Genomic DNA, 57,671 nt, shown 5'->3' on the forward strand with positions numbered 1-57,671 from the left:
TGGCCTCGGCGCCCGGCACCGGTTCCCCGGCGTCGTCGCGCTGGAAGAACCCGTGGTCGGCCTCGTCGAGCCCGGGATCGATCAGCGCCGACTCCGCGCGCAGGCTGAACGATCCGAGCAGGGCGCCGCCCACGAGCAGCACCAGGCCGAGCGCCGTGAAGGTGATCGGCAGGATGCGGCCCCACAGCGCGACCCGGTCGCGTTCACTGCGGGCGCTGGCCACCTGGGACTCGACCGACTCCTCGTTCGTCGTGATCCGGTAGTCCGCGAACGTCACCTCGGGCCGCAGCGCGTCCCGCGCGTAGTAGTGGTAGCCGTGCTCCTCGGATTTGACGATGGTGCCCGACACCGGATCCACCCACAGCGTGCGCTCCGCCGCGTAGAACCGGCTCATCGTGATCGGCGCTTCCGGATCGCCCTCGACACCCCACAGCCCTGCGCGGGCGGTGACCTGGGCGTCGGCGTCGTCCTCGTACAGCGAGGCGTACTTCACCGGTTCGACCAGCTTGCCCTCGGCGTCGTACCCGACGTTCTGGGTGAACTTGAGAGTGGTGAGGCCGTTGACGTCCTCTTCGCCGTCGTAGTTGGCGTCGTAGGCCTTCTGCGCGATCGGGTCGAACAGCGGGTACGTCTTCTTCTCCGTGTCGAACGGGAACCGGTAGGTCAGCCCGTCGTGCGGCAGCGCGATGTTGGTCGGCGGCTGGTCGTCCTCGATGGCCCGCGGTTTCTGCACCGCGCCACCCGGATTGCTCTCGCTCGACACGGCCATCGCCGACGACCGGTCCATGGTCACGGTGTCGACCATCGCCAGCAGCAGACCGTTGTCCTGCTGTTTGTCGGTGCGCCGCATCGAGCTGCCGACCTGCAGGGTGACCACGTCCGCGTTGGACGGCGACTCCACGGTGATCTGCTGCTGGTACGACATCGGCACGTCGCGGTCCACGACGAAGCGTTCGCCCAGCAGCGACGCCGGATCGAAGGCGGTCCCGGTTCCGTCGCTGATCAACGTGGTGTCGATGTCGAGCGGAACCTTCGCGATCTTGCCCTTGGTATAGGTGGACAGCAACAGTGCGGCGATCAGCAGGGCAGCACCGAGCCCCATGAGTCCGCACGCCGCGATCCGCAGCGCCACTGCGCGGTTCAAACCGTGCCTCCTTCGGCTCGGGCCGGCAAAACCCGTTTGACCCTAACAGCAGACATTAAGGCGGGAACTTACTGGAGACGGCGAGACCTTCCCCGCCCAGACCCACCCGACGCGCTGGCACACTGGTCGCCGTGACGAGCAGCCAGGAGATCGGCGGGACGCGGTCGTTCCTGCCCGCCGTCGAGGGCATGCGCGCCTGCGCGGCCATCGGCGTCGTCGTCACCCACGTCGCATTCCAGACCGGGCACACCAGCGGGGCCGACGGCCGGTTCTTCGGACGGTTCGACCTGGCGGTGGCCGTGTTCTTCGCGCTGTCGGGCTTTCTGTTGTGGCGCGGCCACGCCGCGGCGGCCAGAGGTCTGCGCGCCGCCCCGCCGACCGCTCACTATCTGCGCTCGCGCATCGTCCGCATCATGCCGGGCTACCTGGTCGCGGTCGTGATCATCCTGGCCCTGTTCCCGGACACCGAACCGGACCTGACCGTGTGGCTGGCCAACCTGAGCCTCACCCAGATCTACGTTCCGCTCACCCTGACGGCGGGGCTGACACAGATGTGGAGCCTGTCGGTCGAGGTCAGCTTCTACCTGGCGCTGCCCCTGCTGGCGCTGCTGGTGCGCCGCGTACCCGTCCGGGCGCGCATCCCCGTCCTCGCCGCGGCCGCGGTGGCCAGCCTGTTCTGGGTGTACATCCCGTCGGACCCCGACTCCGGCCACAACCTGTGGAACTGGCCGCCGGCCTTCTTCTCCTGGTTCGCCGCGGGCATGGTGTTGGCGGAACTGACCGTCACACCGGTCGGGTGGGCCCATCGGTTGGCGCGACGACGGGTCCTCATGGCGCTGATCGCGGTGCTCGCCTTCACGGTCGCCGCGTCGCCGCTGGCCGGCCGGGAGGGTCTGCAACCCGGCACCATCGGCCAGGTCATCCTCAAGACGGCGATGGGGGCGGTGGTGGCCGGGGCGCTGCTGGCGCCGCTGGTTCTCGACCGGCCGGACACCCCGCACCGGATCCTGGGCAGCCGGGTCATGGTGACGCTCGGCCGCTGGTCCTACGGGCTGTTCGTCTGGCATCTCGCCGCGCTGGCGATGGTCTTCCCCATGGTCGGGGAGTTCGCGTTCAACGGGCACATGCCGTTGGTCCTGACGCTGACCCTGGTGTTCGGCTTCGCGCTCGCCGCGGTGAGCTACGCGCTGGTGGAGAGCCCGGCCCGGGAGGCGTTGCGGCGCTGGGAGTTCCGGCGCGCCACCCCTCTGCGCCAGGCGCCGCCGCTGGACAGTGCGGTCAACGACGTGCCCGAGCCGATCTCGCGATGACCTCGGCGCGCACGGCGGACCGGCGGGCCTTGCCCGCGTCGTCGCGCAGCGGGTGGTCGGTGAACTCGACGGTGCGCGGCACCTTGTAGCCCGCCAGGCGTTCGGCCACGAACGCCGTCACCGCCGCCTCGTCGAGCGACGATCCCGCGAGCGGCTGCACCAGCGCGTAGGGCACCTGTCCGAGGTCGTCGTCCGGGACGCCGACGACGAGGCACGACAGCACCTCGGGATGCGCCGAGAGGGCCGACTCGATCTCGGCCGGGTAGACGTTGCGGCCGCCGACGGTGAACATGTCGACGCGCCGGTCGTTCAGGTAGAGGAAGCCGTCCTCGTCGAAGTGGCCGAGATCGCCGAGCGAATCCCACCCGTCGCGGCTCTTGGCGGTGCTCCCGATGTAGCGGTAGGTGGGGGCGGCGCCCGGCGAGCGGCGCATGTAGATCTCGCCGACGACGCCGGGTGGGCAGCGGTTGCCGTCGTCGTCGAGCACGGTCATCTCCCCGGCCACCACGGTGCCGACCGACCCGCGGTGGGTCAGCCACTGCTCGCCGGAGATGAACGTCAGCGCCTGTAACTCGGTGCCGCCGTACAGTTCCCACAGCACCTGCGGGCCCAGGATGCCGATCCAGGCCTCCTTGACCGCGGGCGGGCACGGCGCCCCGACATGCCAGAACCGCCGGATCGACGACAGGTCGTAGGCGCCGGGATCGGCTCGATACACCGGCAGCAACCGTTGCATGATCGTGGGCACCGTGGTCAGGAACGTCACCCGGTGCTCGGTGGCCAACCGGAGGAACTCGTGCGGATCGAACCGGGGCATCAGCACCACGTGGTGACCCATCAGCAACCCGATCGCGAACGTGGTGAACCCGGTGTTGTGGCTCAAGGGCACCGACACCAGGTTGACGTCCCCCTCCTCGGCGCCCAGCGGCAGACCGATCGCCGACGGCACCCGGCTGTCGTTGCCGGCCTCGATGAGCTTCGGCCTGCCGGTGCTCCCGCCCGACGCCATCGACTTCCACACCGGTGAGACGGCCTCCGGCAGCGGCTCGGCCGACAGCGCCGGATCCGGCGCGAAATCGGCGGGCACGCTGGGGGATACGCCGTGGGGGTCGGTGCGCCCTACGAGCAGGGCGGGCGCCCGCAGCGCCAGCAGACCGGCCAGCTCGGCGTCCGGCAGCCGGGCGGACAGCGGCTGCGGCACCGCACCCAGCTTCCACGCCGCGAGCACCGTCTGCACCCACTCGATCGAGTTGGGCAGCAGCACGGTCACGTAATCACCCTGTCGCACACCGAGTTCGGCGTAGGCGCGGGCCAGGCGGTTGGTCGTCGCGTCGAGTTCCCCGCGAGTGACGGTGCGGCCGGCGCAGGTGACCGCCGGCGCGTCGGGATCGCGCGAGGCCAGGTGCGAGAACTGGGTCCCGATCGTGGGTACGCCGTCGACCACGTCAGTACCCGCCGGAGTGCTCGAAGATGCGGCGCGGATTGTCCACGAGCATGGTGGTGAGCTGCTCCTCGGTGACCCCGCGGGCGCGCAGCGCCGGCAGCACGTCGTTGTGGATGTGCAGATAGTGCCAGTTCGGCATCACCGTGGACACGGTCTCCTCCGGCAGCGCGTCGAAATAACAGGAGGCGTCGTGGGACAGCACCATCTGACCGGCGTGGCCGCGTTCGCACAACGCCGCCACGGTCGCGACCCGATCCTCGAACCCGAGGAACGCGTCGATGCCGAACCGGTCCATGCCGATGTAGGACCCGGCCGCCATGAGCTCTTCGAGGTAATCCAGGTCGGTGGTGTCGCCCGAGTGCCCGATCACCACCCGCGACAGGTCCACGCCCTCCTCGGTGAAGACCCGCTGCTGGTCCAGCCCGCGGCGTGAGGCGGCGTGCGTGTGGGTGGAGATCGGCACCCCGGTCTGGCGGTGGGCCTGCGCGACCGCGCGCAGCACCCGTTCCACCCCGGGGGTGAGCCCGGGTTCGTCGGTGGCGCACTTGAGGATCGCGGCCTTCACGCCGGTGTCGGCGATACCGCGTTCGATGTCGCGGACGAACATGTCGGCCATGTACTCGTCGCCGCCCAGCGGGGTGCCCGGGCCCGTGAAGTGGAAGAAGAACGGCACGTCGTTGTAGGTGTACGGCCCGGTCGCCACGACGATGTTGAGGTCGGTGGCCGCGGCGATGCGGGCGATGCGCGGGATGTAGCGGCCCAACCCGATCACGGTGAGGTCCACGATGGTGTCGACGCCGCGAGATTTCAGCTCGTCGAGCCGGGCGATCGCGTCGGCCTCTCGCGTGGCCTCGTCACCCCACGCGTCCGGATAGTTGAGCAGGATCTCCGTGGTCATGATGAACACATGCTCATGCATGAGCGTGACGCCGAGGTCGGCGGTGTCGATCGCTCCTGCAGCGGTATTCAGCTGTGGCACAGGCCCGATGCTAGAGCTGCGGCCGCTTGCGGTGTCGGCGTTTGATGGGATCGGCCGCCGCAGTGGGTACCCGGTACCGACCTTTGGGAGGAACACCGCATGGCCACACCGCAAACACGACCCGTGGTGTCCTCGTGGGCGCCGCTGGCGTCACCGGTCTACCGGGCGCTGTGGATCGCGCAGTTCGTCTCGAACCTCGGCACCTGGATGCAGACGGTGGGCGCGCAGTGGATGCTCGTCGGAGACCCCGGCGCCGCGGTGCTGGTTCCGCTCGTTCAGACGGCGACGACGCTGCCGGTCATGCTGCTGGCGTTGCCGTCCGGGGTGCTCGCCGACCTGATCGACCGGCGCAGGCTACTGATCGCCACCCAGGGCGCGATGGCCTCAGGGGTCGCCGCACTCGCCACGTTGAGCGGATTCGGGCTCGCGACGCCGACGGTGCTGCTGCTCCTGCTCTTCCTGATCGGGTGCGGGCAGGCGCTGACCGCCCCGGCGTGGCAGGCCATCCAGCCGGAACTCGTTCCGCGCGAACAGATCCCGGCCGCGGCGGCGCTGACCAGCATGAGCATGAACGGTGCCAGGGCGATCGGCCCCGCGATCGCGGGCGTCCTGGTGTCCGTGTCCGGACCGACGACGGTGTTCGCGCTCAACGCGCTGTCGTTCATCGGCATCGTCATGGTGCTGCTCGCGTGGCGGCGGCCCGCGAGCGAGTCGATGATGCCCGTCGAGCGCCCGTTGTCGGCGTTGAGCGCGGGCGGACGGTTCATCCGCAGCTCACCGGTGATCCGCCGGATCCTGCTGCGGGCCGTGCTGTTCATCGCACCGGGCAGCGCGCTGTGGGGTCTGCTGGCGGTGATCGCGGCGAACCAGCTCGGCCTCTCGTCCTCGGGGTACGGGCTGCTGCTCGGTGCGCTCGGCGTCGGGGCGGTGCTGGGCGCGGTGGTGCTGTCACGCCTGCAGGCGCTCTTCGGGTACAACCAGCTGCTCACCGTGGCCGCGCTGGGCTTCGCCGCCGCCACCGCGGTGCTGGCCACGGTTCACGTGCTCGCCGTCGTGCTGGCGCTGCTGGTGCTCGGCGGCCTGTCGTGGCTGCTGACGCTGTCGACGCTGAACGCCTCGATGCAGTTGAGCCTGCCCGCCTGGGTGCGGGCGCGCGGGCTCTCGGTCTACCAGTTGGTCTTCATGGGCGGTCAGGCGATCGGCTCGCTGGTGTGGGGGCTGGTGGCCGGCGCGACGAGCGGGGTGACGGCGTTGCTGATCAGCGCGGCGCTATTGGTCGGCTGCGCGCTGTCGGTGCTGTGGTGGCCGCTGCACGCAGGCACCGGAACCCTGGACGTCACACCGTCGGCGCACTGGGGCGAACCGGCGTTGGTGTTCGAGCCGGACCCGCAGGACGGGCCGGTCGTGGTGCTGCAGTCCTATCAGGTCTCGCCCGAGGACGAGGCGGGCTTCCTCGCGTTGATGCAGCGGGTGCGCCGCTCGCGGCAGCGGACCGGCGCGATGCAGTGGGGCATCTTCCGGAGCGGGGAGTCCGCCGACACGTTCGTCGAGCTGTTCGTCGTGCGCAGCTGGGACGAGCACCTGCGTCAGCACCTGGTCCGGCAGACCGGGCTGGACTACGCGCTCGAACAGGAGCTCGAGCAGTACGTCCACGGCGAGTCGACGCTGCGGCATTTCATCGCGGTGAGGACCGAACGGTGAACGGCACCGCCGAGGCGGCCAGCGCCGCCACCGACAGCAGCGCCAGCAGTTGCACCCCCGCCGAATGCCCGACATAGCCGTCCACCGAGCGCCACGGATGCTGCGACAGCACAGCGCCTGCCAGGGTCAGGCCGCCCGCTGCGACGCCCAGCGTGATCCGGTCGCGTAACCGTTCCCGGCCGCGCAGCAGATAACCCGCGGCGAACGCACCGCCGACGACCACCACCCCGGCCCACCCGGAGATCACCGCCCCCACCGCCAGGCCGCCCACCACCGCGGCGGCCGCGGGCACCCGCCACGGACGCGCGGGCTCGTCGTCTCGGGGGCGCCGCACCGGCAGCCCGATCAGCAGCGCGAGCACCGGCAACAACGCCAGGCCGCCGATCAGGCCGACCCGGTAGACCGTGTTCGAGCCGAACGACAGCGTGACGGCGCCCGCGGTGTCCGCGGGCACCACCCAGCCCTGCTGCCAGCCGTTGACGACCACGGGCGTCAGCACGCCACCGTCCGGACCGCGCGCCTGCCAACCCGGGTTGACACTCTCCGGGACCACGAGCACGCGGTCGCGCTGCGCGGCGGTCACCGTCACCTCGCGGCGGTCGGCACTCCACGCGCCGGTGTCGGCGGGCGTCGTCGGCGCGGGGGTGATGTCGCGGGCCGTCGGCGCGGCCAGCTGCACCCCGTCGACGACGAAGGTGGCGCCGGGACTGACCAGGAGCTCCTGCTCACCCGCGGGCAGGTCGATCGGTCCCTCGCGGCACGGCCGGGCCATCACCGGTTCCCCGTCGAGCAGCGCGCCGACGGTGGTGGTGACCGCGGTCGGCACGAACTGACCGGCGACGCCGATGATCGGCCCCTCCCCGCACGGCACGTCGACGGTGCGGGCGCGGTTCTCACCCGCGTCGGCGGCGCCGATCGGGGTGCCCCGCCGGTCCAGGGCGGTCACCTCGGCCAGACCGGGCGGTTTGAGTTGGTCGAAGCCCAGCGAGGTGCGGTCGATGATGTCGTTCCAGTCCAGCAGTGAGACCGCGACGGTGTCCGTGCGGTGGGGTGCCAGCTCGACCGTCTCCGCGCCGCCCTCACCGGAGAGCCGGCGCGTCTGCGGGCCGTTGCCGAGGTCGACGGCCACCATCCGCGGGCGGGCGGGTGGCTCCGTGGTGCTGGGTGTGATCCGCAGGGCGGCGACCTCGGCCGGGGCCGGCAGCGTCAGGGTCAACGTCGGCGGGGTGCGGTGCTGGACGACGCGCTGCGGTGCCGTCCACGCGGTGCGTGGATCCCCGTCACCCGCGGCGTAGGACGATCCGAGCACGTCGAGGGCGTCGGCGTCCCCGGCGACCACCGTGGTGCCGGGCTCACGGATGAGTTCGGCCAGCCGCGGACCCTGCCGGGCGCGCACCCACACCGTCGGCCGCACCGTCGTCGGCTCCGGCACAGCGAGCGTCCGGCTCAGGTTCACCGGCTCCTCGGGCGACAGCGCCATGGCGGCCGCGCACTTGACGCCGTCCGGACTGTCCACGCAACCCGGCCGGCCCAGCAGTTCGGAGCCGAGATCCCACAGGCCGACGGTGGAACCGGCCGGCGGGCCGGGCACCGCCACCGTGTGCCGCAATGGGATCGGGGTGGCGAAGCCGTTGGCGTCGTACTGGGTGACCGACAGGTCGGTGATGCCGAACTGCACCCCCGCCGAACCGTCGTCGGTGCCGGTCGCGGTGATCCGCACCCAGGGCGTCTCGCCGTAGGGCAGCGCGACCGTCAGCGGTGTGCCCGCCTCCTCGAAACGCAGGGTGCTGGTGCCGTTGACCGTCGCGACCTCCATCCGCCGCACCTGCGCGCCGACGGCGGTGGCGCTGGGCGTGACGGTGATGGTGGCGTTGGTGACCGGTTTGTCGAAGTCGACCTGCAGCCACTGACCGAGCGCGGCCTGCAGCGCGTTGGACACCCAGCTCGTCGACGTGTCGGCGTCGATCGCCGCCGTCGGACCGGTGGCGGGGGCGACGTTGGGCAGTGCGGTCGAGTCGGCCGCCGAACTCGACACCGACAACCGGCCGCCGGTCCACCGGCCGTAGACGAGGTCGGCGCCCTCGGATGGATAGTCGGGCACCCGGTTGAAGGTGTTGCGCGGATCGTCGGGTGCGCGGATCGCCGACGAGTGGTCGTCGACGCGGCCGTAGTCGGTCTCGCGCGCCGCCGGGGTGTCGGTGACGGTCACCAGCGGCGCGGGCAGGCCGGCGCGTTCGGCGTCCGCGGTGAGCATCATCGGGCCCAGCGGCGGCCGGTCGAGCAGGCGACGGCGTTCGTCGAGGCGCAGCAACGCCTCGGGTGCGCCGTCGACACGGGCCATCGCGTCGGCGTCGACCAGGTACGGGGACGACGGGTTCCCTGCCGCCTCGACGCGGTAGATCTCGACGGCGGGATACCGCGGCCGCAGCCCGCTGTCGGAGACGAAGCCCTCCAGGGTGCCCGGGCCGACGGGGTCGCCGAACTGTGCGACCCGGGTCAGGCCGGGGGAGCCGTCGATCGCGCGGTGCACCAGCACCGGCCGCGCCGAGCGAGACGATTCGGGATCCAGGTCGTTGCGCACCACGACATACGAGATACCTTGGCGCGCAAGGGTGTCGGCGAGGCCGGCGGAGGGCCGGCCGGCGGCGAAGAGGCGTTGCACCGAGTCGAGGGCGCGGATCGTCTCCGGCGGGGTCAGGGGGATGGAGTCGCGCACGCCCCACGGGCTTCCGCCGAGCACCTGCAGGGGTTCGTCATGGGTGCTGCCCCACACCTGGGTGGCGAACGGTGCTCCGGGCGCCACCAGCACCCGTCCCGCGGTGGGCTCACCGGTGTTGTTGGCGTCCAGCCACTGCGCGGTCTCGTGCCAGTGGTCGGGGATGGCGGTGAACGCCCCGGGCGCGGTCAGCCGGCCCGTCCACGCCAGCGAGGTGCCCGCGGTGAGGGCGGCGAGGACGACGATGCCCACCGCCACCCGCCGGTCCCGCTCGGGGTGGGCGAACGCGTGCACCCACGCCGGCCGCGGTGCGCTGCCGGGCAGCGGGATCCGGGCCAGCAGGTGGATCACCCCCAGCGCCAGCGGCAACCGCAGCACCGGGTCGAGCTTCTGCAGGTTGCGCAGCGGGGTGCCGTCCCCGTCGAGGAACGCCTGCACCGCCGACGCGATCGGCGAGCCCAGCCCGCCGGAGTAGCCGGCCGCGAGCAGGGCCACCCCCACGAGCAGCATCGTGATCAGCCGGCCGCGCGCCGGCATCGAGCGCAACGCCAGACCGGCCAGCCCGGCGGCCGCCACCAGCGTCGTCGCGAGCACGGCGAGGCTGCCGGTGACCAGCGTCGACCCGGCGGTCGCGCTGGGCGCCACGAACGGAGTCCAACTGCCGGTGCCGCGCAGCATCTCGGTCAGCGACATCCACTGTGTGGTGACGCCGGAGGATTCGATGAAGTCGAGGAACGGCGGGCTGATCCGTCCGAGCAGCAGCAGCGGGATCACCCACCACAGCACCGCGAGCGCCGCGCAGCCGAACCACCACCCGGTGAATCTCAACCACCGGCGGTTGGGCCGGTGACACGCCCACCACAGCACCGCGGCCAGACATCCGGTGAGTGTCGCCACCGCGTTGACCGCCCCCATCAGCGCGATCGCCCCGGCAGACCGGGCGGCGAGCACGCGTACCGAACCCCGGCCGCGCCCGGCCTCTCCCGCCCCTCTCGTCCCGCCCAACGCCAGGATCAACGGCAGCAACACCCACGGCGCCAGCATCATCGGCAGCGTCTCCGACGACAGGGCCCCCAGGGTGGTCAGGACCCGGGGTGACAGCGCATAGGCGACCGCACCGATCACCCGCGATGTGGGGCTGCCGATGCCGAGCGCCTCGGCGACCCGCACCACACCCCAGAACCCGACGGTCAGCAGCAGCGCCCACCACAACCGCTGCGTCACCCAGCCGGGCAGGCCGAGGAGGTCACCGGCGAGGAAGAAGGTGCCGTGCGGGAACAGGTAGCCGTAGGCCTGGTTCTGCGCCTGGCCGAACGGCAGGTCGCTGTTCCACAGATTCGCGGCGCGCGCGAGGAACCGCAGCGGATTCGCGGTGAGGTCGAGTTTGGTGTCGGGGGAGATCTGTCCGGGCGACTGGGCGAAAGTCAGGACGAGCGCCGCGACCGCGGCCACCCACATCCACCGCCGCGACAGCGGTTGCGCGGTGTACGCGGCTGCGGACGTGTCAGCCGCGACCCGGGAACTAACTTCTGTCGCCGTACTCGACCCTGTTGAGCACCGATGACGCCGGATCGCCCGCCTGCAGCGGAGGCTTGCTGTCCTCCTGCACCATCAGCGTCACCCCGAACACGGCCGCCGCCCCGAGCAGCAGGCCGACGACGATGCTGGCCGCGGCGGGGACGATGAACCGATCCATGGCGCCAAAACTAGCACGCGGGCGCTCAGCGGCCGGGGGGCACGATGAGCACCGGACGGTGCCCGTGCCGCAGTACGCGGTCGGCGACGCTTGACTGCAGCAGCGAGCGCAGACCGGTGGTGCCGCGGGTCCCGGTGACGATCAGGTCGGCGTCCAACGTGTCCGCGGTCTCGATGATCGTGTTCCACACGGTGCTGGTCGCGGCCACGCAGAGGGGTTCGGCGGTCAGGCCGGCGGCCTGCGCCAGCGCGATGCCCTCGTCGTTGGTGCGCTGGGCGTCGGCGTAGGCGATGTCCTCGTCGTCCGGCGCCGGATCCGGCGGCCCGTCGAGGTCCAGTTGCGGCGGTTCGGGGCCGCGGTGCGCCGGGGACCACACCGTCAGGACCACCGCGCGGTTCGCGGACAGGAACCGCCCGGCGTAGTGCACGGCCCGGCGGGCGTTGTCGGTGCCGTCGTAGGCGATCACCATGACTTCTGGGGCGAATTCCGCGGCCGAGGTGTCGGCTTCGGCGGTCATCGCACCCTCCTCGATGGTCTCCTGTTCGACCCTATGGCATCGACCCGCGCCGCCGGAGCCGTTAGTGTCAAAGCCCATGGCTTGGACCCGAGGACTGTGCGCACTGGTCGCGACGTCGGGAATGCTGCTCGCGTGCTCGTCGCCGAAGCAGGAACCCGCGGCCGCACCGCCCGATCCGGCAATCACCGCCGCACCCGTTTCCGCGGCACCCGCCGTACCGCTGAAGGCGCCCGTGCCATTGGCGCCCGGTGCTCAGGCGTGCGGTCAGGGCGCCGGGCTGCTCTCGGAGATGTCGACCCGCGACAAGCTGGCCCAGCTGCTGATGGTCGGGGTGTCGAACGCCGCCGACGCCCGCGCGGTGGTCGACAACCACCGCATCGGCGGCATCATGATCGGCAGCTGGACCGACCTGTCGATGATGGGCGCCCCGCTGGCGGAGATCGCCGCCTCCGCGGCTCCGCTGCCGCTGGCCGTCAGCGTCGACGAGGAGGGCGGCCGGGTCTCGCGGTTGGCCTCGCTGATCGGCACCCAGCCCTCGGCGCGCGCGCTGGCGCAGAGTTCGACCCCCGAGCAGGTCTACGGCATCGCGCTCGAGCGTGGCCGGGCGATGCGCGGGCTCGGCGTGACCATCGACTTCGCACCGGTCGTCGACGTCACCGGGGCCAGTGCCGCCATCGGTGACCGGTCCTTCGGCGACGACCCGGCGACGGTCACCGAGTACGCCGGGGCGTACGCCCGTGGCCTGCGCGACGCCGGTGTGCTGCCGGTGCTCAAACACTTCCCGGGACACGGCAGCGCCTCCGGCGATTCGCACACCCAGGGCGTCTCCACCCCGCCGCTGTCGGAGCTCCAGAACTCCGACCTCGTGCCGTATCGCACGCTGACCGCGCAGGGGCCGGTCGGGGTGATGGTCGGGCACATGGAGGTTCCGGAGCTGACCGGCAGCGATCCCGCGAGCCTGAGCCCGGCCGCCTACCAACTCCTGCGCTCCGGCGGTTACGGCGGCCCGGGCTTCGACGGCCCGGTGTTCACCGACGACATCTCCAGCATGCGGGCGATCACCGACCGCTACGGGGTGGCCGACGCGGCGCTGCGCGCCCTGCAGGCCGGTGCCGACACAGCGCTGTGGGTGACCACGGCCGAGGTGCCCGCGGTCCTCGACCGGCTGGAGCAGGCGCTGGCGGCCGGTGAGCTGACGATGCCGCGCGTCGACCAGTCGGTGCTCCGGGTGGCGGCGATGAAGGGCCCGAACCCGCGCTGCGGCGGCTGAGCGGCCGCTACAGCCCGTAGACGCGTTCGGCGTTGCGGACGCCGATCATGTCGACGATGCGGATCGCATCGTCCTCGGTGCAGTCGCCGCAGCGGATCCAGTCGCCCAGGACCAGGCCCGCCGCGCGCCGCCACAGCAGCGAGCCGAGCAGGTGCAGTTCCGGCGCGCCGAACGCGTCCGACGAGTACAGCTGCTTGGCGAACGGTGCGGTGTCGAGCGCCTCGGCGACCAGCGACACCGAACGCGGACCCAGGAAGTTGACGGCCAGCCCGACGTCGAAGTGCACGTGGTCGAACGCCTGCGCGAGGTAGCCGGCCTGCCGGTGGTACGGATAGCAGTGCAGCAGGAGCACCGGCACGGGCGTCATCGCACGGAGCAGCGGTAGCAGCAGCAGCGGGTCGGTGCGGTGCAGATCCAGATCGCGGTCGCCGAAGCCGACGTGGAACTGGATGGGCAGCCCGCGCGCGGCGGCCTCGTGCACCCCGAACGCGATCAGCACCGGATCGTCGACGCGGGAGGGCCGCTGATGCGCCCGGTCCACGGCCTCGATCACGTCGGCGTCGGCGGGGCGTGACCAGTCGACGTCGAAGCCGGTGCGGTAGGCCGCGATGGTCTTCGTCCCGACGGTGTCCGGGTCCGCGACGGCGTGGTCGAGCACTCCCCGGAACGCCTCCGGGTAGTCCCCGGGCGGCGTGCCCGCCTCGAGCAGGTCCTCGGCCAGGCGTTCGAGCCGCAGCACCGTCGACGACGCGGCACCGCTGCGCGCCGTCATCTCCCGGGGTGTGGTGATCCGGTCGCCCCGGAACCCGGTGTCCACCACCCAGCGCGCTACACCGGCCGCGCGCAGGAAGCGTTCCGCGAGCTCGTCGGGGCCGAACTGGGCGCGCCGCGACCAGTATTCGTCGCCGCCCGCGAGTGGCTCCAGGCCGAGCACCGGCGCGCACCAGCGGCGGACGGCCAGCCCCAGCGGCGAGTCGAACTGCGACATGAATGCCGGGACCGGATCGGTGGACGCCTCGTTGAGCGCGGCCTCGAACCCGGCCCGGTCGAGGTGGACCGTGAACGCGCCGTGCACGTGGTGGTCGATCAGATCGATGTCGTGCAGGTGTCGGGCCAGGGCGTCCGGCGGCCTGGAGCGGACCCCGGCGAACACGTCGGTGGGTTCCGCTACCGGCATGGTGTACGCCCCTTCGACCTCGACTTCTGAGGCGATTGTGCAGCAGCGGCGTCGTCCTGGCTCGGCCTCGGCGTGCGCGATTGCTTATCCTCGAACGATGGCCGGTGGAACGAAGCGTTTGCCCCGCGCGGTGCGCGAGCAGCAGATGCTCGACGCGGCCGTGCAGATGTTCTCGGTGAACGGCTATCACGAGACCTCGATGGATGCGATCGCCGCCGAGGCGCAGATCTCGAAGCCGATGCTGTATCTCTACTACGGCTCGAAGGAGGAGCTCTTCGGCGCGTGTCTGGATCGGGAGCTCAGCCGGTTCGTCGACGAGGTGCGCAGCAAGATCGACTTCAGCCAGGGTGCGCGTGACCTGCTGCGCAACGCGGTGCTGTCGTTTCTGACCTACATCGACACCAACCGCGCGTCGTGGATGGTGCTCTACACCCAGGCGACCAGTTCGCAGGCCTTCGCCCACACCGTGCGCGAGGGTCGTGAACGGATCATCGACCTGGTCAGCCGGCTGCTGCGGGAAGGCACCCGCAACCCGGAGCCGGACACCGATTTCGAGATGATGGCCGTTGCGCTCGTCGGCGCGGGCGAGGCGATCGCCACCCGGGTCAGCACCGGCGACGCGGACGTCGACGAGGCCGCCGAGCTGATGATCAACCTGTTCTGGCGCGGTCTGAAGGGCACCCCGTCCGACAAGGACGCCGCGGTCGCCTCGAACTAGACCGCCGCGCCCTCGATCAGGCTGATGGGGCTGACCGTGGGCACCACCCGGGTCAGCTCGAAACCCGCGTTCCGGTACAGCTTTCGATACTCCGCCTCGGTGCGTTCCCGGGCGGCGGTCGCCATCAGCATCTCCATGTCCGTCCAGTTGCCGACGAACGGACGGCGATGCCCGGGGATGACGAACTCCGCCAGCAGCAGTGTGGTGCCCTCGTCGGCGGCGGCGCGGATGTTGCGCAGGATGGTGAGCGCGTCCGCGTCCGGCCAGTCGTGGATCACGTTCTTGGCGACGTAAGCGTCGGCGCCGGCGGGCACGCTGTCGAAGAAGGATCCGCCGACGATCTCGACCCGGTCGGCCACCCCGTGGGTGCGGAGCAGTTCGGGGGCGCCCTCGACGACCTGGGGCAGGTCGTAGAGCACACCGCGAGACGACGGGGTGGCCGCCAGGATCGCCGAGAGGAACCTGCCGTGGCCGCCGCCGACGTCGACGATCGTGGCGAACCGGCCGAAGTCGTAGGCGGCGGTCACCGGCGCCACCGCGGCCTCGGAGAGGTTGGTCATCGCCGCGTCGAAGATGGCGCCCAGGTCCCGGTTCTCGGCCAGGTATTCGAAGCCCGGCATGCCGCGCAGCTTCGGTATGGTCGCCTCGCCGGTGCGGACCGCCTCGAGCAACTGGCTCCAGTGTTCCCGGTGGGCGGGGTGTCCGACCATGCGCGCCACACCGGCGACCGACATCGCCGAGTCGGTGCGCAGGGTCGCGCCGAGCGCGTTGAGCGTGTAGCGGCCGTCCCTGCGCTGGGCGAAGATGCCCTCCCCGATCAATCCCCGCATCAGCCGGGCCAGTGCGTCGGGGTCGGCGCCGACGCGCCGCGCGAGTTCGTCGGCGGTCAGTGGCCCGTCGGCCAGCGCGTCGGCCACCTTCAGGTCGGCCGCCACCGTGATGCCCTGGGAGACCCACGCGCCGAGGATCTTGTCCAACATCACCGCCGACGGCGGCGCGCTGCGTTGGTGCAGGCGGTCGAGGACGTGGCGCACCCGTTCGACGGCGCGGACCAGGCGGACCGGTGGCATCTTGGGCGTGGCCACGGCGTCAGAGGGTCGCGGAGACCGGACCGAGTTGCTGGCACAGGTGTGCGGGCGGCTGCCCGACCCACCTGCCACAGCCCCTGCCCGTCGCGGTGTAACTGGCGCCGGGGACGTACGGCGCCAGGAGGACCTGCGCGCTGTCGCGGCCATGCGACTGCATGCAGGTGGTCGGCGATGCCGTGCCGCTGAGCTGCAGACACGCCACGCTGAACCCTGGTGCGGCGGGCCAGGCGCACTCGGCCGGCGCCACGGTGGCGGCGACCGAGTTGTCCACCACCACCGGGGCGGACAGGCTGTAGGTGCACGGTGGCACGGGCTGGGCGTGCGCGACGGCGGTACCCGCGACGGTCAGCGTCGCGGCGGCCGAGAGAGCCAGGCAGGCCCGAATCATGCCTGACATGGTAGGGCGGCCCCCGCCGAGACTGCTGGGAGATCGCGAAATCTCGCCGATCCGCGATCTCCCGGCAGTCTCGCGGACTACAGAGCGCGCACGGTACCCGTCAGGTGAGGTTCACCCTTCTTGTTCCGCAGCGTGAGGTCCCAGCCACCGTCGGCGGCGCGCTCGACGTAGAGCCCTGCTTTGGCGGGCAACACGACGGGTTTTGCGAAGCGCACCGAATACCGCGCCGCGCCGGGGATCTGTCCCTCGATGTTGGCCAATACCGCTGCCGCCGAGAACATTCCGTGGGCGATCACCGTCGGGAAGCCGAACAGCTTGGCCGCGACGGGGTTGGTGTGGATCGGGTTGTGGTCGCCACCGACCGAGGCGTACCGGCGGATCTGGCCGGCGGTGATGTTCAGCAGCGCGTTCGGCGGGCCGAGCCGGGGCTGCTTCTCCGGCGGCGGTTTGGGTTCGTCCGACAGGCTGGTCCGCTGCTGGTGCAGGAACGTCGTCACCTGATGCCACGCCAGCTCGTCGCCGACCTTGACGTCGGTCACCACGTCGACCAGCAGACCGCGACGGTGCTCACGCAGATTCTCGGCGTGCACGGCCGCGGAGACCGTATCGCTGACCGAGATGGGCCGGTGCTGGGTGACGTGGTTCTCGATGTGCACCGAACCCATTGCGGCGAACGGGAAGTCGAATCCGGTCACCAACGACATCACGGTCGGGAAGGTCAACGCGAACGGATAGGTCAGCGGTACGGTGTCGCCGAACTGAAGGCCGGTCACGTCGGCGTACGCGGCGACGTTCGCCGGGTCGATCGACAACTCGTCGACGGTGAGGGTGCGTTCGGGCAGCGATTCCCCGCGCGGGACGAACGGCAGGGCACCGGCCGCCGCCCGCAACAGGTTTCGCGCTCCACTGGGTTGTCCGCTCACGTCAGGCTCCCAACATGGCTTGGCCGCACACGCGAATGGTGTTGCCGGTCACCGCATTCGACGCCGGGCTGGCGAAGTAGGCGATGGTCTCGGCGACGTCGACCGGTTGGCCGCCCTGATACAGCGAGTTCAGCCGGCGGCCCACCTCGCGGGTGGCGAACGGGATCGCCTCGGTCATCTTCGTCTCGATGAACCCGGGTGCGACGGCGTTGATCGTGATGCCCTTGTCGTGCAGCTTCTCGGCCAGCGCGTCGGTGAGGCCGATCATCCCGGCCTTGGTGGTGGCGTAGTTGGTCTGCCCGCGGTTGCCGGCGATGCCCGCCATCGACGACAGGCCGATGACCCGGCCGCCCTCGCCGAGCACCCCGCTGTCCACCAGGCCCTCGGTGAGCCGCAGCGGCGCCAGCAGGTTGACGGCGATCACCGAGTCCCAGCGGCCCTCGTCCATGTTGGCCAGCAGCTTGTCGCGGGTGATGCCCGCGTTGTTGACGAGGATGTCGAGCTTGCCGCCATTGACGTCGGAGAAGTGGGCGCGGACGTGTTCGGCGATCTTGTCGACGGCGTCAGGGGCGGTGACGTCGAGGGTCAGCGCGGTGCCGCCGACCTTCTCGGCGACCTTGGCCAGTTCATCCGTGGCGCCCTCCGGAGCCTTCATGTCGACGGCGACCACCGCCGCGCCGTCGCGGGCGAACACCTCGGCGATGGTGGCGCCGATGCCGCGGGCCGCACCGGTCACCACGGCGACCTTGCCCGCCAGCGGCTTGTCCCAGTCCGCAGGCGGTGCGGCGTCGTCGGCCCCGACCCGGTACACCTGACCGTCGACGTAGGCCGACTTGCCGGACAGGATGAACCGCATCGTCGACTCCAGGCCGGTCGCGGCGGTCTTGGCCTGCGGCGACACGTACACCAGCGACACCGTGGCCCCGCGCCGCATCTCTTTGGCCAGTGACCGGGTGAAGCCCTCGAGTGCGCGCTGCACGATCTGCTCGTGCGGGCTCGTCGCCTCGTCGGGGTCGGTGCCGATGACGACCAGCCGCGCGTTCGGCGTCAGGTTGCGCAGCAGCGGCGTGAAGAACTCGTAGAGCCCCTTGAGCCCCTCGGGTTCGGTGATGCCGGTGGCGTCGTACACCAGGCCGCCGAACGAGTCGGCCCACTTCCCGCCGATGTTGTTGGCGACGATGTCGTAGTCCTCGGCCAGCGCCGCGCGCAGGGGTTCGACCACACGGCCCTCGCCCGCGATCAGCAGCGCACCCGGCAGTGGCGGTTCGCCCGGCTGGTACCGGCGCAGCGTCTCGGGCTGGGGAATTCCCAGTTGTTTGGCCAGAAACGAACCCGGGCCCGAGTGGACAATTTGGGTATAGATGTCGGAGGCCACTTCAGCTGCCTTTCGTCTGCGGAGTGGAGGTCCCACCCAGAACTTACTCCAGAGTAAGAACGGTGGGTAATATCGGGAATTAGATAACCGGAACGACAGTGGAGGCAAACGTGGCTGACAGCAGAAGCATGCGGCGGGTCGCCGTCCTCGGCGGCAACCGGATACCGTTCGCCCGTTCCGACGGCGCGTACGCGAACGCGTCCAACCAGGACATGTTCACCGCGGCCCTGGGTGGGCTGATCGAGCGGTACAACCTGCAGGGCGAGAAACTCGGCGCGGTGATCGGCGGCGCGGTGCTCAAGCACAGCCGCGACTTCAACCTCATGCGGGAATGCGTACTCGGCAGCGCGCTGTCGTCGTACACTCCGGCCTTCGACATCCAGCAGGCCTGCGGTACCGGCCTGCAGGCCACCATCGCCGCGGCCGACGGCATCGCCGCCGGACGCTACGAATCCGCGGCGGCCGGCGGGGTGGACACCACCTCGGACGCGCCGATCGCCTTCGGCGACGACCTGCGCAGGACGCTGCTCGGCCTGCGCCGCGCCAAGTCCAACGTCGACCGCCTCAAGCTCGTCGGGAAGCTGCCCGCGGCCGTGGGCATCGAGATCCCGGTCAACAGTGAACCGCGGACCGGCATGTCCATGGGCGAGCATGCCGCCATCACCGCCAAGGAGATGGGCATCAAGCGCGTCGACCAGGACGAGCTGGCCGCGGCCAGCCACCGCAACATGGCCGCCGCCTACGACCGGGGCTTCTTCGACGACCTGGTCACCCCGTTCCTCGGCGTGTACCGCGACAACAACCTGCGCGCGGACTCGTCGGCCGAGAAGCTGGCCAAGCTCAAGCCGGTGTTCGGCGTCCGCCACGGCGACGCCACGATGACCGCAGGCAACTCCACCCCTCTGACCGACGGCGCGTCGGTCGCGCTGCTGGCGAGCGAGGAGTGGGCGCAGCAGCACTCCGTCGAACCGTTGGCCTACTACGTCGACGGTGAGACCGCGGCGGTGGACTATGTCAACGGCCGCGACGGCCTGCTGATGGCGCCCACCTACGCGGTCCCGCGGCTGCTCGCCCGCAACGGGCTGACGCTGCAGGACTTCGACTTCTACGAGATCCACGAGGCGTTCGCGTCGGTGGTGCTGGCGCACCTGCAGGCGTGGGAGTCCGAGGAGTACTGCAAGGAACGCCTCGGCCTGGACAGCGCGCTGGGGTCGATCGACCGGTCGAAGCTCAACGTCAACGGCTCCTCGATCGCCGCCGGGCACCCGTTCGCCGCGACCGGCGGTCGCATCGTCGCGCAACTGGCCAAGCAGCTCGCCGAGAAGAAGAAGCAGACCGGTCAGCCGGTGCGCGGGCTCATCTCCATCTGCGCCGCGGGCGGGCAGGGCGTGGCGGCCATTCTCGAGGCCTGACGAACGGCCGGAAAAAGTTCCGCGGAACGGTGTAACGCCCTTCGGCGCCGTGCCGATATCCCTGGTAGCTCCGTGTTGCCGTCTGACCCCCCGACCCGACGGCAACACGGGGCCACTTTCTTGCGATCGACCGCTCTACACCTCTGGTCAGAGGGGAATCTGAGGCGTACGATCGATCGCACGACGGGTTCGGGAGTGACTGATCCAAATAGCCGGTGCAGGGGTGAAGAACCGGCGGCGCGAGACACAGTGAAGACGCCCCCATTGTCCTCCCGGACCCGCCCTTCTTTTTCCGCCCCCACCGCGAGCAGACACCAGCCGTTCAACGCAAGAGGCCCCCGCCGTAGCGGGGGCCTCGCGCGTTGATGCGGATCAGAACGCGGCTTCGTCGAGCTCCATGATCTCGCCGTCGAGGTTCTCGACGACCTGGCGGGTGCTGGTGAGCAGCGGCAGGAAGTTCTTCGCGAAGAACGACGCCACCGCGACCTTGCCCTCGTAGAACGACTTCTCGGCACCGGCGGCACCGTCGTCGAGCGCGCCGATCGCGACCGCGGCCTGCTGCTGCAGCAGCCAGCCGATGACCAGATCGCCGACGCTCATCAGGAAGCGCACCGAGCCGAGGCCGACCTTGTACAGCTCGGCCGGGTTCTCCTGCGCCGCCATCAGGTAGCCGGTCAGCGAGGCCGCCATGGCCTGGACGTCCTCCAGCGCCGTGGCCAGCAGCGCGCGCTCGGCCTTGAGCCGGCCGTTGCCCGACTCGCTCTTGACGAACTGCTCGATCTGACCCGCGACGTGCGCCAGCGCCTGGCCCTTGTCCCGCACGATCTTGCGGAAGAAGAAGTCCTGCGCCTGGATCGCGGTGGTGCCCTCATACAGCGAGTCGATCTTGGCGTCGCGGATGTACTGCTCGATCGGGTAATCCTGCAGGAAGCCCGAACCGCCGAAGGTCTGCAGGCTCTCGGTGAGCTTGGCGTACGCCTGCTCGGAGCCGACACCCTTGACGATCGGCAGCATCAGGTCGTTGACCTTCGCCGCCAGCTCCGGCTCGATGCCGTGCAGCGCCTTGGCCACCTCCGCGTCCTGGTGCGTCGCGGTGAACAGGTACAGCGCGCGCAGACCCTCGGCGTAGGCCTTCTGGGTCATCAGCGAGCGGCGCACGTCCGGGTGGTGCGTGATCGTGACGCGCGGTGCGGTCTTGTCGGTCATCTGGGTCATGTCGGCGCCCTGGACGCGCTCCTTGGCGTACTCGAGCGCGTTGAGGTAGCCCGTCGACAGGGTGGCGATCGCCTTGGTGCCGACCATCATGCGGGCCTGCTCGATGACGTCGAACATCTGCGCGATGCCGTCGTGCACCTCGCCGACCAGCCAGCCCTTGGCGGGAACGCCGTGCTGGCCGAAGGTCAGCTCACAGGTGGCCGAGACCTTCAGGCCCATCTTGTGCTCGACGTTCGTGACGAAGGCGCCGTTGCGCTCGCCCAGTTCCCCGGTCTCGGGGTCGAAGTGGAACTTCGGGACGAAGAACAGCGACAGACCCTTGGTCCCCGGACCGGCGCCCTCGGGGCGGGCCAGCACCAGGTGCATGATGTTCTCGAACATGTCGTCGGAGTCGGCGGAGGTGATGAACCGCTTGACCCCGTCGATGTGCCACGTGCCGTCAGGCTGTTGCACGGCCTTGGTGCGGCCGGCGCCGACGTCGGAACCCGCATCCGGTTCGGTGAGCACCATCGTGGCGCCCCAGTTGCGCTCGGCGGCCAGCTTGGCCCACTTCTTCTGCTCTTCGGTGCCGTTGTTGTAGAAGATCTGCGCCATGCCGCCGCCCATCGCGTACATGTACGCGGCGGGGTTGGCGCCGAGGACGTGCTCGATCAGCGCCCACTGCAGTGCGCGGGGCATCGGGATACCGCCGAGCTCCTCGTCCATGCCGGCCTTGTCCCAGCCGGCTTCGAAGAGCGCGCGCATCGACTTCTTGAACGCCTCGGGCAGCTTCACCGTGTGGGTCTCGGGGTCGAACACCGGCGGGTTGCGGTCGCCCTCGACGAACGATGCGGCGATCGGCCCCTCGGCCAACCGCGCCATCTCGTCGAGCATCTCGCGGGCGGTATCGGCGTCCAGGTCGCTGTAGTCGCCCTGGCCGAGGGCCTTGTCGACGCCGAATACCTCGAACAGGTTGAACACCTGGTCGCGGACGTTGCTCTTGTAGTGGCTCACATTGCCTCCTCGATGAGAAATGCCACCTGCGGTTGGGTACTTCGGGCTAAGTTACCCACCAGTAACTGCGCCCGACTATACCGCTCGGTAACTTCAACGCAAAGCGGCGGCGAGCAATTTCCACCGCCTAATCAACCGGGCGGTTGGCCGAGGTCGGCCACCGCTGCCGATTTCCCGGTTGAGCTGGGATTTCTCTGGAATGTGATGCTCATCACGTCGGCGTGATCAGGATGGACGCGCGGGCCGGGTCGCCGTGTGGGGAACGGGTTCGAGGTCAGCTCAGGAGCGCTCGGGCACGGACGATCTCGGGCAGGACGCCGTCCGAGGGCAGGCGCCGCGCGGCGTCCGCCAGGACGTCCCGCGCCGCCGCGCCGCGCAGGTCGAAGTCGTCGAGCGCCGCGCGCAACTCGAGCAGCGGGGCGTCCTGTGTGCGGGCCCGCGTCCTCGCCGATGCCAGGTCCGCGGTGCGGGCCTCCAGCTCGCGGTGTGTGCGGGCCCGCGCTCGGAGCAGTTCGGCGTCGTGGAAGTGCATCCCGGTGTCCGCGGCGATCTGCAGCGCCGTTCCGATCCGCTGCCGTGCTTCGTCGCGGCGGTCTGCCGCCGTCAACAGTTTCGCCAGCACACAGTCGTAGTGGGTCTGATAGATGTACAGCCCCACTGCCCGCCAGAAATCGATGAACTCCGTCATGGCGGTGATCAGCGCCTCGAGCGTCGTGTGATCCGGGTCGGGGGTGGACAGGGCCATCTCGGCGTCGACCATGCACTGTTCGGTCGCCCCGAACAGCTGCCAGAAGTCGAACCCGTGATGTTCGGCCCTCTCGATCATCTCGGCGACGAGTGCGCGCGCCCGGTCGAACTGACCGGCGTCCACGCGCATCCAGATCTCCATGTCGATCGCGTTGACGATGTTGTACGGCCCGAGCGGGACCCCCAGTTCGAGCGCGCGGTCCCGCGCGGCGGCGGTTGCGGCCTCCGCGCCGGCCAGGTCGCCGTGCCAGAGCCGGTCCATCGCCAGATGTTCGTGTGCCATCGACACCGGATCGTGGGGGACGAACCAGAGCTCGCTCATCCGGCTGCGGTCCTCGACCGCGACGCTCACCAGGGCCTTGCCGAAGTACTCGCGGGCATCGGCCATCTCACCGCGCACGAACGCGATGGTGCCGAGGGCGCCGTTGATGGCGGGCTGGAGCCAGGCCCGACCCGTGTCGGGAGTGGACTCGGCGAGCGCCAGGATCTGCGCCGCGCGGTCGAGGTCGGCGCGTGACATGTAGTAACTGCTCACCGACACCAACGTGGACCACACGTCGTCGTTGCGCAGATCGGTTCCGGCCAGCGCGAGGCAACGCTCGAAATCGTCGGCCACCGAGACGCTCTGGTAACCCTCCATGGCGGCCGCCAGGAATCCGCGTTCGAGCCGTGGTCTGATCTCGAGTCGGTCGCGGGCCGCGCCGGGGGGACTCTTCTCGAGCTCCGACAGCGCGTGGGTGAGGTAGGTGCGCGCCTCGGTCAGCGCGCCGCGAAGGCGTGCGGCGGCGGACGCCTCGCGATACGCCGCGGCCGCGTCGACGTACCGGCCGGCGTTCTCGTAGTGCGTGGCGACCAGCCGCCAGTCGGGGTCGCCCGTCGCGCCGCCCATCAACGCGTCGGCGGCTCTGCCGTGCAGATCCCGTCGCACGCTGGGCGGTGCGAGCTCGGCGGCGACCTCGCGGAGCAACTCGTGCCGGAAACGCCACCCGCCTGCGCCCTGGGGTTCGAGGACCTGGGCGTCCTCGAGTTCGTCGATCACGTCGTCGACGTCGTCCTCCGCGAGGCCGGACACCGCGATCAACAGCCCGCGGTCGACCTGGCGCCCGATGACGGCGGCGGCCTCGACGACGGGCACGACGTTGGGCCGGGTCAGCAGGCGAGCGAACAACGGCTCGTAGAGCGGGTCCGGCACGGTCGGTCGGTTCTCCTCGGGACCGGTCTGGCCCAGCCCGCTGACCACCTGCTCGATGTAGAACGGGATTCCATCGCAGCGCTCGCGAACGGCTGTGCGCTCCTCGGCGGTGACGGTCGGGTCCAGCGCGAGGATCAGCGCGTCCACCTGATCGTCGGTGAGCGGCACCAGGTCGAAGACCTTGGCGGGCCAGTCGTCGGGGAGCCACCCGCCGTGCCGGCCGGTGATCACGACGAGCCGGCGGCCGCCTGCGGTACGCAGCACCTCGCCGATCAGCTCGAGTGTCGACGGGTCGAGCCAGTGGCCGTCCTCGACGACCACCAGAGCCGGCGCGTCGCCGATGCCGGCCGACAGATACCGCAGGACCCCGGCGGCGATCTCCTCCTGCAGCTTGCGGCCGTCGAACGGCGACGCCTCGTAACCGTGCTCGGGCGAGACGCCCAGGACAGGCGCCAGCAGCGCGACGAACATGTCCGGGTCCAGGCCCCGCCGCGCGAGCTCGGCGCGGAGGAGCTCGAGCCGCCGCCTCGGTTCGGTCAATCTCGTGATGCCGCAACGGCGTTCGAGGAGCGTCCGCACCGGCTGCAGTCCCACGTCCGCGTGGAACGGCGACCCGGCCAGTTCGAGGACCGTGCCACCGTCGGCTTCCACCAGTTCCACGATCCCGGTCACCAGGCGGCTCTTGCCGATCCCGGCCTCCCCGCGGATCACCACGCCGGGTGTGGTCAGCGTCCCGGCCTGGGCCCGCACCCAACCCCTGCGCAGGCGCGACATCTCACGCTCGCGGCCCACGAGCGGTCCGGTCGGCCCGCGCGACGACTCAGCGCGTTCGCTGACCACCCGCGAATGGCTGATGAGGCCTTTGACGCCCTTCACCGGCGCGGGGGGCAGCGGTTCCAGTTCGAAGGATTCCTTCACGAGCGGTTCCACCGAATCGGACACCACGACGCTGCCGGGCGGCGCCAGGCCCGAAACCCTCGCGGCCATGTTGGCCGCCAGCCCGAACACGTCGTCCTGGGCGGTGTCGAGGTACACCAGCCCGCGGTGCACGCCCACCCGCACGTTGATGCGTAGGCCGAACCTGCGCTGCGCCTGATCACTCAGGCGCGCGACGTCGCGGGTGACCTCCAGGCCGGCCTGCACCGCGCGCCGGACGTCGTTCTCGTGCGCGACGGGATAGCCGAAGACGATCAGCAGGCCGTCGCCCTTGGTGGAACCGATGTGCCCCTCGTACTTGGCGATGATGCGCAGCACCTGGTCCCGGTACCGGCCGACGAGCAGTCGGTAGGTCTCGGGCTCGACCTCGGTCGACAGCACCGTGGAGTCGACGAGGTCGGCGAACATGATGGTCAACCGACGGATCTCCCCGGGTTCGCCGGGGGCGGCGAGCAGGTCTTCGGCGTCCGCGTCCGCCCGCCCGGCCTCGGGGGCGGGCGGCGGCGCGTCGGCGGGGTCCCCGCCGCGGTGGATGGCCGAGACCGTGTGGTCGAGCAACGCGTCGATCGACGATCCCGTGCGCGGCCTCTCACCGGTGTCCGGGAGCGTGGGAAACCCAAGGGGCGCCGGACGTTCCGCTCCGCAGTCCACGGAGGGAGCCTGGTCTGTGCGCATCTGGTCGGCACGGTGGCGGCCTTCACGCGTGGACGAGGCGAGCGTGGTGGTGACGGCCGCCCGGGCGGCGTGTGCCAGCTCCCTGGCCGTCTGGAAGCGCTCGTCGGCGTCCTTGGCCATGCCTCTGGAGATGACGGCGTCGAATTTCTCGGGCACGCCGGCCACGACCGTCGACGGCCTGGGCGGTGGTGTCATGAGGTGACCGGCGATCTGCTGTTCGAGGCTGTCGCCGTGGAACGGGCGCGATCCGGTCAGACATTCGTAGAGCACGCACGCCAGGGCGTAGGTGTCCGACCGCGCGTCGCCCCGCCCGTCGCGGAACCGCTCCGGTGCCATGTAGCAGAAGGAGCCGACCGCCCTGTCGACCGACCTGAGGCCGGTGTCGTCGATCGGCCGGGCGATGCCGAAGTCGATGAGGTAGGCGAAGTCGAACCTCGCCACCAGGATGTTGGACGGTTTCACATCGCGGTGGACCAGCCCGCTTTGATGGGCGGCGTCCAGGGCGGCCGCGACCTGGTCGACGATCATGACCGCGCGAGCCGGGTCCAGCGGCCCGTCACGCAGGAGTCGGCGGAGATCGCGGCCCTCGATCAACCGCATGTCCACGTACAGGCGGCCGTCGATCTCGCCGAACCCGTGGATCGGCACGACATGCGGATCGCTGAGCCGGGCCGCCGCGTGCGCCTCCCGCAGGAACCGCGCCCGGTATTCGGTGTCGGTTCCGAGGTGGGCCGGCAGCACCTTGACCGCCACCGTGCGGTTGGTCGAGGTGTCGTGAGCCCGCCAGACCTCGCCCATCCCGCCCCGGCCCATGAGTTCGACCAGCAGGTAGCGGCCGAAAGGTATGCCGTCCACTGTCCGCCCCCAGGAACCGTCAGCGATCACGCGGTCGATTCACCCTAAGGCCGCGCAGATGCCGATGCGGCTACTTCACGACGCCGACCTCGGATCCCTTTGACGACGCAATTGCCGACCGGAGCCGACGCTGCCGCGGAGTTCTGGCAACTAACCGCCTTCCGTCACCGGCTCGGCGGCCGGCTCCGCGGGCGGTTCGGCCGTCTCGGCATCGGGCAGCTGCCCGACCAGATATTCGGCGAGCCCCCCGATGGTCGGATAGTCGAACACCGCGGTCGCGTTGATGGTGAACGCGCCGCCGAACTGACTGTGCAACCGGTTGCGGAGTTCGATCGCCATCAACGAGTCGGTACCGAGATCCAGGAACCGGCTCGTCGCGGCAGGCGGGGACGCGAGCCGGAGGAAGTTCTGCACCTCGCGCTGGAGGAATTCGGTGACGAACCCGGCACGCTGCGGCACCGGGATCTCCTGCAACTGCCGAAGCAGTTCGCTGTCGCCGGTCACCTCCCCTTCGGGGCGGGGCAGCACCTGATCGAGGATCGGTGGCCGGGACGCGCCCAGCACCTTGGCCGCCCGCTGCCAGTTGGCCTTGATCACGGTGGCCTGGCCGGTGCCGTTGGCGACGACCTCGGCCAGCGCGCTCAGCGCCGCCGACGGCTCCAGCGGAATGAGGCCCTGCGCACCGATGTTCGCGGTCGCGGCCTCCGACGAGGCCATCCCGCCCTGCGCCCACGGCCCGAAGTTGACGCCGGTGGCCGGCAGGCCGTGCGCCCTCCGCTGCGCGACGAGGCCGTCGAGCAGCGCGTTGGCCGTCGAGTAGTTGGCCTGACCGGGGGATCCGAACAGGCTCGACACCGACGAGGACACGATGAAGAAGTCCAGGTCGTCGTCCCTGGTGAGGCGGTCCAGATGGATCGCGCCGAACGCCTTGGGCGCCAACGTGGTTCGGAACCGTTCCACGCTCTGCTGGGACAGCAGAGCATCGTCGAGGACGCCGGCCAGATGTGCCACGCCCGCCAGTGGCGGCAGCTCCGCGCGGATGCGTTCCAGCAGCTCCTCGACCTGTGACTCGTGGCCGACGTCGGCGGCGAAGGTGTGGATGCGGCACCGGTGGCGCTCGGTGATCTCGTCGATCGCCCGCTGCGCGTCCGCATCGGGTTCCCGACGGCTGGTCAGCACGATGTCACCCGCACCGAGCTGGGCCAGGTACGACGCGGTGTGCAGCCCGATCGCACCCAGCCCGCCGGTGATCAGGTAGCTGCGGTCGGCGCGCGGCTGCAGCGGGTGCGGCATCTGCAGCACGATCTTGCCGATGTGGCGCGCCTGCTGCATGCGGCGGAACGCCGCCCTGGCCTCGGTCAGCGGATAGATCTCCGCCGGCAGCGGCGCCCATTCGCCCTTGCCCAGCCCGTCGGACACCTCACCCAGCAGCCCCCGGATGCGCTCCGGCTCCTGAAGGGTCACCGTGTCCAGCGCCACGATCTCGTAGGAGATGTCGGGACGAGCCGCGGACATCTGCTCATGCGTCCAGATGTCGCGTTTGGCGATCTCGGCGAAGCGGCCGTTCTGCGCGGTGGCGCGCACGGTCGCCTCGACGAACCCCTCGTTGGTCAGGCTGTTGAGCACCACGTCGACGCCTGCGCCGTCGGTGTCCGCCAGGATCTGGTCGGCGAAATCCGTAGTGCGCGAGTCGTAGACGTACTCCACACCCATCTTGCGCAGCGTCGCGCGCTTGTAGGTGCTGGCGGTCGCGAACACCACGGCGCCGTGTTGCTGGGCCAGCTGGATCGCGGCCAGACCGACGCCGCCGCTGGCGGCGTGGATCAGCACCCGGTCGCCGGGCTCGAGCTGTGCCCAGTCGAAGGCCAGGCGCGCCGTCAGCGCCGCAGCGGGGATCGTCGCCGCCTCGACCGCACCGACGCCGTCGGGGATCGGTGCGAGCAACTGGGCCGGCACGTTGAACCGGCTCGAGAACGCGCCCTGCATGAAGCCGTAGACGCGCTGTCCCACGTGGAGCTTGATCCCGTCCCGTCGCTCCGCTCGCCCCGAACCGACACCGTCGCCCAACTGCGTGACGACGCCGGCGAAGTCACCCCCGATCGGCCCCGGGTCCCCGGGGTAGAGTCCGAGCACGTTGAGCACGTCGCGGAAGTTGAGGCCCGCGGCCTCCACCCGCACCTGCACGTAGCCCTCGGCCGGCGGCGGCACGTCCGTCTCGGTGAGCCGCAGGTTGTCGATCGCGCCGCGTTCCGTCGGAGCCAGGACGTAGTCGGACGACCGCGGCACCGTGAGGTGGCCGCTGCGCGCCCAGTGCAACAACCTCGACGCCAGCAACTTGCCCTGGCGCAGTGCGAGTTCGGGCTCGTCGACCGGTGCGGCCAGCAGGGCGGCCATGGCGTCCACCGCCTCCGGCGATCCGTCGCAGTCGACGAGTCGGCAGCGCAGCGCCGGTTCCTCGTTGATCGTGGTGCGCCCGAAACCCCACAGCGCGGCCTGCACCGGATCGACGGGTTCGCCGGATTCGGCGGCCACGGCCCGTTCGGTGACGATCCAGAGGCCGTTCGGCAGCTTCACGCCGCCCTGCACGGTGTGCACCGCGCTGAGCAGGTTGGCGATCTCGGTCTCGATCCGCTCGGCGGCATCGGCACTCGACTCGTCCGGCCTCGGTCCGGCGCTGCGCCACACGACGCCGGAGAACGCCATGCCGCGCTCGTGCGCGTCCGTCAGGAGCCGGCCGAGCAGCTCCGGGTCGGTGGTCCGGTCGAACGGGATGCACCCCGGCACCGCGGCGGCCAGTTCGTCGAACCCCGCGATCAGCCAGGTGCCGTTCGGAGCCGCGGATTCCACTGCGGGCACGGGCACTTCGTGCCAGCCCAGGGTGTAGAGCAGCCGGGTGGCGTCGCCGCCGAGGCCGCGCAGCAGCGCCTCGCGAGGTGCGCGTTTGACCGTGAACTCGCGGATACCTCCGAGCGGGCGGCCGTCGCGGCTGACGAAATCGAGGTCGAAGACCTGCGTTTCGCTGTCGAGCGCACTCTGGTGCCACCGCGCCCGGCAGTAGAACCGCCGGGGCATCTTCTCCCGCAACATCACCTGGCCGTAGCGCAGCGGCAGGAACAGATCGCTCACGCCCTGCTCGGCGGCCAGAAGTGCCGGGAACGCCGGGAACGCGACGCCGGTGCACAGATCCATCAGCACCGGGTGGATCGGCTCGCTGCCGAGTTGTTCGGCGAGCTCGTCACCGACGAGGACGTCGCCGATCGCCTCACCGTCGCCGAGCCACAGCGACTTCAGCGATCCCGACCAGGTCGGGCCCCATGCCAGTTCCATGTCGGCGAACGTCTCGAACAGTTCCTGCGGGCGCATGCGGTTGCACCGCTCGATCGCCTCGTCGACCGGATCGTCCTGCGCTTCCGGCTCCTCGTCGACACCCCGGGCGACGGTGCCTTCGGCGTTGAGCGACCACTCGGCGTCCGGCACGCCGTACGGGCGGCTGTGCACCTGGAATCGCTGCTGACCGTCCTCGAGCATGCGCAGCGTCAATTGCGCTTCGCGCGAGGCCTTTTCGGGCAGGATGATCGGCTCGTAGAAGAACACGTCCTTCACCCGTGCCGGGGTGCCGACGGCGGCCAGCGCCATCGGGGCGTACGTGGCGCCGGGGACGACGACGGTGCCGTAGATGACGTGGTCGGACAGCCATGGGTGCGACTTGACGGAGACCCTGCTCGTGTAGACGGTGTCGCCGGACGCGAGTTCCTTGGCGCTGCCCAGGATTCCCGACGCAGCGGGGCCGTCCACCGTGATGCCCGAGGTCTTGGGCCAGAACCGGCGACGCTGGAAGGGGTAGGTGGGCAGTTCAAGCTTCCGATGCGGTCGACGTTGCAGCGCGGCGAAGTCGGGACGGTGGCCGCCGACGTAGGCCGCGGCCAGCGCATCGGCGATCTGGCGTCGGTCGGCGACGCCTTTGCGCAGCGAGGCGATCGCCCGCGGGGCGGCCAGGTGCTCCGGCCAGATCTGCACCGCGGCCCCGGTCAGCACCGGCTGGGGACCGATCTCCATCAGCACCGAGCAGCCGAGCGCGGCGACGGTGCGCACACTCTCGGCGAACTGCACCGGCTGCCGGGAATGCCGCCGCCAGTACTGCGCGTCGAGCGGGGTCTGCGCGGTGAGCACCGCGCCGGTGCGGTTGCACACCAGCGGCAGGGTCGGGGCGGCGAACTCGAACTGGGCCGCGTACGACTCGAACTCGTCGAGCACCGGATCCAGCAGCTCCGAGTGGAAGGCGTGGCTGGTGTCCAGCCAGGTGCAGCGGATGCCCTCGTCGGAGAACCTGGCGACGACCTGCTCGAGATCCTCACCCGGGCCCGACAGCACGGTGTTGGGTCCGTTGTAGGCGCCGACCGACACCCGCGCGAACTCTCCGGCGACCTGCTCGACGTGTTTGGCGTCGGCGAAGATCGCCACCATCCGCCCACCTTCGGGCAGGCTGCCGAACATCCGGCCGCGTTCGGCCATCAGCCGTGCGCCGTCCTCGAGGCTGAAGACGCCGGCCACGCAGGCCGCGGCGTACTGGCCGACGCTGTGGCCGAGCACCACGTCGGGCACGATGCCCCACGACTGCCACAGCCGGGCCAGGCCCATCTCGACGGCGAACAGCGCCGGCTGTGCATACGACGTGTGCCGCAACCGTTCTCCGGTCTCACGGTCGACGGCGAACAGCACCTCCAGCAGCGGTGTGGGGAGGATGTCGGCGACCGCGTCCGCGCACCGGCGCACGGTGTCGGCGAACACCGGTTCGGCGTCGAACAACTCGCGTGCCATCCCGGGGTACTGGCTGCCCTGTCCGGTGAACAACCACGCCGTGGTGGGCCGGTGGGCGTGTTCTCCGCGTACGACACCTGGGCGCGTGCGGTTGTCGGCCACATCGGCGAGACCCTGCCGGGCGCTGTCGACGGAATCCACGACCATCGCGGCGCGATGCTCGAAGTGCGAACGGCCGGACCCCGCGGTGAGGCACACGCCGGCGAGATCGGCATCCGGGTGCGCGCTCAACCAGGACTCGTACCGCCGGGCCAGCTGCACCAGGGCTTCCGGCGACCGCGCGGACAGCGGCAGCACGTGGACCTGCTGATCGTCGGCGCCAGGCTCCTCGTCCACGGTGACCGGTGCAGGCGGCGCCTCTTCGATCAAGACGTGCGCGTTGGTTCCGGTGAACCCGAAGGAGCTCACACCGGCGCGCCGTGGCCTGCCGTTGGCCTGCCACGGAACGGCCTCGTCCACCACCCGCACAGGCAGCGAATCCCACGGGATGTGCGGCGACGGGTTGTCGAAGTGCAGGCTGCGCGGCAGCAGCCCGTGCTGCAGGGACAGCACGACCTTGATCAGACCGGCTGCGCCGGAGGCGGATTCGAGGTGGCCGATATTGCTCTTGACCGACCCCATGAGCAACGGCCGGTCGGCGTCGCGGGATGCGCCGTAGGCGGCGGCGGCCGCCTGCACCTCGATCGGATCGCCCAGCGGGGTGCCCGTTCCGTGCGCCTCGAGGTAGTCGACATCTGCGCCCGTGAGCCCCGCGCGCGCCAGCGCCGTCCCGATGAGCCGTTGCTGCGCACCGCCGTTGGGCACCGTCAGACCGCTGGACGCACCGTCCTGGTTCACCGCGCTCCCCGGTATGACGGCACAGACCCGGTCGCCGTCGCGCACCGCATCGCTCAGTCTCTTGAGCACCAGGACGCCGCAGCCTTCGCTGCGCACGTAGCCGTCGGCGGAGGAGTCGAAGGTCTTGCACCGGCCGACGGGGGACAGCATCCTCGCGCGCGAGGCGGCGACCACGGTCACCGGGCTCAACAGGACGTTCACGCCGCCGGCCAGGGCCAGATCGCAGTCCCCGGAATGCAGGGCCTGTACGGCCTGGTGGACGGCCACCAACGCCGAACTGCACGCGGTGTCGACCGCGACCGCCGGGCCCTCCAGCCCCAGCGCGAACGCGACCCGGCCGGAGATCGCGTTGAGCGCATTGCCGGTGATGAAGTGGGGTTCGATCTTGTCGATCGACTCCGACGACAGCAGGTGGGCGTACTCGTTGGCGGCCACGCCCACGAACACCCCGGTTCGGCTGCCGCGCAGATCCGCCGGTGAGTATCCGGCCCTCTCGAGCCCCTCCCAGACCGTTTCGAGCATGAGCCGCTGCTGCGGTTCGATCCAGACGGCCTCACGCGGGGAGATGCCGAAGAACTCCGGGTCGAATCCGTCGATCCCGTCGAGGAATCCGCCGAACCGCGTGTATGTCTTGCCCGCGGCGTCGGGATCCGGGTCGTAGAACTCGTCGATGTCGAACCGGTCCTCGGGGACCTCGCGGATCGCGTCGACGCCGCCGGCGAGCACCTCCCAGAAGGCCTCCGGGTCGGGCGCGCCGGGGAACCGGCAGGACACCGCGACGATCGCGATCGGGTCGTCGGTGCGGGTGTCGGACAACGACGCCGGCACGGGCCGCGATTCGGCGGTCGCCTGTTCGGCCAGCCCGAGCACGTCTCCGAGCAGATAGTCGGCGGCGTCCGACAGCCGGGGATGGTCCATCACCAGGGTGACCGGGATCTCGTGTCCGACACCCTGTTCGAGGCGCCGCCGGAGTTCGACGGCCATCAGCGAATCCATGCCGAGGTCGAAGAACCCGGCGTCCTCGCGGATCTCGCTGGGATCGACGCGTGTCACCTCGGCGACCGCGTCACGCAGGTAGTCGGTGAGCAGCCGCTTGCGCTGCTGCACCGGGGCACCCGCGAGCCGCTCGACGAGGGCGGTCTTCCCGGACTGCGTCACCGCAGGAGCGGCGTCCGGCGCGAGAGGCACCTCTCGCTCCAGTTCGGTCAGGAACGCGCGCCTGCCCGCCTGCTGATACAGCGGAAGGAAACGGGCCCAGTCGATCCGCGCGATCACGCCCTGTGCCGAGGGGGCCGAGACGACGTCGGCCAGGCCGGCGAGTGCGTCGGCGGGAGCGAGGGTCCGGACTCCGCGCTGCTCGAGGCGGGCGCGCGACTCGGCGTCGGCCATGCCCGCCGACCACGGTCCGAAGTTGACGCTGGTCGCGGCGATGCCCTGCTCGTGCAGCCGCCAGGCCAGTCCGTCGAGGAAGGCGTTCGCCGCCCCGTAGGCCGTCTGACCGAATCCGCCCCAGACCGAGGCGATCGACGAGGTGCTGACGAAGAAGTCGAGCCGCAGGTCGGCCGCGGCCTCACTCAGATGCCAGGCACCCCAGACCTTTCCGGCGAACACGCGGTCGACCTCGGCGTCATCCAGTTCGCTCAGCGGGGTGGTGCCGATCTCGCCGGCCGCATGGACGATGCCTGCCAGCGGCGGAAGGTCGGCCCGCACGCCTGCCAGCAGGCGGGCGACGTCGTGCGCATCGGCGACGTCGGCGGCGACGACGCGGATCGTGCAGCCGTACTGCTCGCCCAGCGCGTCGATGCGCTGTCGTGTGGCGTCGCTCGGCGCGCGCCTGCTGGTCAGCACCAGGTTCCCGGCACCGTGCGCGGCCAGGTGACCGGCGATCTCCAAGCCGATCGCTCCTAGCCCGCCGGTCACCAGATACGTGGCGTCAGTACGCAGTTGCAGTGGTGTTCCGCCGGGTTGCCCGGTGCGCCGGGCCAGTCGCGGCACGTGGACGGCGCCGTCGCGCAGCGCGAGCTGGTCCTCTCTGACCTCGGCGGCCGGCGTCGTCAGCCGGTCGAGCAACCGAGCCCATTCGTCGGCACCGCCGTCCGACAGGTCGGCCAGTCCGCCCCACAGGTGCGGAAGTTCCAGCGCCGCGGCCCGGCCGAATCCCCACAGTGCGCTCTGGTCGGGTGCGACGGTGTCCGCGGCGGTGACGGCCTGTGCGCCCCGGGTCACCAACCAGACCGGGACACGCAGTCCGGCGCCGGCCGCGGCCCGGAACAGCCGCCGGGTCCCGCCGAGGATCCGGTGCTGCATGCGCAGCAGGGAGCGCATCGACGGTGCGGCCGCGGACTCCAGTGCCGCGACGTGCAGGACCCGCAGCGCCGACTGATCTCCGGCCGCGGCCCGCAACGCCTCGACCAGGTGAGCCTCGTCGGCGTCGGTCGCAGGCAACCCGACCAGCTGGTGCCGGTCGCCGCGTGCGGTCAGCGCGTCGGTCAGGGGGCCGACGGCGTCGGTGTCGTCGCCGACGACGATCCACACGGACGGCCCGCCGGTCCCCGCGCGAGGCGCTGCGGTGAGTTCCTCCCAGCGGATTTCGTAGCGGTCGTCGGTGATCGACTGGTTTGTCCGTTGCCGATTATGTTGTGCTGCAAGCTTGGTCAGGATGTCGACGATCTGCTGATCACCGTCGTCGCCGCCCAGCAGGGCCGCGAGTTCGGAGATCCGGCCGTCCTCGAGGAGGCCGACGGTCTCGGTGCGCGCGGCCTGGTGCTCGCGCACGGCGGGCCGTTCGGGACGGTCGGCGTGGTTGTCGCGGAACCAGTACTGGCGGTGCTCGAACGGATAGGTGGGCAGGTCCAGTGTGCGCGCGTCCGATCCGCGGACCGCGGCGAAGTCGGGCAGGTGGCCGAGGACATAGGCGTCGGCGAGGGCTTCGGTGATCTGCCGGTGGTCGGCGGTGTTCGGCCGCATCGACGCGATGGCCCGCGGTGCGGTGGCCGGGTCGGGCCATGCCGCGAGGGCGGCGGCGGTGAGGACCGGTCGCGGACCGATCTCGAGCAGCACCTTGCAGTTCAGCTCGGCGAGTGTGCGCACGCTCTTGGCGAACTCCACCGGCTGGCGCGCGTGCCTGCGCCAATAGGCTCCGTCGAGGCGCACGCTCCTGCCGAGCGCGGTACCGGTGCGGTTGTCGATCAGGATCCTTTGCGGCGCAGCGTAGTCGAACTGCTGGGCGAATGCCTCGAACTCGTCGAGGATCGGGTCGAGCAGCGCCGAGTGGAAGGCGTGGCTGGTGTCCAGCCAGTCACAGCGCACACCGTCGGCCGCCAGGGTGGCCACCGCCTTCTCCAGATCCGCCGCAGGACCGGACAGTACGGTGTTGGCGCCGTTGTAGGCGGCGACCGACAGGCTCGGGAACTCATCGGTCAGGTTCTCGACCCGGTCGGCGGCCGCGAACACCGCGACCATCCGGCCGCCCGCGGGCAGGCTGCCGAAGAGACGGCCACGTTCGGCCATCAGCCGGGCGCCGTCCTCGAGACCGAGCACACCCGCGACGCAGGCCGCCGAATACTGGCCGACGCTGTGGCCGAGCACCACGTCGGGTTCGAAGCCCCACGACTGCCAGAGCCGGGCCAGCCCCATCTCGACGGCGAACAGGGCGGGCTGAGCGTACGACGTCTGCCGCAGCGTGTCGGCGGCCTCCGGGCTCGCCTCGACGTCGAATATCACATCGAGCAGCGGCTTTTCGAGAACGTCGGCAACGGCGGCCGCGCACCGCCTCATGGTCTCGGCGAACACCGGCTCGGTGTCGTACAGCTCCCGGGCCATGCCCGGGTACTGGCTGCCCTGTCCGGTGAACAGCCACGCCGTCTTCGGCGTGTCGTAGGACTCGCCCCGGACCAGGCCGGGCGCGGGTCGATCGTCGGCGAGCGCGCCGAGCAGGTCGACCGCCGATTCCCTGGAGTCGACCACCAGTGCCGCCCGGTGCTCCAGGTGGGCGCGCCCGGTGCCCGCGGTGTGGCAGACGTCGGCCAGGGTGGCCTCCGGGTGGTCGGCCAGCCACGTGCGGTACTGATCGGCGATCCGCACCAGAGCCGCGGGTGTCCGGGCCGACAGCGGAAGCAGGCCGAACCTCTCGCCGGTCTGTGTGGAGGCGGCCGGCGCGACGGTGGGCTCCGGGGCCTCTTCGAGGATCACGTGCGCGTTGGTGCCCGCGAACCCGAACGAGCTCACCCCGGCGATGCGGGGCGCCCCGTTGCGTTTCCAGGGGGTGGTCTCCTTCACGACCTCGACCGGGAGCCGCTCCCACGGGATGTGCGGTGAGGGGTTGGTGAAGTTGAGGTGCTTGGGCAGCGTCTCGTGCTCGAGCGAGAGGATCACCTTGATGACGCCGGCGATGCCCGCCGCCGCCTCCAGGTGCCCGATGTTCGTCTTCGCCGAGCCGATCAACAGCGGGCGGTCGGGGTCGCGTCCGGCGCCGAGCGCCTCACCTGCGGCCTGGGCCTCGATCGGGTCGCCCAGCGACGTTCCGGTGCCGTGGGCCTCCAGGTATCCGACGTCGCCGGCCCGGACACCGGCGCGCTTCAGGGCGTCACCGATAACCCTCTGCTGGGCAACACCGTTGGGCACGGTCAAGCCACCCGAGGCGCCGTCCTGGTTGATCGCGCTGCCGCGGATCACCGCCCGGATCCGGTCACCGTCGCGCAGCGCGTCCTCGAACCGCTTGATGACGATGACGCCGCAGCCCTCACCGCGCACGTAACCGTCCGCGGCCGCGTCGAAGGTCTTGCACCGGCCGTCGGGTGCGAGCATGTGCGCGTTGGAGAACGTGATCATGGTGGCCGGGGTGAGCAGGACGTTCGCCCCACCGGCCAGCGCGAGGTCGCATTCACCGAGCTGCAGCGCCTGGCACGCCTGATGGATGGCCACCAGCGACGAGCTGCAGGCCGTGTCGACGGCGACCGCGGGCCCCTGCAGCCCCAGCCGGTAACTGATCCGGCCGGCCGCCGCCGCGTTCGACGTCCCGATGGCCATGTAGGCCTCGATCTCGGGGTAGGTGAGCTCGTCCGATGCCATGCCCAGGTAGTCGTGGGTGGCGAGGCCGACGAACACGCCGGTGTTGCTCTCGGCCAGATCCGTTGGCGCGGTGCCCGAATGTTCCACGGCGCGCCACGCCGTCTCCAGCAACAGCCGGTGCTGCGGGTCCATCAACCTGACCTCGCGCGTCGACATCCCGAAGAACGGCGCGTCGAACCCGGTCACGTCGTCGACGAACCCCGCGCGACGGGTCACCACCTTGCCGGGCGCCCCCGGCTCCGGGTCGAAGAAGTCGTCGGCGTTCCAGCGGTCCTGAGGCACGTCCGAAATCGCCTCGCGGCCTTCTCGCAAAAGATCCCAGAACTGGCCGGCGTCCTGTGCGCCGGGAAATCGCGCCGCGTAGCCGACGATGGCAAATCGGTTGGCCGGCTCGTCCGGATGTGCGGCGGATTCCATGCCGTTACAGTCCTCCCTTGCGTCGCGGTGGCGAGACGACCCCCTGCGTGACATCCCCTGTCGCAACGCGAAAATCAACTTCCCGGACGCACACTAGGGCATGTTGGGGCCCCATGTGCGGGGTGCGGCGGTCCGATTGTCCGGTCGGCTTGGGCCGCCGTGGTCGATGCGAGGGTATGTTGATCCGGCGACGGCTCGTGCCGGATCCGAAAACCGGCATGAACCGGCCGAAGCGGGGAGGAAAACGCCTTGCGCATAGGCAAGATCACCATCGGCGGCCTCGACGAATGGGCGCTGAAACCGGGCTCCGTCACGTCGTGGCATCCGACCGCGGCGGCCGTCGAGAAGGCGAGACAGGCCCCGGTCAGTTCCGTGCCGATCAGTTACATGCAGCGCCAACATCTTCGGAATTACCGCGAGCGGACGGCCGCCGGGTTGAACTTCTCCCGGCAGATCATCGCGAGTTGCGAAGTGTCCGGCGAGTGTGAGATCGCCGCGATGGACCACGCCGTGAACAATTATCTGCGGCGGCACGACACTTTCCGCAGTTGGTTCGAGGACACCGGTGACGGCGAGTTCGTCAGACACGCGCTCGAGGATCCGGCCGACATCGAATTCGTGCCCGTCGATCACGGCGATATGACTGTCGACGAGATACAGGCTCACGTCGTGGGCATTCCGAATCCGCTGGAGTGGGCCTGTTTCACCTTCGGGATCATCCAGAACGACGGCCATTTCACCTTCTTCGCCGCAATGGATCATGTCCACGGGGACGCGACATTGATCGGCACGACGATGCTGGAAGCCAATGGGATGTATTCGGCGCTCAGCGGCGGCGGTGAGGCGCTCACGCTGCCCGAGGCCGGTAGCTTCGACGACTTCTGTGTGCGCGAACGCGAGCGCACGGCCGACCTGACCGTGGACTCGAAGGATGTGCAGGCGTGGATCGACTTCGCCGACAGCAACGGCGGCGGTTTCCCGGAATTCCCGCTTCCGCTGGGAAATCCGCAGGAGGCGACCAGAAGTAGCATGACCACCGAGGTCCTGATGGACGTCGCTCAGACGGAACGCTTCGACGCCGCGTGCGCGTCCGCGGGTGCGCGTTTCGTCGGCGGTTTGTTTGCCTGTCTTGCGCAGGTGGAGCATGAGTTGACCGGTGCGCTCACGTATTACGGCCTCACGCCGAGGGATTCGCGCAACGCCACCGACAATTTCATGACCCAGGGGTGGTTCACCGGTTTGATTCCGATCACCGTTCCGATTGGTGCGGGATCGTTCGCGGATGCCGCGTGGTCGGCGCAGGCTTCTTTCGACAAGAATTTGAATATGGCAAAAGTTCCGTACTACCGGGTGCTCGAATTGGCGCCGTGGTTGAACTGGCCGCAGCCCAACTTCCCCGTGTCGAACTTCTTCCACGCCGGCGCCGCTCCGCTCAATGCCGTTCTGGCGGCCGCGGATATGGGTCTCGCGGACAACATCGGGATTTACCCGGACGGCCGGTTCTCCTATCAGCTCACGATTTACATATTCCGATACGGCGAGGGCACGGTGATGGCGATCATGCATCCCGACAATCCGGTCGCCGAGAAATCGGTCATCCGTTATATGCAGGCGATGAAGTCCGTATCGGCAATGGTCGCCGACAGCGGGCACTGGGGACGCGTCGCATAGCGTGAGGCGGCGAGGGTGAGGGCGATATGCGGCGGTTAGCCGACTTTGTGGTGCGGTGGCCCTGGGCGGTGATCGGGGTCTGGGTGGCGCTGGCCGTCGCGCTGCCGTTGTCGTTCCCCTCCCTCGGCCAGATGGCCGAGCGGCACCCGCTGGCCATCCTGCCCGCTGACGCGCCGTCGAGCGTGACCGCCCGCAACATGGCGGAGGCGTTCCAGCAGTCGGAGTCGGACAACCTCCTCGTCGTCGCCTTCATCAACGAGTCCGGGCTCGAACCCGCCGACGAGAAGACCTACCGCGAGGTGGTCGACGCCCTGCGCGACGACGTCGCCGACGTCGTGTCGGTGCAGGACTTCGTCAGTACGCCGCAGCTGCGGCAATTCCTGACCAGCGAGGACAAGACAACCTGGGTGCTGCCGGTCAGCCTGCAGGGCGAGCTGGGCACCCCGCGGGCGTTCGACTCGTTCAACCGGGTGTCCGACATCGTCGAACACAATGTTCCCGGCGGCGGTCCCGGCGGCCCTCGGGGCGACGGACTCGACGTGTACCTGACCGGCCCGGCCGCCACCGTCGCCGATCTGACCGTCGCCGGCGAGCAGGATCGTCTGCCCATCGAGATCGCGATCGCCGTCCTCGTCCTCGGGGTGCTTCTGCTGGTGTACCGCAGCGCGGTGACCATGTTGCTGCCGTTGGTGACGATCGGGTCGTCGCTGATGATCGCGCAGGGATTGGTCGCGGGCTATTCGCACCTGACCGGCGCGGGCGTCTCGAACCAGTCCATCGTGTTCTTGAGCGCGATCATGGCCGGCGCCGGAACGGACTACGCGGTCTTCCTGATCAGCCGTTATCACGACTACCTGCGGTCCGGTGCCGGATTCGACCGGGCCGTCCGGTCGGCGATGATCTCGATCGGCAAGGTGATCACCGCGTCCGCGGTCACCGTCGGCCTCACCTTCCTCGTCATGAACTTCGCCCAGATGGGGGTCTTCAAGACGATCGGGGTGTCCGCGGCGATCGGCATCGGCGTGGCCTACCTGGCCGGGATGACACTGCTGCCCGCGATCCTGGTGCTCGCCGGGCCGCGCGGCTGGGTGAAGCCCCGGCGGGAACTGACCGCCCGGTTCTGGCGGCGCTCCGGGATCCGCATCGTGCGCAGGCCGGTCCCGCACCTGATCGCCAGCGTGCTGGTGCTGCTGCTGCTGGGCAGCGCCGCGGGTTTCGCGCGGTTCAACTACGACGATCGCGAGGTCGTCTCCGATTCGGCGCCCAGTTCGATCGGATACGCGGCACTGGAACGGCACTTCCCGATCAGCCAGTCGGTCCCGCAGTACATCCTCGTGCAGTCGCCGCGTGACCTGCGTACCCCGCAGGCGCTCGCGGATCTGGAGCAGATGGCGTCGCGCATCGCGCAGATGCCCGACGTCGCCCGGGTCGCCGGCGTCACCCGACCGCTCGGCGAGGTGCCGCCCGAGTTCCGCGCCACGTTCCAGGCGGGCATCGTCGGTGACCGGCTGGCCGCCGGTTCCGCGCAGATCGGCGAGCGCACCGGTGACCTGAACCAACTGGCGGCCGGGGCGACCACGTTGGCCGACACGCTCGGCGACGTGCGCGCCCAGGTCAACGAGGTCGCGCCGAGCCTGCAGACGCTGCTGGACGCGGTCACCAAGGTGCGTGTCGAGTACGGCGGCGAGAGGTTGGTGCGCGACGTCGACACCGCCGCCAAGCTCGTCAAGAGCGTCAACGAACTCGGCCTGTCGATGGGCATCAACTTCGCCGCGGTCCGGGACATGTTCGGGTGGATCGGTCCGGTCCTGATGGCGTTGAACGGCAACGCGGTCTGCGATGCGAACCCGTCCTGCGTCAACACCCGTATGCAGTTCGAGCGGCTGATGGACGCGCGAGAGGACGGCCGGCTGGAGCGCATCAACACCCTCGCCGGAGAGTTGGAGGGCCTCGACGACCGGCAGTCGCTGAACACGACGGTCAAAACCCTGAACGCGGCGATGACGAACATCGTCAAGGCGGTCGACGAGCTGGGTCTGGATTCCCCGAGCGACGCCCAGCAGGGCCTCAGAGAGGTCCGGCAGGGCGCCGACCGGCTGGCCAGCGGGAGCCGTCAGGTGGCCGGTGGTGTCGACGAACTCGTCGAACAGATCAAGGTGATGGCCGCCGGACTCGACCAGGCGTCGGCGTTCCTGTTGACGATGCGCAAGGATGCGGCGGGTTCGTCGATGGCGGGCTTCAACATCCCGGCCGAGGTGCTTCGGGCCGTGGAGTTCCAGAAGGCGGCCGAGACCTTCATCTCGCCGGACGGCCACTCGGCGCGGTATCTGGTGCAGACCGAGCTGAATCCGTTCAGCCCCGAGGCGATGGACCAGGTCAACGCGATCAGCGACGTCGCCAGGGGCGCCCAGCCGAACACCACCCTCGCCGACGCGTCGATCTCGATGGGTGGGTTTCCCGCGTCGCTGCGCGACACCCGCGACTACTACGAGCGCGACATCCGGTTCATCATCGTCGTCACCCTCCTCGTCGTGCTGGTGACCCTGGCTGTGCTGCTGCGTTCGCTCATCGCCCCGCTCTATCTCGTCGGTTCGGTGGTGTTGTCGTATTTCGCGGCGATCGGCATCGGGGTGCTGACGTTCCAGGTGCTCCTCGGCCAGGAGTTGCACTGGAGCGTGGCCCCGCTGGCGTTCGTGGTCCTCGTCGCGGTGGGCGCCGACTACAACATGCTGTTCGTGTCGCGCCTACGGGACGAATCGCCACACAGCGTGCGGTACGGCGTGATCCGCACGCTGAGCTCGACGGGCGGGGTGATCACCGCGGCGGGGCTGATCTTCGCGGCCTCGATGGCCGGTCTGTTGTTCGCCAGCATCGGCATCGTCGTACAGGGCGGTTTCGTGATCGGGGTGGGAATCCTGTTGGACACGTTCGTGGTACGCACCATCACGGTGCCCGCCATCGCCGCACTGGTCGGACGGGCGAACTGGTGGCCGTCGCGCGTCGACACGCCACCGCGCACCGAGCGGATCGGCGCGAGCACGTGATGACGTCGACGGCGGAGTCGTCGATCCTGTCGATGCTGCACGGGCGTGCCAGCATGCGCCCCGACGACGTCGCCTTCACCTTCACCCACTACGACCGCGACCCGGCGGGCATCGTCGAGAACCTGACGTGGGCGCAGCTGGCCCGACGGACGTTGAGCGTGGCGCGGGAGATCCGGCGGCACGGAGCCGTCGGCGACCGGGCGGTGATCCTGGCCCCGCAGGGGCTGGAGTACGTCCTGGCGTTCCTGGGGTCCATGCAGGCCGGGCTCGTCGCGGTGCCGCTGCCGCTGCCGCATCCCGGCTCAGGACACGACCGGGTCAGCGCGGTGCTTGCCGACACCGAACCCTCGGTGGTCCTCACCACGGCCGCGGCCGTGGCCGACGTCGGCGACTTCGTGGCCGGGTCCGGTTCGTCGGCGGCGCCGGCGATCCTCGAGATCGACGCGGTCGATCCCCATGCGCTCGGCGGGACGGGGTTCGAGCTGACCGAGCTGCCGAGTATCGCCTACCTGCAGTACAGCTCGGGCTCGACCAGGGCGCCGACCGGGGTGATGGTCTCGCACCGCAACCTCACGGTGAACTTCGAGCAGTTGATGCGCAGCTTCTTCGCGAGATCCCCACTGCCCGAGGACGCCACGCTCGTGTCCTGGTTGCCCTTCTATCACGACATGGGGCTGGTGCTGGGAGTCTGCGCACCGATCCTGTGCGGCCGGCGCGCCGACCTGACCACTCCGGTGGCGTTCCTCGAGAAGCCGGCCCGCTGGATGCGGTCGCTGGCCCGGAACCCTCACGCCTGGTCGTCGGCGCCCAACTTCGCGTTCGACCTGGCGGCCCGCAAGACCACCGACGACGATCTGGCCGGCCTCGACCTCGGTGGGGTGGTGGGCATCATCAGCGGCGCCGAACGGGTCGAGCCGGCCACCCTGCACCGGTTCGTCGACCGGTTCGCCCACTTCAACTTCCGCGACCACATGATGCGCCCCGCGTACGGCATGGCGGAGGCGACGGTCTTCGTCGCGACGGGCACCTGGGACGAGTCGGCGCCGGCATCCTTCTTCGACGCCGACGAGCTCGGGGCGGGCCGGGTCCGGCCCTGCGCTGCCGGGAAGGGTACGGCGCTGGTGAAGTACCGCCTGCCGCAGTCCCCGGCGCTGCGGATCGTCGACGGTGACACCGGACGCGAGTGCCCGCCGGACGTGGTCGGCGAGATCTGGGTGCACGGCGAGAACGTCGCCGAGGGCTATTGGCGCAAACCGCCCGGCGAGCAGACCTGCTTCGGCGCAACACTTCTCGACCCGGCGCCGGGCACGCCGGACGGGCCGTGGCTGCGCACCGGCGACCTCGGGTTCGTCTGCGACGACGAGCTGTTCATCGTCGGCCGCATCAAGGATCTGTTGATCATCCGGGGTCGTAACCACTACCCCGAGGACATCGAGGCGACCGTGGGTGAGGTCACCCGCGGCCGGGTCGCGGCGATCGCGGTGCCCGTGGACAGCACCGAGCGGCTCGTGGCCGTCATCGAGCTCAAGAAGCCCACCGGCTCAGACGAGGACGCCACGCGCCGGTTCGACACGGTGAAAAGCGATGTCACCGCGGCGATCTCCACTGCACACGGTCTGAGCGTGGCGGACCTCGTGCTGGTACCGCCGGGGTCGATCCCCACGACGACCAGCGGCAAGATCCGTCGCGCCGCGTGCGCCGAGCAGTACCGGCAGGGCGGATTCACGCGGTTGGACGCCGGGATCGGGCAGCATGGCGCCGCGGCGGGGTAAGGTCGGGTCCGGTGCGGCCGGGCACGGCGGGAAGGTGCGCGAAACGATATGAGACGACTTCTCGCGTTCGGTTCTGCGCTGACGATCATCGGCGCCGCAGGCGGATTCGGCTTCGGGAGCGCCTCCGCCGAGGAGCCGCCGGTGCCGCCGCCACCACCCACCAATCCGGCCGACGGTCCGCCGCCACTGGGCACACCGGGTAGGGCGTACGCGCTCGGCGGCGCGCACGTGCTGGGCATCCCCTACGACGAATACATCATGCGCACCGGCGCCGACTGGTTCCCGGGGCTGGACCGGCAGATCGTCGACTATCCCGCCGGCCAGGTGCAGGGGCACACCCTGGAGCGCCTGTTCCCCGGGATCGGCCGGTTGGACGACTCGTTCCCCGGCCTCGGGATCGACGGCCCCAGCGTCGGCGAGTCGGTCGACGTCGGGACGCCCAACGTCATCAACGCTGTCCGTGAAGGCGGCCGCGGCACCGCGATCGGGCTGTCCGAGGGCGCGATGGTGCTCAACGACGTGCAGGCGAAGCTGGCCTACGACCCGGCCGCCCCGCCGCCGAGCGAGTTGAGTTTCGCGATGTACGGCGACCCGGTGGCGCGGCACGCCTTCGGTGAGAGCTTCCTGACCCAGGTGTTCCCGGTCGGCAGCGTCGTCCCGTCGCTGGACTACCGCATCCCGCCGCCGGTGGAGAGCCAGTACGACACCTACCAGTTCGTCTCCGCCTACGACAGCATCGCCGACTGGCCGGACCGGCCGGACAACTGGATCTCCGTCGCCAACGCGATCGTGGGCCTGGCGACCGGTCACACCGCGGTCGCCTTCACCAAACCGAGCATGGTGCCGCCGCAGAACATCCGGACCACCGTGAACTCCCGCGGCGCCAAGACCACCACGTTCATGATCCCCGAGGAGCACCTTCCGCTGGTGCTGCCCTTCAAGTACCTCGGGGTGGACAAGGGCACGCTGATGGAACTCGACGCCGTCCTCAAGCCCTACGTGGACGCCGGCTACTCCCGGCACGACGATCCGCTGACCGCCCCGATCACCGTGGACCCGGTGAACGGCTACGACCCGGCCGAGGTCACCGCGCCGGCCACCCAGGCCGCCTTCGGCGGTGCCGCCGATCCGGTGTCGCAGCTGCTGTCCGGACTCCAGTACGTGCTGAACAACCAGCCCGCCCCCTGACCGACCGCTACAGGCCCGCGAGCCCGGCGCCCAGGAGTACGACGCCGACCACGGCCAGCAGGACGCCGACACCGCGCCTGCCCTGCGCGCGCAGCCACTCGTACAGCGCCGACAGTGCCGCGCGGGTACGTTCGGGCGCCACCAGGTAGCACAGCAGCGGGATCTCCACGAGCGCGAACGCGACCACGTTGAACACCACCAGCGCCCCGAGTTGGACCGTGGTCGCGGCGCCGGACGCGACGATGAGCGCCAGCGCGGCGAGGTAGTCGACCGACGGCAGCGCGATGCCCAGGCCCGCGACGCCCGCCGTCCACGGCGAACCGCCGTTGACCAACTGCCGTACGCGCGTCGCGAGCGGCCCGAACCTGCTCTGCGACAGGCTCGTAGCGCCGCGGCCGCGCCCCCACACGCCCGTGGCCACCAGCGCGGCGTTGACCAGCACCACCGCACCGACGACGATCTGCACCATCGGGAGAGTGAACCGTGCGGAACCCAGCGCCGGTCTGAGCACGAACAGCGCGATCACGCCGACGGTCAGGCCCATCGCGAACCCGCCGGCGAGCAGGGCCACCAGCTGTCGGCGCGGCTGCGGGCGGTTGATCATCAGGACCGTCATCCCGACCCGGAACGGCTCCAGGCTGACCGCGACGGCCATCGCCAGGAGCGGGATCCACATGATGTGGGTCAGGCTACCGCCCCGGCGGTCCGCGCCGGGTTTCCGCTCACCGGGAGCGGGACCGTGGTCGCCGGTCGGCGTCCGTGTGAAGATGGACGGCGATGAGCGCAACTGACTTGAATCCGGCCACGCTTCGCGAGGCCTTCGGGCACTTCCCGACGGGCGTCATCGCGATCGCCGCGGAGGTCGACGGCGTCCGCGTCGGGCTGGCCGCGAGCACGTTCGTCCCGGTGTCGCTGGACCCCCCGCTGGTGTCGTTCTGCGTGCAGAACACCTCGACCACGTGGCCGAAACTCAAGGATCTTCCGCGCCTGGGCATCAGCGTGCTGGGGGAGTCCCACGACGCCGCCGCGCGCACACTGGCGGCCAAGGCCGGTGACCGCTTCGCCGGGCTGGAGACCACGTCGACCGACGACGGCGCGGTGTTCATCCAGGGCACCAGCGTGTGGCTGGACAGTTCGATCCACGACCTCGTCGAGGCGGGCGATCACACGATCGTCATCCTGCGGGTCGAGGACATCACCGTGCACCCGGACGTCGCACCGATCGTGTTCCACCGCAGCACGTTCCGCCGTCTCGGCGGGTGAGCCGAGTCGGTCAGGGACGCGTGGCCAGTTCGTCGCGGTAACCCTGGATGCGCCGCTCGATCTCGGCGGCGTCCCCGCTGCGGCCCTCTTTGCGGGCCAGGTCGGCGCGCGTGGACAACTCCCGGATCGCCGTGCGGATGTCGTTGAGGCTGTGCGTGTGACTGAGGGTCATCAGGCTGCCTTTCGTCGTTGATTGGCCGCTTGACACGAGGCTACCCGACGGTGTGACGTGCCTCACCCTCGGCGCCGCCTCACTTCCGCCGGAACAGCTTGTTGCCCAACCACACCACCGGGTCGTACTTCTGGTCGGCCACCCGTTCCTTCATCGGGATCAGCGCATTGTCGGTGATCTTGATGTGCTCGGGGCAGACCTCGGTGCAGCACTTGGTGATGTTGCAGTAGCCGAGGCCGTGCACTTCCTGGGAGTCCTCGGCGCGGCGTTCGTGCACGTCGAGCGGGTGCATGTCGAGTTCGGCCATCCGCATCAGGTAGCGGGGACCGGCGAACTCCTTCTTGTTCTCCTCGTGGTCACGCACCACATGGCAGGTGTTCTGGCACAGGAAGCACTCGATGCACTTGCGGAACTCCTGTGACCGGTTCACGTCCTCCTGCGCCATCCGGTACTCACCGGGCTGCAGATCCTTGGGCGGGGTGAACGACGGGATCTCCCTGGCCTTCTCGTAGTTGAACGACACGTCGGTGACGAGGTCGCGGATGACGGGGAACGCGCGCAGCGGCGTGACCGTGATGGTCTCGTTCTCGCCGAACGTCGACATCCGGGTCATGCACAGCAGGCGCGGACGGCCGTTGATCTCCGCCGAACAGGATCCGCATTTGCCGGCCTTGCAGTTCCAGCGCACCGCCAGGTCACCGGTCTGGGTCTGCTGCAGGCGGTGGATGATGTCGAGGACGACCTCACCCTCGTTGACCTCGACGGTGTAGTCCGCGAGGGCGCCGCCCTCGTCGTCGCCGCGCCACACCCGCATGTTCGCCTGGTAGGTCATGAGCCCCTCCTTGCCGGGTGGTTCGCCAGTTCCTCGTCGGTGAAGTACTTCTCGAGTTCCTCGATGTCCAGCAACTCGAGCAGGTCGTCGCGCATCGGCACTTGGTCCTCCCGGGTGACGGTGACGCTCGGCACGACGACGTCGTCGTCCTCCGCGCGGCACACCAGCAGCGTCTTGCGCCAGCCGGCCTCCATCGACGGGTAGTCGTCGCGGGTGTGCCCACCGCGGCTCTCGGTGCGTTCCAGCGCCGCCTTCGCCACGCATTCGCTGACCAGCAGCATGTTGCGCAGGTCGATCGCCAGGTGCCAGCCCGGGTTGAAGTGCCTGCCGCCCTCGACCTTCATGCGTTTGAACCGGTCCCGCAATTCGGTGAGTTTGCCCTGCGCCTCGGTGACCTCGTCCGCCGTGCGGATGATCCCGACCAGCTCGTTCATCGTGTCCTGCAGGTCGAGCTGCATGGTGTACGGATTCTCCGGCTCACCCTCGCTCGGCCCGTCGAACGGGGCGAGCGCGAGCTTCTTGGCCGCCTCGACCGCCTCGTCGGACACCGCGGGCCGCGTGTCGAGCGCCCGCACGTAGTCCGAGGCGCCCAGCCCGGCGCGGCGGCCGAACACCAGCAGGTCCGACAGCGAGTTGCCGCCCAGCCGGTTCGATCCGTGCATCCCGCCCGCACACTCACCGGCGGCGAACAGGCCCGCGGTCTTGGCGGCGCCGGTGTCCGGGTCGACCTCGATGCCCCCCATCACGTAGTGGCAGGTGGGTCCCACCTCCATCTCGTCGGTGGTGATGTCGACCTCGGCGAGCTCCATGAACTGGTGGTACATCGACGGCAGCCGGCGCTTGATCTCCTCGGAGCTCATCCGCGACGCGATGTCGAGGTACACGCCGCCGTGCGGGGTGCCGCGACCCTCCTTCACCTCAGTGTTGATCGCGCGCGCGACCTCGTCGCGGGGCAGCAGGTCGGGGGTGCGGCGGGCGGAGTCGTTGTCCTTGAGCCACTGGTCGGCCTCGTCCTCGGACTCGGCGTACTGCCCCTTGAACACGTCGGGGATGTAGTCGAACATGAACCGCTTGCCGTCGGAGTTCTTCAGCACGCCGCCGTCGCCGCGCACACCCTCGGTGACGAGGATGCCTTTCACGCTGGGCGGCCACACCATCCCGGTGGGGTGGAACTGGATGAACTCCATGTTGATCAGCGTCGCGCCGGCCCGGAGCGCGAGCGCATGTCCGTCACCGGTGTACTCCCACGAGTTAGAGGTGACCTTGTAGGACTTGCCGATCCCGCCCGTCGCGAGCACCACCGCCGGCGCCTCGAAGAGGATGAAGTCTCCGCTCTCCCGCCAGTAGCCGAACGCGCCGGCGATCCGGTCGCCGTCGAGGATGAGGTCCGTGACCGTGCATTCGGCGAACACCCGGATCCGGGCCTCGTAGTCGCCGAGCTCCTCTTTGTCCTCCTGCTGCAGCGAGACGATCTTCTGCTGCATGGTCCGGATGATCTCCAGGCCGGTGCGGTCACCGACGTGGGCCAGCCTCGAATAGGTGTGGCCGCCGAAGTTGCGCTGGCTGATCCGGCCGTCCTTGGTGCGGTCGAACAGTGCGCCGTAGGTCTCGAGCTCCCACACCCGGTCGGGCGCCTCCTTGGCGTGCAGTTCGGCCATCCGCCAGTTGTTGAGGAACTTGCCGCCGCGCATGGTGTCGCCGAAGTGGACCTGCCAGCTGTCCTTCGGGTTCGTGTTGCCCATCGACGCGGCGCAGCCACCCTCGGCCATCACCGTGTGGGCCTTGCCGAACAGCGATTTGCACACCACGGCGACCTTCAGGCCGCGCTCCCGCGCCTCGATCACCGCTCGCAAACCCGCGCCGCCGGCACCGATCACGACGACGTCGTACTGGTGCCGTTCGAGTTCCGCCATCAAGTAACTCCCACTACCAGGTTGTGAATGTGTATGTCAGCCGATGAATCTCAGGTCCGAGATGGTGCCGCTGGCGACGAGCATGACGTAGAAGTCGGTCAACACCAGCGTCCCGAGGGTGATCCACGCGAACTGCATGTGCCGGGTGTTGAGCTTGCTCACCTGCGTCCAGATCCAGTAGCGGATCGGATGTTTCGAGAAGTGCTTGAGGCGGCCACCGGTGACGTGGCGGCACGAGTGACACGAGATCGTGTAGGTCCACAGCAGGATCACGTTGACGAGGAGGATGACGTTCCCGAGGCCGAAGCCGAATCCGCTGGGGGAGTGGAACGCCAGGATCGCGTCCCAGGTGTTGATCAGCGAGATGAGCACCGCGATGTAGAAGAAGTAGCGGTGCAGGTTCTGCATGATCAGGGGCAGCTTGGTCTCCCCGGTGTACTTCGAATGTGGTTCGGCCACAGCGCATCCCGGCGGGGACTGCCACACCGACCGGTAGTAGGCCTTGCGGTAGTAGTAGCAGGTCAGCCGGAACAGCAGCAGGAACGGCAGCGAGAACGCCGCGTACGGCAACCACCACACGTCGGGCAGGACCTGGCCGAAGTGGCTGGCCTCCGGGATGCACCCCTTGCTGACGCACGGCGAGTAGAACGGCGTCAGGTAGTGGTAGTCGGCCACCCAGTAGGCGCTGCCCCAGAACGCACGCACCGTCGCGTAGACGACGAACGCGGCGAGTCCGAGGTTGGTCAGCAACGATGGCACCCACCAGCGGTCGGTGCGCAAGGTCCGTTCGGGGATCTTGGCGCGTCCGGCGGAGTGGACGCCGGTGCCCTCGCGGTCTGCGGTCGGTGCGCTCACGGTTGCCTTTCGTGAATGGGTGGGGCGGGCATGCGGTCACCCGCGGTCGGCGCTCTCACGCCGGTGGCGGTGCGGGCGGCGGTACCGCCCGCGACCGGTCAGCGGGTGCCGCCGAGGCCCGCGTCGTCGACACCGCGCCAGAACTCGGTGTCGTACTGGGTGTCGGGGATCGGGATCTTCTCGCCGACATGGTGATGCCGGGTCAACCCACGGCCGAGTTCGAGTTCCTCGGCATCGATGTCGAGACGGTCGATGTCGTTGAGGATGCGTTCGGCGTCGTTGACGATGCGGCGCATCGCCGGGGAGTCGCCGTACTGGGACGCCAGCGCGGTGACGCAGCGTCGTAGGCCGCCGATGAGTTCGTGCAGTTCGGCGAAACCGGTCGTGGTGGACAAGTGACCTCCTTGGGCTGAAGGGTGTCGTGAATCACAGTACGCAACCGATGCTAGCCACATCACACACTTAAGAGTGAGACAGATCACGTCTGGGGCGGCAGGATGAGCCCGTGTCCAACCACGATTCGAAGCGGCTCGCCGATGATCTGCTCGCCCTCCACCAGCCCGGTCATCCCGTTATCCTGCCCACCGTCTGGGATGCGTGGTCGGCCGGCCTCGCCGTCGGCGCGGGGTTCGCGGCGCTGACCGTCGGCAGCCATCCCGTGGCCGATTCGGTCGGCCGCGCCGACAACGAGGGCATGACGTTCGACGAGTTGCTCACCCGGGTCGCGCAGATCACCGGGGCCGTCGACGTGCCGGTGTCGGTGGACATCGAATCCGGGTACGGCGAGGCGCCGGCCCGGCTGGTCGAGGGGCTCCTCGGCGTCGGTGCGGTGGGGCTCAACATCGAGGACACCGTGCACAGCGAGGGCGGCCGGTTGCGGTCGTCCGGTGAGCACGCCGAACTGGTCGGGGCGCTGCGCGCCGCCGCCGACGAGGCCGGCGTACACGTGGTGGTCAACGCCCGCACGGATCTGTTTCTGCGCAAGGACGGTGACGAGGCCGACCGGGTGGACCGGGCCATCGCGCGCCTGACCGAGGCCGCAGAGGCGGGCGCCGACGTGCTGTACCCGGTGGGGCGCCACGATCCCGACACGCAGCGCCGACTGACCTCCGAACTGCCGCGGCCGGTCAACGCGATCGGGGTGCCGGATCAGGACGATCCGGCGTCGTTCGGCCCGCTGGGGGTGGCGCGGGTCAGCTTCGGCCCGTTCCTGCAGGCGGCGCTGGCCACGCGGGCGAGTGAACTGCTCGCCCGATGGAAGTAGCCGCCCGAGACAGCAGTCAGGGTCGTCAATCACCTGGATTGACGACCCTGACTTCATTCTCGGCGCCGCAGGGGCGTCGAGGCGCTACTTGTTCTCGATCGCGATGCGCTGCGGCTGGGCACCGGCGTAGGCGCCGGCCACCCGGACGGTCAGCACGCCCGCGTCGTAGGACGCCGAGACGACGTCGCCGGTGACGTGCTGCGGAAGCCGGAACGACCGCCGGAACGACCCGTACCGCATCTCGCGAAGCGTCCGGCCGTCCTTCTCCTCGCTGCGCTCGTCGCGCCGCTCGCCGTGGATGACCAGTTGGCCGCTGTCGACCTCGACGGTGACGTCCTTGTCAACGTCCACGCCGGGCAGTTCGACCCGTACCACCGCGTCGTCACCGTCCTTGGCGATCTCAGCGGCGGGGTTGAAGCCCGGGGCCGCACCGGCGAACACGTCGTCGGCTGCCGGACCGAAGAAGTCCCGGACCCAGCGATCCAGATCCCACGCGGGTCGCACCCGCAAAGCCACGTTGCTCATGTGCTGTACTCCTTGTTGCCTGTGACCGGCCCTGCACCGATCCGCTGCCCTGTAGAACTTGAGTCGAGTCCGCTCATGTTCCAGGCCCGTGTTCGCCGACGGCGAACGCGTCTCACAAGTGCTCCGGCAACCACGTGAGCACACCGTGATGGGGCCTTCACACAAGGCGACATCGCGGCAATATCGACTTCCTAGCCTTGCGCCCATGCCGTCAACGAAGAACGTCGTGGTCGTGGGCCACGGCATGGTCGGGCACCGGTTCGTCGAGGCGCTGCGCGCGCGCGACGATGCGGGCGCCTGGCGGATCACCGTGCTCGCCGAGGAAACCGACGCCGCCTACGACCGGGTGGGTCTGACCGGATACACCGAGCACTGGGACCGCGCATTGCTGGCGCTCGCCGGCAACGACTACGCCGGCGACGACCTCGTGGACCTGCGCCTGGGGCAGCGGGTCACCTCGATCGACCGAGAAGCCCGCACGGTGCGGACCGCCGACGGCACCACGGTCGGCTACGACGCGCTGGTGCTGGCCACCGGTTCGTACGCCTTCGTGCCACCGGTGCCCGGTCGCGACCTGCCCGCCTGTCACGTCTACCGCACGTTCGACGACCCCGACGCGATCCGTGCCGACGCCGCGCGGGCACGCGCGGCGGGCCGTGCCCCGGTGGGTGTCGTCATCGGGGGTGGCCTGCTCGGACTGGAGGCCGCGAACGCGCTGCGCGGATTCGGACTGACCGCCCACGTGGTGGAGCGCTCGCCGCGCCTGATGTCCCAGCAGCTCGACGACGCGGGCGGCGCACTGCTCGGCCGGATGATCACCGACCTCGGCATCGAGGTCCATCTCGGGGTCAGCACCGAGGCGATCACACCGGCGCAGCGCAACCGCCCGCTGCGGCGCTCCGAGGACGACGACTCCCTGCGGGTGGTGCTGGGCGACGGGTCGTTCGTCGACGCCGGCCTCGTGGTCTTCGCCGCCGGGGTCCGGCCGCGCGACGAACTGGCCAGGGAGGCGGGACTGCAGACCGCCGAACGCGGCGGCGTGCTCACCGACTTGAGTTGTGTGACAAGCGATCCGAATGTCTACGCGATCGGCGAGGTGGCTGCGATCGAGGGCCGTTGCTATGGGCTGGTGGGCCCGGGTTACACCAGCGCCGAGGTGGTGGCCGACCGGCTGCTCGGCGGGGCCGCGGAGTTCCCCGAGGCCGATATGTCGACCAAGCTCAAACTCCTCGGCGTGGACGTGGCCAGCTTCGGCGACGCGATGGGCCGCACTCCGGACTCCCTCGAGGTGGTGGTCAACGACCCGGTCAACCAGACCTACGCCAAGCTGGTGCTCTCCGACGACGCCAAGACGCTGCTCGGCGGGATCATGGTGGGTGACGCCTCGGCGTACGGCGTGCTGCGCCCGATGGTCGGCGAGCAACTGCCCGGCGACCCGATGGCGCTGATCGCCCCGGCCGGATCCGGCGGGGCGGACAACGGACTCGGCGTCGGTGCACTGCCTGCGGCGGCGCAGATCTGCTCGTGCAACAACGTCACGAAGGGGGACGTCACCGAGGCGATCGCAGGCGGCTGCTGCGACGTCGCGGGACTCAAGGCGTGCACGAAGGCCGGCACCTCCTGCGGGTCGTGTGTGCCACTGCTCAAGCAGCTGCTCGAAGCCGAGGGGGTCGAACAGTCGAAGGCGTTGTGCGAGCACTTCTCCCACTCGCGCGCCGAACTGTTCGAGATCGTCTCGGCCACGGAGATCCGCACCTTCTCCGGTCTGCTCGAGCGCTTCGGCACCGGAAAGGGTTGCGACATCTGCAAACCCACCGTCGCCTCGATCCTCGCCTCCACCAGTTCCGAGCACATCCTCGACGGCGAACAGGCCGCGCTGCAGGACTCCAACGACCACTTCCTGGCCAACATCCAACGCAACGGCAGCTATTCGGTGGTGCCGAGGGTGCCGGGCGGTGACATCACCCCCGAACAGCTGATCCTGATCGGTGAGATCGCCCGCGACTTCGACCTCTACACGAAGATCACCGGCGGCCAGCGGATCGACCTGTTCGGGGCCCGCGTCGACCAGCTTCCCGAGATCTGGCGCCGGTTGGTCGAGGGCGGGATGGAGTCGGGCCACGCCTACGGGAAGGCCCTGCGCACCGTGAAGAGCTGTGTCGGCAGCGACTGGTGCCGCTACGGCCAACAGGATTCGGTGCAGATGGCGATCAACCTCGAACTGCGCTACCGAGGACTGCGCGCCCCGCACAAGATCAAGATGGGCGTCTCGGGGTGCGCCCGCGAATGCGCCGAGGCGCGGGGCAAAGACGTCGGCGTCATCGCCACCGAACACGGTTGGAACCTTTACGTCGGCGGCAACGGCGGGATGACCCCCAAACACGCGCAGCTGCTCGCCGGCGACCTCGACGACGAGACGCTGATCCGCTACATCGACCGGTTCCTGATGTTCTACATCCGCACCGCCGATCGCCTCCAGCGCACCGCGCCGTGGGTCGAACAGCTCGGACTGGACCACCTGCGCGAAGTCGTCTGTGACGACTCCCTGGGTCTGGCAGACGAATTCGAGACGGCGATGGCGCGCCACGTCGATGGCTACTCGTGCGAGTGGAAGGGCGTGCTCGAGGACCCGGACAAGCTGTCGCGGTTCGTGTCCTTCGTCAACGCACCCGATGTGCCCGACCCGACCGTCGCCTTCACCGAGAACGCCGGCCGCAAGGTGCCCGTGCAGATCGGGATGCCCACTGTCCGACCGCTCCAGGAGACATCGTGACCCTGCTCGACGACCGCCATGAGCTCAACGGGCCGCCGGACACGGGATGGACCGTGGCCTGCCGTTACGACCACCTGATCCCGTGTCGGGGTGTCGGGGTGCTGCTGCCCGACGGCGCACAGGCCGCCTTGTTCCGCCTCGACGACGGGAGCCTGCACGCGATCGGGAACATCGACCCGTTCTCGGGTGCGGCCGTGATGTCGCGCGGCATCACCGGCGACCGGGGCGGCCGCGCCATCGTGCAGTCCCCGATCAAGAAGCAGGCGTTCGCCCTCGACGACGGCAGCTGCCTCGACGATCCGTCGGTGTCACTGCCGGTGTACCGGACGCGGCGAACCGCGGACGGTGTCGTCGAGATCGAGGGGTAGCGCTCAGGCGGCGCGCCGGTGCTCGACCGGGCTGCGGTGGGTGAGGGCCCGCACGGGCTGCCAGCGAAACATCCCGGCCCCCTGCGCGTAGGACAGGTGGCCGCCGAGGGCGCCGCCGACACTGATCGCGCCGAGCCCGAGCAGGCTGTACACCCGCGCGGCGCGGACCTTGTCCTTGCGGTAGGCGCGGTAGGCCAGACCGAAGAACGTCACGCCGGCCGCGTTGGACACCGCGTGCACCAGGCCGACGCGCTGCTGCCGCTTGTTGAGCAGGACATAGTCGGCCCACCCGGCCAGCACGGTGGGTGGTGTCGCGGCCAGGCCGACGCCGATCAGGCGACGCGCCGTGGCGACGTCCTTGAACACGACGTCGAAGACCACCGACGTCATCCAGGTGCCGATGGGCAGGGTGACCAAGAGCGGGTGGACGGGGTGGCCGAGCCAGGAGCCGCGCAGGACGCGGCCGAGGTGGGCGCCGTCGACGACCCGGCTCGCGATGTGGGCGCCGGCGCCGGCCGGTGCGTCGAGCGCCTTCACCTCTTCGACGCTCGCGAGGATGCGGTGGATGTTCATTCCGTGCAGATACCCCCTCCGCTGACGCCGAATCGGCGTTTGACGTGGCGCGATTAGGGTATGAAGGGACAATGACGGCGGGCGTCGAGCGCCTCGACGAGGTTCTCGAGCACTGCCTGCGCCACTCGAGCCGACGGGCGCAGGCGGATCTCCCGGGTGTGCTGGCCGGCCTCACGGCACTGGCGGTGTCCCATGTTCCCGGGGTCGATCATGCGAGCGTCACATTCCTGGGCGACGACGTCGCGATCCGGTGTCTGGCCGCCACGGACGGTCACCCGCTGGTGCTCGACAATCTTCAGCGCGGTTTCCCGGAGGGCCCCTGCTTCGATGCGGCGACCGCGCATAGGGTGGTCCGGGTCGACGACCTGACCGACGAATCCCGGTGGCCAGCTTTCACCGCCAAGGCGCTGGCCGCCACGCCGGTGCGCGCGATACTGGCCCTGCCGGTGTTCCGGGACGGCCGGGCGCCCGTGGCGCTGAACCTTTATGCGGACCGTGCGGGGGCGTTGGACGGCCACAGCGAGGCGTCCGGTGCGATCGTCGCCTCGCACGTCGCCGAGGCGATGACGGCGGCGCATCGATCCAGGACCCACGGCCGGTCGCCGCGGTCGACCGTGATCAATCAGGCCAAGACCCTGCTCATGCGGGACTTCGAGGTCGACGTCGCCCAGGCGTACGCGTTGCTGGTGAAAATGGCCAAGCAGCAGAACGATTCGATCGAGGCGGTGGCCCGGCAGGTGGTGGCCGCCGAGGGGCCGTCGGGCCCGAACTGACAGTTAGGCCGCGACCGGGATTCTCCCCGTGCGTCGGCCTGTTTGGCCATCGGGCGCGGGGGTACGCCGGACCTCATGACCGTGCGCGACGACCGACTCGAGGAGGCGCTCGAAGAATATGTGCGCCGCTATGCAAGGCGGGCCAAGGCGGATATGACGACGGCCCTGTCGGCGCTGACGAGGTTGGCGGTTGAGCACGCGGCGGGCGTCGACCACGCCGGCGTGACCTTGGTGACCGACGGTGACGTGATCCGGTGCCTGGCGTGCTCCGACGCCCACCCGCTGGTGTTGGACAACATCCAGCGTGGATGCGGGCAGGGACCGTGCCTGGACGCAGCCACCAGCGGACACCCGCTGGCAGTCGACGACCTGGCGTCGGAGAGTCGGTGGCCGTCCTTCACCAGCAGGGCGGTGACGAGTACGCCGGTGCGCGCAATGCTCACGGTCCCCGTGTTCCAGGACGGCGACACGCACGCTGCGCTCATTCTCTACGCCGATCACGTGGGGTCACTCGACGCTCGCGCCAAAGCCGTGGGTGAGACGGTCGCCGCCCGGATCGCGGAAGTGCTCACATCCGAGCGGAGCCGGGGTCTGTGGGTGTCGTCGCTGCACCCCGACGTGATCGCGGAGGCGAAAGCCCTGTTGATGCGACGGTTCAGTATCGATGTCGCACAGTCCTTCGCGATGTTGGTGAAATTGGCGAAACACCAGCATGTCTCGATCGAGAGGGTCGCCCGGGCACTGGTGTCCGGCGACGGTTAGGCCGCGACCGGGATCCTGGCCCGGCGGAATCGGCTCGCGATCAGCCGCACGAGGCCGGGGTGGGTACCCAGAGGGTCGGTGACGATGTCGGCGCCGCCGGAGCGCAATCGGTCCTGAAACAGGCCCTCGGACAACAGATACGACGCCACCACCACCCGCCGGGCACCGCGCCGCCGCGCCGCGGTGACCGCCTCGTCGATGCGCGGCCGGCCGGTGGCGGCGAACGCGAGGTCGACGCGCGCGCCGGTCACGGCGGACAGTAGTGCGGCGGTGGTGTGCAGGTCCCGCATCGCATGCGGAT

The 57,671-nt window shown here is 69.9% G+C and carries 38 protein-coding genes (2 of these 38 running past the window's edge); 15 read left to right on the plus strand and 23 right to left on the minus strand.

Annotated features, from left to right (window positions below; all coding sequences use genetic code 11):
• Nucleotides 1-1,144, minus strand: partial view of a cell envelope lipid trafficking protein PgfA gene (gene pgfA / locus AU196_RS19570; RefSeq protein ID WP_059096726.1) — the 5' portion only. The gene continues 59 nt to the left of window position 1, outside the view; the window shows 1,144 of its 1,203 coding nt (coding positions 1-1,144); its start codon is at nucleotides 1,142-1,144; the stop codon falls past the left edge of the window.
• Nucleotides 1,145-1,275: 131 nt separating this feature from the next.
• Between pgfA and AU196_RS19575 the strand changes: the two genes are divergently transcribed.
• Nucleotides 1,276-2,454, plus strand: coding sequence for an acyltransferase family protein (locus tag AU196_RS19575; protein ID WP_059096727.1), 1,179 nt, complete (start codon nucleotides 1,276-1,278; stop codon nucleotides 2,452-2,454).
• Here the strand turns inward: AU196_RS19575 and AU196_RS19580 are convergent.
• Together AU196_RS19580 and AU196_RS19585 are read right to left on the minus strand one after the other, a co-directional pair.
• Entirely contained in the window at nucleotides 2,423-3,898 is a 1,476-nt protein-coding gene (locus AU196_RS19580) for an AMP-binding protein (RefSeq protein ID WP_059096728.1), read from the minus strand. The genes AU196_RS19575 and AU196_RS19580 overlap by 32 nt on opposite strands.
• A 1-nt stretch (nucleotide 3,899) precedes the next feature.
• A complete protein-coding gene (locus tag AU196_RS19585; protein WP_059096729.1) occupies nucleotides 3,900-4,877 on the minus strand; it encodes a phosphotriesterase family protein in 978 nt (325 codons plus the stop codon).
• A gap of 99 nt (nucleotides 4,878-4,976) precedes the next feature.
• Here AU196_RS19585 and AU196_RS19590 point away from each other — a divergent pair, with 99 nt between their 5' ends.
• The gene (locus AU196_RS19590; RefSeq protein WP_059096730.1) at nucleotides 4,977-6,578 is read left to right on the plus strand and encodes an MFS transporter; all 1,602 of its coding nucleotides are present in this window, start codon (nucleotides 4,977-4,979) and stop codon (nucleotides 6,576-6,578) included.
• Here AU196_RS19590 and AU196_RS19595 read toward each other — a convergent pair.
• From AU196_RS19595 to AU196_RS19600, 3 genes are all read right to left on the minus strand, one after another.
• Nucleotides 6,553-10,752 (minus strand): alpha-(1->3)-arabinofuranosyltransferase, encoded by a 4,200-nt coding sequence (locus AU196_RS19595; protein ID WP_059096731.1) that lies wholly within the window; start codon nucleotides 10,750-10,752, stop codon nucleotides 6,553-6,555. The genes AU196_RS19590 and AU196_RS19595 overlap by 26 nt on opposite strands.
• A 64-nt stretch (nucleotides 10,753-10,816) precedes the next feature.
• Nucleotides 10,817-10,990 carry a DUF2613 domain-containing protein gene (locus tag AU196_RS25290; protein ID WP_011557654.1) on the minus strand — a complete coding sequence of 58 codons (174 nt, stop codon included), beginning with the start codon at nucleotides 10,988-10,990 and terminating at the stop codon, nucleotides 10,817-10,819.
• A gap of 25 nt (nucleotides 10,991-11,015) precedes the next feature.
• Nucleotides 11,016-11,507 carry a universal stress protein gene (locus AU196_RS19600; RefSeq protein WP_059096732.1) on the minus strand — a complete coding sequence of 164 codons (492 nt, stop codon included), beginning with the start codon at nucleotides 11,505-11,507 and terminating at the stop codon, nucleotides 11,016-11,018.
• A gap of 76 nt (nucleotides 11,508-11,583) precedes the next feature.
• Here AU196_RS19600 and AU196_RS19605 point away from each other — a divergent pair, with 76 nt between their 5' ends.
• Nucleotides 11,584-12,777 (plus strand): glycoside hydrolase family 3 N-terminal domain-containing protein, encoded by a 1,194-nt coding sequence (locus AU196_RS19605; RefSeq protein WP_197415848.1) that lies wholly within the window; start codon nucleotides 11,584-11,586, stop codon nucleotides 12,775-12,777.
• 7 nt (nucleotides 12,778-12,784) lie between these two features.
• On the opposite strand, the gene AU196_RS19610 is transcribed toward AU196_RS19605, so the two are convergent.
• The gene (locus tag AU196_RS19610) at nucleotides 12,785-13,954 is read right to left on the minus strand and encodes an amidohydrolase family protein (RefSeq protein WP_059096734.1); all 1,170 of its coding nucleotides are present in this window, start codon (nucleotides 13,952-13,954) and stop codon (nucleotides 12,785-12,787) included.
• 97 nt (nucleotides 13,955-14,051) lie between these two features.
• Between AU196_RS19610 and AU196_RS19615 the strand changes: the two genes are divergently transcribed.
• The gene (locus AU196_RS19615) at nucleotides 14,052-14,672 is read left to right on the plus strand and encodes a TetR/AcrR family transcriptional regulator (RefSeq protein ID WP_059096735.1); all 621 of its coding nucleotides are present in this window, start codon (nucleotides 14,052-14,054) and stop codon (nucleotides 14,670-14,672) included.
• Here the strand turns inward: AU196_RS19615 and AU196_RS19620 are convergent.
• From AU196_RS19620 to AU196_RS19635, 4 genes are all read right to left on the minus strand, one after another.
• The gene (locus AU196_RS19620) at nucleotides 14,669-15,757 is read right to left on the minus strand and encodes a methyltransferase (protein WP_059096736.1); all 1,089 of its coding nucleotides are present in this window, start codon (nucleotides 15,755-15,757) and stop codon (nucleotides 14,669-14,671) included. The two genes, AU196_RS19615 and AU196_RS19620, sit on opposite strands and share 4 nt — an antisense overlap.
• Before the next feature lie 4 nt (nucleotides 15,758-15,761).
• On the minus strand, nucleotides 15,762-16,148 hold the full coding sequence (locus AU196_RS19625; RefSeq protein WP_059096737.1) for a hypothetical protein: 387 nt from the start codon (nucleotides 16,146-16,148) through the stop codon (nucleotides 15,762-15,764).
• A gap of 86 nt (nucleotides 16,149-16,234) precedes the next feature.
• Complete coding sequence (locus AU196_RS19630) at nucleotides 16,235-17,080, minus strand: MaoC/PaaZ C-terminal domain-containing protein (protein ID WP_059096738.1); 846 nt, start codon at nucleotides 17,078-17,080, stop codon at nucleotides 16,235-16,237.
• A 1-nt stretch (nucleotide 17,081) separates the two neighbouring features.
• Nucleotides 17,082-18,455 carry a 3-oxoacyl-ACP reductase gene (locus AU196_RS19635; RefSeq protein WP_059096739.1) on the minus strand — a complete coding sequence of 458 codons (1,374 nt, stop codon included), beginning with the start codon at nucleotides 18,453-18,455 and terminating at the stop codon, nucleotides 17,082-17,084.
• A 110-nt stretch (nucleotides 18,456-18,565) separates the two neighbouring features.
• On the opposite strand from AU196_RS19635, the gene AU196_RS19640 reads away from it, so the two are divergent.
• Complete coding sequence (locus AU196_RS19640; protein WP_059096740.1) at nucleotides 18,566-19,867, plus strand: acetyl-CoA C-acetyltransferase; 1,302 nt, start codon at nucleotides 18,566-18,568, stop codon at nucleotides 19,865-19,867.
• A gap of 372 nt (nucleotides 19,868-20,239) precedes the next feature.
• On the opposite strand, the gene AU196_RS19645 is transcribed toward AU196_RS19640, so the two are convergent.
• The 3 genes from AU196_RS19645 to AU196_RS19655 form a co-directional block, all read right to left on the minus strand.
• Nucleotides 20,240-22,075: an acyl-CoA dehydrogenase gene (locus tag AU196_RS19645; protein WP_059096741.1), complete on the minus strand. Its 1,836-nt coding sequence runs from the start codon at nucleotides 22,073-22,075 to the stop codon at nucleotides 20,240-20,242.
• 274 nt (nucleotides 22,076-22,349) lie between these two features.
• Nucleotides 22,350-26,480, minus strand: coding sequence for a serine/threonine-protein kinase (locus AU196_RS19650; protein WP_082695800.1), 4,131 nt, complete (start codon nucleotides 26,478-26,480; stop codon nucleotides 22,350-22,352).
• Nucleotides 26,481-26,630: 150 nt separating this feature from the next.
• A complete protein-coding gene (locus AU196_RS19655) occupies nucleotides 26,631-37,622 on the minus strand; it encodes a type I polyketide synthase (protein WP_059096742.1) in 10,992 nt (3,663 codons plus the stop codon).
• Nucleotides 37,623-37,871: 249 nt separating this feature from the next.
• Here AU196_RS19655 and AU196_RS19660 point away from each other — a divergent pair, with 249 nt between their 5' ends.
• Genes AU196_RS19660 through pe form a run of 4 tightly spaced genes read left to right on the plus strand, consistent with a single transcriptional unit; the run spans nucleotide 37,872 to nucleotide 45,297 of the window.
• Nucleotides 37,872-39,293 (plus strand): condensation domain-containing protein, encoded by a 1,422-nt coding sequence (locus tag AU196_RS19660; RefSeq protein ID WP_059096743.1) that lies wholly within the window; start codon nucleotides 37,872-37,874, stop codon nucleotides 39,291-39,293.
• A 26-nt stretch (nucleotides 39,294-39,319) separates the two neighbouring features.
• Nucleotides 39,320-42,337, plus strand: a complete 3,018-nt coding sequence (locus AU196_RS19665; RefSeq protein ID WP_059096744.1) for an MMPL/RND family transporter — start codon at nucleotides 39,320-39,322, stop codon at nucleotides 42,335-42,337.
• Nucleotides 42,337-44,109: an AMP-binding protein gene (locus AU196_RS19670; RefSeq protein ID WP_082695809.1), complete on the plus strand. Its 1,773-nt coding sequence runs from the start codon at nucleotides 42,337-42,339 to the stop codon at nucleotides 44,107-44,109. The genes AU196_RS19665 and AU196_RS19670 overlap by 1 nt, the downstream gene beginning before the upstream one ends.
• Nucleotides 44,110-44,157: 48 nt before the next feature.
• Nucleotides 44,158-45,297, plus strand: a complete 1,140-nt coding sequence (pe, locus tag AU196_RS19675; RefSeq protein WP_059096745.1) for an acyltransferase PE — start codon at nucleotides 44,158-44,160, stop codon at nucleotides 45,295-45,297.
• Between the two features lie 7 nt (nucleotides 45,298-45,304).
• On the opposite strand, the gene AU196_RS19680 is transcribed toward pe, so the two are convergent.
• A complete protein-coding gene (locus AU196_RS19680; RefSeq protein WP_059096746.1) occupies nucleotides 45,305-45,973 on the minus strand; it encodes a GAP family protein in 669 nt (222 codons plus the stop codon).
• 101 nt (nucleotides 45,974-46,074) lie between these two features.
• On the opposite strand from AU196_RS19680, the gene AU196_RS19685 reads away from it, so the two are divergent.
• Nucleotides 46,075-46,560, plus strand: a complete 486-nt coding sequence (locus AU196_RS19685) for a flavin reductase family protein (RefSeq protein ID WP_059096747.1) — start codon at nucleotides 46,075-46,077, stop codon at nucleotides 46,558-46,560.
• 10 nt (nucleotides 46,561-46,570) lie between these two features.
• Here the strand turns inward: AU196_RS19685 and AU196_RS25905 are convergent, their stop codons facing one another.
• The 5 genes from AU196_RS25905 to AU196_RS19705 form a co-directional block, all read right to left on the minus strand.
• The gene (locus AU196_RS25905) at nucleotides 46,571-46,732 is read right to left on the minus strand and encodes a hypothetical protein (protein WP_172800466.1); all 162 of its coding nucleotides are present in this window, start codon (nucleotides 46,730-46,732) and stop codon (nucleotides 46,571-46,573) included.
• A gap of 79 nt (nucleotides 46,733-46,811) precedes the next feature.
• Entirely contained in the window at nucleotides 46,812-47,564 is a 753-nt protein-coding gene (locus AU196_RS19690) for a succinate dehydrogenase/fumarate reductase iron-sulfur subunit (protein ID WP_059096748.1), read from the minus strand.
• Nucleotides 47,561-49,477, minus strand: coding sequence for a fumarate reductase/succinate dehydrogenase flavoprotein subunit (locus tag AU196_RS19695; protein WP_059096749.1), 1,917 nt, complete (start codon nucleotides 49,475-49,477; stop codon nucleotides 47,561-47,563). Before AU196_RS19695 ends, AU196_RS19690 begins: the two co-directional genes overlap by 4 nt.
• A gap of 36 nt (nucleotides 49,478-49,513) precedes the next feature.
• The gene (gene sdhC, locus AU196_RS19700; protein WP_059096750.1) at nucleotides 49,514-50,332 is read right to left on the minus strand and encodes a succinate dehydrogenase subunit SdhC; all 819 of its coding nucleotides are present in this window, start codon (nucleotides 50,330-50,332) and stop codon (nucleotides 49,514-49,516) included.
• A 98-nt stretch (nucleotides 50,333-50,430) separates the two neighbouring features.
• Complete coding sequence (locus tag AU196_RS19705; RefSeq protein ID WP_059096751.1) at nucleotides 50,431-50,727, minus strand: Rv0250c family protein; 297 nt, start codon at nucleotides 50,725-50,727, stop codon at nucleotides 50,431-50,433.
• Nucleotides 50,728-50,837: 110 nt separating this feature from the next.
• Between AU196_RS19705 and AU196_RS19710 the strand changes: the two genes are divergently transcribed.
• Nucleotides 50,838-51,596, plus strand: a complete 759-nt coding sequence (locus AU196_RS19710) for an isocitrate lyase/PEP mutase family protein (protein WP_059096752.1) — start codon at nucleotides 50,838-50,840, stop codon at nucleotides 51,594-51,596.
• Between the two features lie 84 nt (nucleotides 51,597-51,680).
• On the opposite strand, the gene AU196_RS19715 is transcribed toward AU196_RS19710, so the two are convergent.
• On the minus strand, nucleotides 51,681-52,121 hold the full coding sequence (locus AU196_RS19715) for an Hsp20/alpha crystallin family protein (protein WP_059096753.1): 441 nt from the start codon (nucleotides 52,119-52,121) through the stop codon (nucleotides 51,681-51,683).
• 205 nt (nucleotides 52,122-52,326) lie between these two features.
• On the opposite strand from AU196_RS19715, the gene nirB reads away from it, so the two are divergent.
• Nucleotides 52,327-54,894 carry a nitrite reductase large subunit NirB gene (gene nirB / locus AU196_RS19720; protein ID WP_059096754.1) on the plus strand — a complete coding sequence of 856 codons (2,568 nt, stop codon included), beginning with the start codon at nucleotides 52,327-52,329 and terminating at the stop codon, nucleotides 54,892-54,894.
• A complete protein-coding gene (nirD, locus tag AU196_RS19725; RefSeq protein ID WP_059096755.1) occupies nucleotides 54,891-55,262 on the plus strand; it encodes a nitrite reductase small subunit NirD in 372 nt (123 codons plus the stop codon). The genes nirB and nirD overlap by 4 nt, the downstream gene beginning before the upstream one ends.
• Nucleotides 55,263-55,265: 3 nt before the next feature.
• Here the strand turns inward: nirD and AU196_RS19730 are convergent, their stop codons facing one another.
• Nucleotides 55,266-55,835: a DUF2231 domain-containing protein gene (locus tag AU196_RS19730; protein WP_059096756.1), complete on the minus strand. Its 570-nt coding sequence runs from the start codon at nucleotides 55,833-55,835 to the stop codon at nucleotides 55,266-55,268.
• Nucleotides 55,836-55,906: 71 nt separating this feature from the next.
• Here AU196_RS19730 and AU196_RS19735 point away from each other — a divergent pair, with 71 nt between their 5' ends.
• On the plus strand, nucleotides 55,907-56,608 hold the full coding sequence (locus AU196_RS19735; protein WP_059096757.1) for a GAF and ANTAR domain-containing protein: 702 nt from the start codon (nucleotides 55,907-55,909) through the stop codon (nucleotides 56,606-56,608).
• A 75-nt stretch (nucleotides 56,609-56,683) separates the two neighbouring features.
• Nucleotides 56,684-57,370: a GAF and ANTAR domain-containing protein gene (locus tag AU196_RS19740; protein ID WP_059096758.1), complete on the plus strand. Its 687-nt coding sequence runs from the start codon at nucleotides 56,684-56,686 to the stop codon at nucleotides 57,368-57,370.
• Here AU196_RS19740 and AU196_RS19745 read toward each other — a convergent pair.
• Nucleotides 57,367-57,671, minus strand: the end of a protein-coding gene (locus AU196_RS19745) for a sirohydrochlorin chelatase (protein WP_157546548.1). It continues 367 nt past the right edge of the window; only the last 305 of its 672 coding nucleotides appear in the window; its start codon lies beyond the right edge, outside the window; its stop codon occupies nucleotides 57,367-57,369. The two genes, AU196_RS19740 and AU196_RS19745, sit on opposite strands and share 4 nt — an antisense overlap.

The sequence above is a fragment of the Mycobacterium sp. IS-1742 genome (genome assembly GCF_001500125.1).
In the GTDB taxonomy this organism is placed as follows: Bacteria; Actinomycetota; Actinomycetes; order Mycobacteriales; family Mycobacteriaceae; genus Mycobacterium.

Coding starts and splice junctions, on each gene's coding strand:
- AU196_RS19590 (WP_059096730.1), top strand. CDS start 4,977: ATGGCCACACCGCAAACACGACCCGTGGTGTCCTCGTGGGCGCCGCTG.
- nirB (WP_059096754.1), top strand. CDS start 52,327: ATGCCGTCAACGAAGAACGTCGTGGTCGTGGGCCACGGCATGGTCGGG.
- AU196_RS19715 (WP_059096753.1), bottom strand. CDS start 52,121: ATGAGCAACGTGGCTTTGCGGGTGCGACCCGCGTGGGATCTGGATCGC.
- AU196_RS19685 (WP_059096747.1), top strand. CDS start 46,075: ATGAGCGCAACTGACTTGAATCCGGCCACGCTTCGCGAGGCCTTCGGG.
- AU196_RS19665 (WP_059096744.1), top strand. CDS start 39,320: ATGCGGCGGTTAGCCGACTTTGTGGTGCGGTGGCCCTGGGCGGTGATC.
- AU196_RS19680 (WP_059096746.1), bottom strand. CDS start 45,973: ATGTGGATCCCGCTCCTGGCGATGGCCGTCGCGGTCAGCCTGGAGCCG.
- pe (WP_059096745.1), top strand. CDS start 44,158: ATGAGACGACTTCTCGCGTTCGGTTCTGCGCTGACGATCATCGGCGCC.
- AU196_RS25905 (WP_172800466.1), bottom strand. CDS start 46,732: ATGACCCTCAGTCACACGCACAGCCTCAACGACATCCGCACGGCGATC.
- AU196_RS19655 (WP_059096742.1), bottom strand. CDS start 37,622: ATGGAATCCGCCGCACATCCGGACGAGCCGGCCAACCGATTTGCCATC.
- AU196_RS19730 (WP_059096756.1), bottom strand. CDS start 55,835: ATGAACATCCACCGCATCCTCGCGAGCGTCGAAGAGGTGAAGGCGCTC.
- AU196_RS19600 (WP_059096732.1), bottom strand. CDS start 11,507: ATGACCGCCGAAGCCGACACCTCGGCCGCGGAATTCGCCCCAGAAGTC.
- AU196_RS19625 (WP_059096737.1), bottom strand. CDS start 16,148: ATGATTCGGGCCTGCCTGGCTCTCTCGGCCGCCGCGACGCTGACCGTC.
- AU196_RS19595 (WP_059096731.1), bottom strand. CDS start 10,752: ATGTGGGTGGCCGCGGTCGCGGCGCTCGTCCTGACTTTCGCCCAGTCG.
- AU196_RS19735 (WP_059096757.1), top strand. CDS start 55,907: ATGACGGCGGGCGTCGAGCGCCTCGACGAGGTTCTCGAGCACTGCCTG.
- AU196_RS19670 (WP_082695809.1), top strand. CDS start 42,337: ATGACGTCGACGGCGGAGTCGTCGATCCTGTCGATGCTGCACGGGCGT.
- AU196_RS19740 (WP_059096758.1), top strand. CDS start 56,684: ATGACCGTGCGCGACGACCGACTCGAGGAGGCGCTCGAAGAATATGTG.
- AU196_RS25290 (WP_011557654.1), bottom strand. CDS start 10,990: ATGGATCGGTTCATCGTCCCCGCCGCGGCCAGCATCGTCGTCGGCCTG.
- AU196_RS19610 (WP_059096734.1), bottom strand. CDS start 13,954: ATGCCGGTAGCGGAACCCACCGACGTGTTCGCCGGGGTCCGCTCCAGG.
- AU196_RS19690 (WP_059096748.1), bottom strand. CDS start 47,564: ATGACCTACCAGGCGAACATGCGGGTGTGGCGCGGCGACGACGAGGGC.
- AU196_RS19615 (WP_059096735.1), top strand. CDS start 14,052: ATGGCCGGTGGAACGAAGCGTTTGCCCCGCGCGGTGCGCGAGCAGCAG.
- AU196_RS19695 (WP_059096749.1), bottom strand. CDS start 49,477: ATGGCGGAACTCGAACGGCACCAGTACGACGTCGTCGTGATCGGTGCC.
- AU196_RS19605 (WP_197415848.1), top strand. CDS start 11,584: ATGGCTTGGACCCGAGGACTGTGCGCACTGGTCGCGACGTCGGGAATG.